We start from the raw sequence: 56,841 nt of genomic DNA, 5'->3' as shown, positions 1-56,841 counted from the left end.
AGCCGGGTGTTCGGGGACGAGGACCTGCGGAAGCGGGTGACGGTCGTGGCGGAACCCGCTCAGAAGCTCACCCTGCCCGACACCGTCAGCGCAGTGGTGATCTTCGGTGTGGTCGGCCACCTCGCCAGGGCCGAACGCGTCGACCTGTGGCGGAACCTGCGCGGCAGACTGCCCGAGGGCGGTCCGATCATCGTGGAGCTGATGGGAGTCGGTACCGCCCGTCGTGTGCCGCCGTTCAGGATGCTGCGCGAGACGATCGGCGAGCAGACCTACGAGTGGTGGACGGAGGCCGAACCCCTCGAGGGTGAAGTGATGCGCTGGCGGACGTCCTGGAAGGTCTTCCGCCGGGGCGAGCTGGTGCGCACCAACTCCGACACCTACGACTGGGAGAACCTCAGCCTCGAACAGCTCGCGCAGGAGGCCGGAATGAGCAGCAGCCTGGTGAGCGCCGCGGGCGTTCCGGGCTCGCCGGAGATCGGCAGGCTGATCCGGTGACGGGCGGCGCCCGGAGCGCCCTTTGCCGTTGCCGTGTCACGGGCGGACCGCGCCCTCGCGCGAGGGCGGCCCATGGGCTCCCGAAGGGGCGACACCCGACCAAGCGCATTGACAATCGTTTTCATTACAGCTTGTATGGGTGGCGCTCGAACCGCCTTGTGGGGCCGTCCCCCTACGGGTGCGGTGACGGGCCGGCCTTTCCCCGCCGGGTGCGTTCCGTCGAAGGGAGTGACCGCACGTGACGCAGGCAGCGATACGCCGCCGAGCGTGCCGCCGGTCCCGTCCCGCCGAGCGAAAGGTCCGTCGGCCGGCCGCCGTCAGCACGACAGGCCGGTACGCGGCCCGGGCGCCGGGCTCACCCGGGGACGGGTCCCTCGGGGCGTGGTCACGGCGCCATCGCCACTCGCGGGACCGCGCGGAGCCCGGCCGCCCGGACATCTCCCGGCCGCCCACTTCCCTCACCACCGCCGCGAGACGGTGCCGCGCCCCCTCATGGGGCGTCGGCCGCGTCACAACCGCCGACGCCCGCTGCCAACCGGAAAGCGAGAACCTCCCGTGACCCACCGGGAACCCTTCCCCGAGCGAGAACTCACCTTCACCGGCGATCCCGTCGCAGTCGCCGCCGCTCTGTCCGCGAGCACCGACGCGCCCCACCTCCTCTACGAGCAGGGCGGCCTCGTCGCATGGAGTGAGGGCGAGTCCGTCGTGATCGAGGTGGGCGAGACCTCCGTCAGGATGCGCGGCGCGAACGTCGAGACCACGGAACTACCGGCGGGGGATCACCCGTTGGCCACCGCCGGGGAACTCCTCCGGACACGGACCGACGGCGCCGGGTCGGCGCACGGCTGGATCTCCTTCGAACTCGCCCACGCCTACCACGGGGGTGGTGCGACCGGTGACCGGGCCCTCGCCCGGTTCGTCGTCCCGGAGCGCGAGATCGAACTGACGCCCACCGCGGCCGTACTGCGGGCCGACGGACCGGACGCCCTCGACGCTCTGGAAGGACGGCTGCACGCCGCCGCGGCCTCGGCCGACGAGCCCGCCGCCGCGCGCGTCGCCGTCGACCTGGAGGAGGGGGCCGACCGGTACCGCACCGCCGTCGCCGACGTCGTACGCGCCATCCGCGCGGGGGAGCTGGACAAGGCCATCGTCTCGCGCACCGTGTCCGTGCCGGACGGGATCGACCTTCCGGCCACCTATGTGGCGGGACGGCGCAGCCACCTGCCGGCCCGTTCCTTCCTGTTGCGGCACGGCGGGTGGGAGGCCGCCGGCTTCAGCCCCGAGATCGTGGCCCGGATCGACGCCGACGGCCTCGTCACGGCCCAGCCGTTGGCCGGCACCCGCGCGCTGACCGGCGACTTCGCCGCGGACGCCGCCCGTCGCGCCGAACTCCACCGCGACACCAAGGAGGTGTACGAGCACGCCGTCTCCGTACGCCTGGTGCAGGAGGAGCTGAACACGGTGTGCCTGCCGGAGTCGGTGCGCACCGAGGAGTTCATGGCCGTGGAGGAGCGGGGCAGCGTGCAGCACCTCGCCTCCCGGTTGCGGGGCCGGCTCACGCCCGGCCACGACCGGTGGGACGCGCTCGCCGCGCTGTTCCCCGCGGTGACCGCTTCCGGCATACCCAAGGGGCCCGCGCTCGCGGCGATCAGCCGTGCCGAGGAACAGGAGCGCGGACTGTACAGCGGTGCGGTCGTGCGGCTGGAGGCCGACGGCACCTTGGACGCGGCGCTGGTGCTGCGCACCGTCCTGCGCCGGGGCGGCCGGACCTGGCTGCGCGCCGGAGCCGGCGTCGTGGCGGGCTCCAGCCCGGAACGGGAGCTGGAGGAGACCAGGGAGAAACTCCGGGCGGTCAGCGGTCATCTGGTGCCCTCCACCCCGGTCACGAGCGCGGGCGACAGCATTCCGGCGCCCGTGGCCACCGCCGTGACGGCTGTGTGAGCCGGGCCGGGCGCCTGCGCGCATGGTGATCGCCGGAAAACAGGCCGGGGGCACGTCGGCGCCGTCCGCCGTGCCCCGGCGGGGTCCGCTCCCGCCGGCGTCCCGGCCGGGGGCGGGGACGGCGTGCGGCCGTTCGCCGAGCACGCCGGGTGCCGCCGTCACCGACGGGGCCACGCAGGCGCCCGGCCGTACCGGCATCGTCCGTACGGTCGCCCGCTCCGGGGCCACCGGCGGCTTCGGCGACCGCGGCACCGGCCGCGCGACGCCGCACCGTGGCATGCACGTCCCGCGGAAGCGCCGCCCGGTCCACGCCGGCAACCCGGGCAGGCTCGCGATCGCGACTGCGCCCCGCCGCTGTACGCCACCCACCGTTGGTCCGCCTCCTGGACCGGCCGCAGCGAACGGCAGCGGGACGCCGCCGACGCCCTGGCCGGCAACCGGGTGGTGGAGTTCGCGCGGGCGCGGAGGACCCTGCCTGCCTTCGGCCGTGACCGCGAGGCTACGACCCGCTGGAGGCCGCGGTGGAGGAACGCGGCAAGGCGGCCGGCCGGATGCTCGCCGAGACCATGCCCAGGCTGCTCGCAGGCGGCCTCGCCGTCCAGCTGTGCTTCGCCGCCCTGGTGACCACCGGCGTGACCCTGGCCCTGAACGACGCCGTGGAGCCCGCCGCCCTGGTCGCGCTCCTCGCGCTCGCCGCCCGGTTCGTCGGCCCGTTGTCGGAGGCGGCCGGCATGAGCGGCATGCTGCGCGTGGCCGGCAACGACCTCGGCAGGCTCGCCGCCCTGCTGGAGGAGCCGCCCCTGCCCGGCACCGGCAGCAGCGCCGTCCCCGAGCGCCCCGGCGAGATCGTCTTCGAGAACGTCGCCTTCGAGAACGTCGCCTTCGGATACGACGACGGGAACCCGGTGCTGCGGAACGTCTCCCTGCGTGTCCCGCCGCACACCATGACCGCGGTGGTCGGCGCGTCACGGGCGGCTACGAGGGCAGGGAACGCCGACCCGTCCGAGCCGGGGGCACGGCTCGGCCCGGACGGGAGGCGGAGACCGTCACGGCGGTGCGGGCACGGTGGGACGGTCCGCCCTCGCCGGCGGCCGAGCCGTCCCCGTCCGACGGCCTCGGCCCGCGAGGCCGTGAAGCGACGACACGGGGCTTAGCAGCGCGTGCGGATGGAAACGACTACTCCGAAACGGTCGCCGTGACGCCGGATCGACGACCGGTCGACGTGGGGAGGGTACTTCGTGAAGGACGCGCCCTTGTATCTGAGGCCGCGGGTGGATCCGCCGCTGGCCTCGCTGCTGAGGGATGTGCCGTTCCTGCATTCGCTGGTCGACGCGCTCGGCTCACCGCTCAATGTGCTGCTCCCGGAGGTCGTCGCCGACAACACCGAACGTTTCCTGGCCGTCTACCGCCGCCACCGCCTCACCGGCCGGGTGTACTTCGCGCACAAGGCGAATCGTTCCAGTGCCCTGGTGAGGAGACTGGCCGCCTGCGACCCGGCCGCCGTCGGGATCGACGTGGCCTCCCTGGGGGAACTGCGGCATGCGCTGAGCTGTGGATTCACGGGGAACCGGATGATGGCCACCGGCCCCAAGGACCGGGAGTTCCTGTGGCTGGCGGCCCGGGTGGGGGCGACGGTCAACCTGGACTCGACCGATGAGCTGGAGCAACTGGCGGAGCTCGTCCGGACGTACGGACTGGACCGGGTGGACGTGCTGGCGCGACTGTCGGGGTTCGAGTCGGACGCCGGGCACGGCGGTGCCGGCACGCGGGTGCTGTCGCGCCGCAGCCGCTTCGGTACGCCGGTCGCGGAGACCGATGAGCTGTGGGCGGCGCTGGAGCGGCACCAGGACGCCGTCGTACTGACCGGTCTGGCGTACCACCTGGACACCACCGGCCTGGAGGAGAAGACCCGGGCGCTGGAGCGCTGCGTGCTGGCGATGGACGAGTGCCGGGCACGGGGTCTGACGCCGCGCGTCGTCGACATCGGCGGGGGGTTCGGGGTCGGTTACGTCGCCGAGGCCGGCGAGTGGGAGCGGTGGACCACCGCGCTGAGCGAGGCGGTGCTCGGTGTGCGGCCGTCCCTGACCTGGCGCGGTCACGGCTACGGGTTGCGCAACGAGGGCGGCACGGTACGCGGCGCGGCGGCCCTGTACCCGGCCCACCGGCCCGTCGCAGGGCCGGACTACCTCGACCGACTGCTCTCACGTCCCGCCCCGGCCCTGGGCCGGCCGCCCGCCACGCTCCTGCTGGAGCACCTGAACGACCTGTACGTCGAACCGGGGCGCGCCCTCGTCGACCAGTGCGGCCTGTCACTGGCCCGAGTGCTGGACGTACGGCCCGTGGACGACGACCCCACCCGTCACCTGGTGCGCCTCGGCATGAACGCCGGGGACGTGAGTCTGGAGGAGCACGGGGTCCTCGTCGATCCCGTCCTGCTGCCCCGCGGTGACTTTCGAAACGAGGCGGCGGACGACGCACCGGTCGGCGTCCATCTCGTCGGCAATCTCTGCCTGGAGGCCGACCTGATCACCCGTCGGCTGGTCTTCCTGCCCCGCCTGCCACGCGCCGGGGACCTGCTGGCCTTCGTCAACACCGCCGGTTACGTCATGGACTTCCACGCCCACCACGCGCAGCGGCAGCCTGTCGCGCGGACAGTGGCGGTCACGGAAGAGGGCGGTGCCCGGCGTTGGTGCCTGGACGAGGACTACTGGCCGCTCACACACCCGCAGGGAGTGCCGTCATGAGATACGACAGCATCACCGAGGCCATCGGCAACACGCCGCTGGTCCGCATCGATCCGTCCGTGCACGGACTGAGCAACATCGACCTGTACGCCAAGCTGGAGATGCTCAACCCGTTCGGGTCCGTCAAGGACCGGCCCGCCTGGCACATGGCCCGCCCGCACCTGGAGGAGGCCGACGGGCACGGCACGGTCGTGGAACTCTCCAGCGGCAACACGGCCAAGGCCCTGGCCCTGCTGGCCGGCCTGCACGGGCTGAAGTTCAAGAGCGTGACCAACCGGATGCGCGTCCCCGAGATCAAGGAACTGCTGCTGCTCCTCGGGGCGGAGATCGAGGAACTCCCCGGACAGAGCGAGTGCCTCGACCCGACGGACACCGACGATCCGCTCACCCGCTTCCACCAGGCCCTCTCGGAGCCCGGGAGCACGTACCTGCACACCGACCAGTACTTCAACCCGCGCAACATCGAGGCACACGCGGCCGGCACCGGGCCGGAGATCGTCAAGGACCTGGACGGACGGGCGCCGGACTGGTTCATCGCCTGTGTCGGCACGGCCGGCTCCTCGACCGGTGTCGCCCAAGTGCTGCGCGAGCACGATCCGCAGGTCCGTGTGCTCGGGCTGGTCGCCGACAAGTCCGACTTCGTCCCCGGCATCCGCACGATCGACGAGGTGCACCAGGTCGGTCTGTTCGACCCGGCCACGTACGACTCCATCGCGTCGGTCACCTCCCAGGAGGCCATCGACGGGATGGTCACTCTCATCCGCCGCTGCGGGCTGCTGTCGGGACCGACCGGCGGCGCCGCCTATCAGGGAGCCGTCCGCCACCTGGCGTCCGTCGACGCGGAACTGGCGGACAGCGGTGCTCGTCAGAGCGCCGTCTTCATCGTGTGCGATCGGGCCGAGAGCTACCTGAGCTATGTGCGTCAGCGCCGCCCGGAGTTGCTGGGCAGAACACGACGCGGGCACACGGTGTCGTCGCTCACCGACCGCGAGATACGCGCCCGGGCCCGGGTCATCGGGGTCGAGGACGCCCGACGCTGGATGGCGGAGGGCGTCCCCCGTCCTCTGGTGGTCGACCTGCGCGGCCCGCACGCCTACGCCGCCCTGCACATCGAGGGCTCGGTCAACATCGTCGACGAGGTGTTCGAGGAACTGGTGCGGACCGGGCTGCCGTTCAGCAAGCGGACACCGGTGCTGCTGGCCTGTCCCGTGGGGGAGAAGTCGCTGCGCTACGCCGCGTTGCTCACCGGCATGGGGCACCCGGACGTCCGCAGCCTGGCGGACGGCATCGTCGCCTGGCGGGACGCGGGCGCACCGCTGGTGAGGGAGTGACCTGATGCGCGGTGAGACACACGCCGGGGACGGGCTCTGGCAGCAGAAGGCGAGGGCGCAGTTCCCGATCATCACGGCGCATCCGGAACTGGCGTACCTGGACAGTGCGGCGACCTCGCAGAAGCCCCGGGCCGTCCTGGACGCCGTGCAGGCCTACCTGACCACGTCGAACGCCAACGCGGGCCGCGGCACCTACCCGTGGGCCAACCGGACCACGGGCGTGATCGAACGCGCTCGCGAGCGGGTCAAGGAGTTCCTCGGCGACCGGGAACCGGACCGCTCCACCGTCCACTTCACCAGCGGAACGACCGAGGGCCTGCGCACCGTCGCCCGTGACTGGCTCGTGGAGCACCTCACCGACGGCGACGAGATCCTGGTCCCGTTCTCCGATCACCGGGCCAACCTCGACCCCTGGCTCGAAGCCCGGCGCCTGCTCGCGGAGCGCGGCACCGAGGTGCGCGTCCGCGCCCTGCCGTGTCAGGAGACCTCCGGCGACTACGACCACCGTGCCCTCGCCGACGTGGTCGGCCCCCGCACCCGCTTCGTCGCCGCGACCCATGTCCACCATGTCTACGGCGGGGACATGAACGTCCACCGCCTGCGCGCCGCCGTGGGCCCTGACGTGCCCATCTGCCTGGACGCCGCGCAGAGCGTGGGCCATCTTCCCCTCCGGGTCGGCGATCCGGTGCTCGACGTGGACTTCGTCGTCTTCTCGGGGCACAAGGCGCTGGCCCTGCCCGGCACCGGCGCGGTGTGGGCGCGCAACACCCGCGGCCCCGTCCTGGCGCCCTCCGGCTGGCAGGGCACCCCCAACACCGTGGGCATCGTGTCGTTGCTGGCCGCCCTCGACTGGCTGGACGCGGTCGGCGTCGACCGCATCGCAGCCCACGTCACCCGTCTGGCCACCCGCCTGACCGACCGGCTGCGCCGCCTGGACGCCTACGAGGTCCTCGGCTGCCCCGCCAGTCTGGCCGCCGACTCCACGCTGCCCGCGGCCCAGCGACGGCACGGCATCGTCACCTTGCGGCACCGTGACATCCCGTCCGACGACCTCGGGTTCATCCTCTTCAGTCACGGCTTCATGGTCCGGGCCGACAGTCTCTGCCAGGCGGGCGCGGACGACGGGACCGGATCCGTACGGGTGAGCCTGCACGTCTACAACACGGACGAGGAGATCGACCGCCTGCTGACCGTTCTCGACTCCATGGCGTGAGAGTTTATTGATAATCGTTTCCACCTGTAGATTGGGCGGTAGGTGCCGACAGGTGAGAGACGGAAGAGGGGCGCGACCGGATGGGCGTGAGCATGGATGCGGCCAGGACATGGGTGGAGCGCTGGGAGCGGCAGCAGCAGCGGTACGCGGTGGACCGAGAGGAACGTTTCACGGTGATCTCGGACGTCGTGGAGCACATCTGCGTCGGCCGTGCCCGGCCGCTCCTGCTGGACCTGGGCTGCGGCCCCGGTTCCCTGTCCGCCAGGCTCGCCGGCCGCCTGCCGGACGCGGAGATCGTCGCGGTCGACATGGATCCCGTACTGCTGGAGCTGGGGCGCACCCACCACGCGGACGCCGCCCGTTATGTGCACGCGGTGATCGGTGAGGACGGCTGGGCCGATGCCCTGGAACTGCCCCGCAGCCTGGACGTCGCCGTCTCGACGACGGCCCTGCACTACCTCCCCGTCCGCGTCCTGCTGGAGACCTACCGCTCCCTCGCGGCCCTGCTCCGCCCCGGCGGGGCGCTGGTCAACGGGGACCACTTCCCTCCGGACGCGCGGTCCTGCTCGGACCTGACCGCTCATGTGGGGCGCTGTCGGGCCGAGCGGGCGGGTGACCACGGCAGCGAGGACTGGGAGGACTGGTGGCGGGCGGCGGCCCTGGACCCCGAGCTGGCCGACCTGTTCGAGCAGCGGGAGCGAGGCCGTCCGCCGTCCGGCGGCGGCAACCGGCACCTCTCCGTGGGCCGCCACGCCGAACTGCTGCGCCGGGCGGGATTCAGCCGCGTCACACCGGTGTGGCAGGTGGGCGACAGTTGTGTGCTCGTGGCGTTGAAGGACTGACGGGTTCCCGGGTCCGCGTCGGCCCCCGCCCCGGCGCTCCGTCGGGAGGCGTTGTCGCCGGGGTGTGTCGACGCCGTCGTCACAGGGCGAGGCTCATGAGGATCTCGTCGCGGTCGTCACCAGGGGCCAGACGCAGCGCACCGGGCCACCGGCCGACCTCGGTCCAGCCGGCCTTGCGGTAGAAGTGCTCGAGCCCCAGGCCGGCCCGCACCGTCAGTTTGAGTCGCTCCAGGCCCATCTCCTCCCGCGCGACGTGGTGGACGCGACGCATCAGTGCGAGCCCGATGCCCAGCCCCCTGAGGCGCACCTGTGTCTGCACGTGGTTCACCACACCGCAGTGCGCTTCGAGCGGGTGCGCCTCGCGGCGGAGGAGCAGCCAGCCCGCGAGGTCGCCGTCGAGCGTGGCCGCCAGCAGCCTGCCGCGCTCGGGCGCCAGATGCTCCGCGATACGGTCGACGGCGGCTTCGAGGTCCGCCGGTGTCAGGGGCGGCAGCGGACAGTCCGCTGGAATGACCGCCCCGCCGGAGTTGACCACCGTGGCCCAGCAGGCGGCGAGTTCCCGCCTGAGGACGCCGGGGAGCTCGGACGGCCGGGTGAACTGGGTGAACGTGGGCGCGGCGACTCCGGATGCTGTCACATGGAAAAGCTTGTCACGGCACCCGCTGTCGAAGGGCGCGACCGTGTGCCCGCGGTCGGGGCGTCGGCAAGCCCGTGGCAGCCTCACCCGCCCGCCGGACGACCACGTCGGCCCCTGTCCGCGCACCTCGCGGCCGACGGACTCGGGCGGACCGCCAAGAGCCCTGTGACCGTGCGGGTCCACTGGACAAGGCGTCATGCGTGCGGCGCGGTGAGGTGCCTCCTGTGCCGGTCTCGCGGCCCCGCACCCGGATCGTCCCGGCCGCACCGGCCACCGGGTCGACGTGGGTGGATCCGGAGCGAACCGGGCGGTGCGACCGCCGCGTCGACGGCCCGTGCCGATGCGGCGAGGGCCGGTGCGGTGCCGCCGCCGAACCGTCGGCGGCTGTCGCCTCCCGTCCCCGCACGGCTCCCCTCGCCCGCCCGGTGAGAGGATCGGGCGCAGCACACGCGTGTCAGGCGCCTGTTCGGCCGCCGTCGCGTACGGCGTGACAGCTGTCGCACACTCCGGTCAGTTCGAGTGTGTGGTCCACGTCGTGGAAGCCGGTGACGCGCGCCAGCTCGACCGCCCACCGCTCGACCTCCTCGGAGTCCACGGCGAGGCTGAGGCCGCAGCGCCGGCACAGGAGGTAGTGCCGGTGGCCGTCGGCGGGCCGGGGGCGGTAGAGGCGTTCACCGTCGCTGTCGCGCACCATGTCCACCTGGCCCGACGCCTCCAGCAGGTGGAGCGTGCGGTAGACGGTGGTCAGGCCGACCACGACACCGTCCGCCGTGAGCGCCGCGTGCAGGGTCTGGGCGGAGGTGAAGCCGTCGCAGGCGGTCAACGCCTCCAGAACCGCGGCCCGTTGCGGGGTGGGTCGCCACTCGCCGAGGGTCGTTCCGTACATGTGTGTGTCTCCGTAGCGGTGGGGCGTCCGGGACGGCCCAACGCGCTCGACCGCCCCGGGTCCGGTTACACGGCCGCTGTCGGGGACGAGGTTCCGTGTTCGTCCTCGTGCGCGCAGACCTCCCCGGTTTCCCAGCCGGGGAAGGGGTCGGCCGCGGGTGCCGGCTCTCCCGCGGTCACGAGGCAGCCGGCCAGGGCGGCGCGAAGACGGTCCGCCTGCAGGCCGATACCGATGAAGGCCAGCTCCTGGGCGTGCGGTGCATCGGCGTCGCGGACCCCGGAGGGTTCGAAACGGGCGACGGAACCGGCCTGGGACCACAAGCCGGTCACGCCGTTCCGGCCGGCGAGGGTGAAGAAGCCCTTGGACCGCAGGACCCGGCCGTACGCGCCGCTGTCCATGTCCCGGGTGACGAAGTCCCAGAGCCGTGCCGGGTGGAAGGACGCCGCCGACCGGAAGACAAGGGAGGAGATGCCGTACTCCTCGGTCTCCGGGACGTGATCGCCGTTCAGCTCCCGTACCCAGCCCGGTGCCTGCTGGGCGCGTTCCAGGTCGAAGCGTCCGGTTGCCAGGATGTCGCGGGCGTCGATGCAGCCGTGCACCGAGGTGATCAGCCGGGCCCGCGGGTTCAGACGGGTCAGCACTCCGCGCAGCCGGTCGGCGTCGGCCTCGTCGACCAGGTCCAGCTTGTTGAGCACCAGCACGTCGGCGAACTCCACCTGGTCGACCAGCAGGTCGCTCACGGTGCGTTCGTCGTCCTCGTAGGGGGCCAGGCCCCGTTCGGCGAGGTCGTGGCCGGTGTCCAGTTCGATGAGGAAGTTGGCGGCGTCGACGACGGTGACCATGGTGTCCAGCCGGGCCACGTCGTCCAGGGCGGCTCCGTCGTCGCGGGCGAAGGCGAAGGTGGCGGCGACCGGCATCGGCTCGGAGATGCCGCTGGACTCGATGAGCAGGTAGTCGAAGCGGCCGTCCCGGGCGAGGCGGTCCACCTCTTCCAGGAGGTCGTCCCGGAGGGTGCAGCAGATGCAGCCGTTGGTCATCTCCACCAGGCGCTCCTCGGTGCGGGAGAGCGCCGCCTCACCGCCGCGCACGAGGGCGGCGTCGATGTTGACCTCGCTCATGTCGTTGACGATCACCGCCACGCGCAGCCCCTCGCGGTTGGTGAGGACGTGGTTGAGGAGGGTCGTCTTGCCGGCGCCGAGGAAGCCCGACAGCACGGTGACGGGGAGGCGCTGCGAGGGCATCGGTGTCAGTCCTCCGGGCGCAGCAGACCGCGCCGGTAGGCGGGCACGAGGTGCTGGGGCACCCGGTGGGTCACGCCGTCCACCGTCACGGACACCAGGTTCGGTGTGCTCGCCTTCCACTGGGCGCGCCGGTGGCGGGTGTTGCTGCGGGACAGCTTGCGCTTGGGAACGGCCATGGTGGTTCCTCTCGGTCGGGACGGGGGACTGCCCCGGTCGGCTCGGAGATCGTCGATCACGACACCGCGCCGGGGAGGCATCGACAGTATACGACAACGGTTTTCATATCCGATAGTTGGTGTCGGGCGGCATGTCGCAACAGGAGGCGGGCAAGCGGTTGTGCGTCGACGGTGAGCCTCCGGGCCCGGGGCGCCAAGCCTCGGTGCCGGTCACGTCCGCGCACGGCGACCGCGTGTGTGCCTCGGTTTCGCCGAGGGGGTCGTGCTCTCCTGGCGTCGGGGAAGCGTGTGCCCGTGGTGCCCGGTGCCGGAAGGAGGGGCGGGGGAGCGGTCGTCGGTCGGGCCGGGCGCGCGGTGCACGTCGCTCGTGTCGAGCAGCGGCAGTACGGTTCCGGTGGTCAGGACCGGGAGGCGCCCGGACGTCTTGTGTGCCGTGCCGGTGTCGTCGGCTCCTTGGGGCCGGGGCAGGGGGCGCCGTCGGCTGTGGGGCCTCACATGGGTTGCCGGATCCGGGCGAGTGCCGGGGGAGTGAGGACTTTCTCGGGGTGCCCCTGGCCCACCAGGCGGCCCTCGCGCAGCAGGAGACAGGCGTCGGCCGAGCGGGCGGCGTCCAGGTCGTGCGTGGCGTGGACGACGGTGACGCCGTCGTCGACCAGGTCCGTCAGCAGTGTCGCTAGGCGTTGCCTGGCCTCGGGGTCGAGCCCGGTGGTCGGCTCGTCCAGGAGGAGCAGGTCCGACTCCTGGGCGAGTCCTTGGGCGATCAGGGCGCGCTGCCTCTGTCCGCCGGACAGTTCGCCGAGCTGCCGCGCGGCCAGGTCGGCGATGCCGAGGCGGTCCAGGGCCGAGTCCACCGCGGCCCGGTCCCGACGGGTGAGCCGGCGCCATGGGCCGCGTTCGCCCCAGCGTCCCATCTCCACGGTCTGGCGGACCGTCAACGGCAGTGCGTCGCCGACGGCGCCGCGCTGGGGGACGAACGCCGGTGGCCGGCCGCCGAAGTGACGGAGCGTGCCGGCTGTGGGCTGGATCACGCCGGCCAGTACGCCGAGCAGGGTGGACTTCCCGCTGCCGTTGGGACCGACGAGCGCAGTGGTGGTCAACACGCTTATCCCACCGTTGAGTTGGTGAAGAACGGGGTGGCCGGCGTACCCCGCGGACAGCTCCGCGAAGTGGATGTGGAGTGCCGCGTCCCCGGTGGTGACGGGTGGGGGCTCGTATCGAGTGAACATGATTTTCATTGTAGTGTGCTCCGCATGGAGTGGTTGACAGGCCCTTTCGAGGTGACCTTCGTGCAACGGGCGCTGTGGGGCGGCGTCCTGGTGTCGGCGATCTGCGCCCTGGCGGGAACCTGGGTGGTGCTCAGGGGAATGGCCTTCCTCGGCGACGCCATGTCCCACGGGCTGCTGCCCGGAGTCGCGCTCGCCGCGCTTCTGGGAGGGAACCTGCTGGTGGGGGCGTTGCTCAGTGCGGCTGTCATGACGGCCGGTGTCACCGCCCTCGGCCGTGGGCCGAGGCTGTCGGAGGACACCGGGATCGGTCTGCTGTTCGTGGGCATGCTGTCGCTCGGCGTCATCATCGTGTCGCGATCGCAGTCCTTCGCGGTGGACCTGACCGGTTTCCTCTTCGGCGACGTCCTCGCCGTCCGTGAGCAGGACCTGGTGCTGCTGGGCGGGGCGCTGCTGCTGGCGCTGGCCGTGTCGGTCCTCGGCCACCGGGCCTTCCTGGCCCTGGCGTTCGACCCGCGCAAGGCCCGGACGCTCGGCCTGCGGCCCCGCCTGGCCCACGCCGCGCTGCTCGGCCTGCTGGCGCTGGCCATCGTCGCCTCGTTCCACATCGTGGGGACGCTGCTGGTCCTGGGCCTGCTCATCGCTCCGCCGGCGGCCGCGCTGCCGTGGGCGCGGAGTGTGCGGGGCGTGATGGTGCTCGCGGCGCTGACCGGTGTGACCGCCACGTTCGGCGGCCTGCTGCTGTCCTGGCACCTGAGCACCGCCGCCGGCGCGACCGTCTCGGCCCTCGCGGTGGGCCTGTTCTTCCTGTCCCACCTGGCATCCGGCATCCGCCACCGTCGCCGCGCCCGTTCGACCGGCATCCGTCCGGCGACGACCGACTGAGAAAGACCTGAGGCGATGTCCTTGTTCGTCCGAAGAAACGTCACTGCATGGGGGTCGACCGTGCTCGCGGCCCTCGCGTTGCTCGCCACGAGCTGCGCGGGACAGGACGGCGTCGCCTCCCCTCCGGGGGAGGGCCCGTCCACCTCCGCCACCCCGCACGGTCACGTCGAGGGAGCGCAGGAGGCGGCCGAGCAGCAGTCCCGGCTGCTGCTCAACGATCCGGAGACCGGCGACACCCGGGTACTGGACCTGATCACCGGGAAGGCGCACGAGGTGTCCCGGACCACCGGTGTCTCGGAGCTCACCACGGACGGCCGGTTCGGTTACCTCCACACCACAAGCGGCACCCGTGTCCTGGACGGCGGCGCCTGGACGGTGGACCACGGCGACCACGTGCACTACTACCGCGCCGCGATACGCGACGCCGGCCGCATACCCGCGGGCGCCGGCGCGCGGGTCCGCAGCGACGCCGCTGTGACCGCCGTGACCGGCGGGGACGGCCGGGCCGCCCTCTACCGGCGGAACGAACTGGAGAAGGGCGAGGTGGGCGACCCCTGCACGCTGCCCGGAACCCACGAGAGCGCCGTCGTGCCGTACGCGGAACACCTCATCGCCCTCACGGCCGAAGAAGGCGAAGCCACGAAGGCCGTGGTGCGCGACCGGAAGGGCAAGCGGGTCGCCTCGCCGGAGGCGGAGTGCGAGAACCCGCGCGGCGACGCCGTCACCCGGCGCGGAGTCGTCTTCGGCTGTGCGGACGGAGCCCTGCTGATCAGTGAGGACGACGGCGGCTTCACGGCCGAGAAGATCCCGTACGGGGCCGACGTCCCCGCGCGGGAACGCGCCTCGTCCTTCCACCACCGGGCGGGGAGCGACACGCTCACGGCGCGTGCCGGAAGGCGCGCCGTGTGGGTGCTGGACGTCACCGAACGCACCTGGACACGGGTGAGGACCGGACCCGTCGTCGCCGTCAACACCGCGGGCGAGGGCTCACCCCTGCTCGTCCTCCAGGACGACGGAGCCCTGCACGGCTACGACATCGCCACGGGCAAGCAGGTGTCCAGGACCGAGCGGCTCCTGACCGACGCCCCCGGGACCCGTACCGACGGCACCGCGGGCCCCGCCATCGAGGTCGACCGCAGCCGCGCCTACCTCAACGACCCCGCGGGCGACCGCGTGTACGAGATCGACTACAACGACAACCTGCGCGTCGCCCGCACCTTCGACCTCGACATGGAGCCGACGCTGATGGCGGAGACCGGACGATGACGACACCGAAGCGAACCGTTCCGCGGCTGCGCCGCCTGCTGCCGTCCCTGCTCGCCCTCGCCTGTGCCGCCACGGCCACCGCCTGCACGAGCACCGACGACCGGCCCAGGGTCGTGGTGACGACCAACATCCTCGGCGACATCACCCGGGAGATCGTCGGCGACGAGGCCGACGTCACGGTGCTGATGAAACCGAACGCCGACCCGCACTCCTTCGGCCTGTCGGCCGTGCAGGCCGCCGAACTGGAGCGGGCCGACCTCGTGGTCTTCAACGGACTGGGCCTGGAGGAGAACGTGCTGCGGCACGTCGACGCCGCACGCGAGTCCGGCGTGGCCACCTTCGAGGCCGGCCGCGCGGTGGACCCCCTCACCTTCCGGGCGCACGACGACGGCGGCCCCGAGGAGGGGGGCGGGCAACCCGACCCGCACTTCTGGACCGACCCCGACCGCGTCCGCAAGGCCGCCGGCCTGATCGCCGGCCAGGTGATCGAGCACGTGGACGGCGTGAACGAGAGGACGATCCGCGCCAACACCGACCGCTACGACGGACAACTCGCCGACCTCACCACCTGGATGGAGAAGTCCTTCGCCCGCATCCCCGAGGAGAAGCGGGCGCTGGTGACGAACCACCACGTCTTCGGCTACCTCGCCGACCGCTTCGGCTTCCGTGTGATCGGCGCGGTCGTCCCCAGCGGCACCACCCTGGCCTCGCCCAGCTCCTCCGATCTGCGCTCGCTCACCCAGGCCATGCGCGAAGCAGGGGTGCACACCGTCTTCGCCGACTCCTCCCAGCCCAAGCGGCTGGCCGAGGTCCTGCGCACGGAGCTCGGCGGCCGGGTACGGGTCGTCGAGCTGTACTCCGAGTCATTGACCGAGAAGGGCAAGGGCGCCGGCACCTACCTGCGGATGATGCGCGCCAACACCACCGCCATGACCGACGGCCTGACCACCGGCTGAACCCGCGTCACCGCGCCGACACCGGCACGGCCACCCGTCACCCGACACATCGACACCGCGTCCGCGCGGCCCGAAAGGAACACACACGGTGAACAAGAAGACACGCGACAGAGCCCTGACCGGAACCGCCCTCGCCCTCGCCGTCTCCGCGGTCCTGACCGCCTGCGGGGGAGGGGACGGCACCTCCTTTGACACGAAGGCGGCGAAGGCGACCCCCGGCGCCACACCCGCCGCCGACGTCAAGGACCCGCTGGTCGCCACCTTCGACGGCGGCCTGTACGTCCTGGACGGCGAGAGCCTGAAGCCGGCCAGGACGATCGAGCTGCCCGGCTTCAACCGCGTCAACCCCGCCGGGGACGACGACCACGTCATCGTCTCCACCGACGCCGGCTTCCGCGTACTGAACGCCGCCGAGCAGACCTTCACCGACATCACCTACGAGGGCGCCAAGCCCGGCCACGTCGTCCGGCACGCCGGCAAGACGGTCCTGTTCACCGACGGCACCGGCGAGGTCAACGTCTTCGACCCCGCCGACCTCGCCGGCGGCGAGAAGCCCGAAGGCCGCACCTACACCTCCGCCGAGGCGCACCACGGCGTCGCCATCGAACTGAGCAACGGCGAACTCCTCAGCACCCTCGGCACCGAGGAGAAGCGCACCGGCGCCCTCGTGCTGGACAGGAACGACAAGGAGATCGCGCGCAACGAGGACTGCCCCGGTGTCCACGGCGAAGCCGCCGCCAAGGGCGAAGCCGTCGCCGTCGGCTGCGAGGACGGCATCCTGATCTACAAGAACGGCAAGTTCACCAAGGTCGACGCCCCCGACGACTACGGCCGCATCGGCAACCAGGCGGGCAGCGACGCCTCGCCGGTCCTCCTGGGCGACTACAAGACCGACCCCGACGCCGAACTGGAGCGGCCCACCCGCATCTCCCTCATCGACACCGAAACCGCGAAGCTGCGCCTCGTGGACCTGGGCACCAGCTACTCCTTCCGCTCGCTCGGCCGCGGTCCGCACGGTGAGGCCCTCGTCCTCGGCACCAACGGCGCCCTCCACGTCATCGACCCGGAAACGGGCAAGGTCGAGAAGAGGATCCCCGTCGTGGACAAGTGGCAGGAGCCGCTGGACTGGCAGCAGGCCCGGCCCACCCTCTTCGTCCGCGACCACACCGCGTACGTCTCCGAGCCGGGCAAGCGCAAGCTGCACGCCGTCGACATCGAGACCGGCGAGAAGCTCGCGTCGGTGGCCCTGCCGAAGAGCACGAACGAACTCTCCGGCGTCGCCGCAGGCCACTGATCCCGGCCTCGGCGAGGCCGCCGTGCACCCGGTCCGCCGGTCCGTTCCGGCGCGACCGGGTGCTGCGGCCCCCGATACTTCCGGACGGACGCGTACGAGGGGGCCGGCCGGCACGCCGTCGGACGGAGTCCCGCGCGACGGCGGCGGCGCCGGCCCGCTCCAGGTCCTGCAGCGCCCGGTACACGGTGGTGAGGCCCCCGCGGCCCCCCGCCTTGCCCATGAGCACATGGAGTTCCCGGGCGCAGACGAAGCCGGGGCAGCCGACGAGGGCCTGTCCGGCGGCGGCGCGCCGGCGTGTCGTGCGCCGGCCGGTCCGCGCCCCTGCGACCGGCACGACCGACTCCTTGACGAACGCTGTTCCTGTGGTACGACGCCGGGGCCTCCGGAGCATGTCGCACGGCTCGCAGGCCGCGGTCCGCTGGCGTCACACGCGGTGCGCGGGGCATGCGACGGGGTCTCAGACCGTGGTGGGCGGAGGAGCGGACCGGGTCACCATCCGGGCGAGGACGAGTGCCACGAGCGTCAGCCCGCCCAGCACCACTGCCGTACCGGGGTAACCGCCGAGCGAGAGCCCCACGCCGCCGAGTCCGGCTCCGAGGAAGACGCCGAAGCTCATGCCGGCGGCGTTGACGCTCAGAGCCGTGCCGCGCAGGGAGCCGCAGCGGCGTACGAGCAGTGTGGTGACGCAGGCCGCCACCGTCGCGTGTCCCGCGCCGACCAGCGCCGTCAGAGGAAGGGCGAGGAACAGCGACCCCGTGAGGAAGACACCGACCAGGGCGGACAGCGCCACCAGCAGTGCCAGTGCCATCAGGTGTTCGCCGGAGATCCTCGTCCGGTCCGCGCTCAGCAGCCGGCCGGCGAACAGGTTCCCCAGGAAGAACGACGCGCCGCTGAGCGTCCACACGACCGCGAAGGTCTCGGGCCCGAGGCCGAAGCGCTCGTCGTAGAAGGCGGCGAGGTAGGCGAGGTAGCCCATGAAGGCCGCCGTCCGCAGCATGGCGACCAGCAGCAGCGGGACCACTCCGGGCAGGGCTCCCAGCAGCCGGAACGACTCCAGGTATCCCGGCTTCTCCACCCGGTCCGCCGACTTCGCGGTCCCACCGTCCGTATCACGGCCACGGCGGCCCCGGAGGAGGAAGTACAGGGCCAGTACGGACGAGATCACGGCGACGGCCCACAGGTCGCCCTGCCAGCCCCACAGCAGGGCCGGCAGCGCGACCAGCGGCGCTGCGAGGAGGGCGGTCAGCGACTGGGTGGCGGTGACCAGGGTCGCCGCGCGTCCCGCGGCGGCGTCGTTGTCGAAGCGGTCGGCGGCGGCCGCCGTCAGCGCGGGGTTCAGTACCGCCGTACCGGCGCCGACGAGCAGGCAGAAGGCCGCCAGCATCAGGAAGTCGCCGCTCGCGCCGAGTGCGGCGGAGGCGGCCAGGACGGCGAGTCCGCCCGCCGCCGCCCGTTCCCTGCGCACCCGGTCGATCAGCGGCGCCAGCGCGGTGCCCACGGCCAGGGCCGCGAGTCCGCCGAGACCGCGCAGTTGGCCGAGTGCGGCGACGCCGCCGTCCGCCGCGTGGGCGATGGGCACGAGGAAGGTGCTGTAGATGGTGAAGGGCACCAGCCCGACGGCCGAGGCGAGCATGAACGGCCAGAGGAGGCGGGTCATCTCGAGGTCGCCCGGTACGGCTCCGTCGCCCGTCACGGCCTGCCCCGCGGCTGTGCCGGCGGCCTTACCGGGAGCCTCGGGACCCTGGGTCTCGCTGCTCATGTCCGCTCCGCCCGGTACCGGTACAGCGCGGTGGCGTCGGCGCTGAACTGGGAGAAGGGGAAGGGCTCGGCGGAGAGCGCGGTCACGCCGGCGCCCAGGAAGGCACGCGCGACGGCGCTGCCGGTCTGGGCGTACACCACCAGGGGGAGTTCCTGCTTGCGGCAGTGTTCGAGGATCCGGTCGAAGCTGCCGTTGCCGAGGGTCATGCCGGTGGCGACCACGGCGTCCGCCTCGGCGAGTACCTGCGTCATGTCGTCGGTGACGGGGTCGCCCCAGTTGGTGGTGCGCAGGTTGAAGTCGCAGGGCAACGGGACACCGCCCTGCTCGCGTATCGCGGCGACGAGCGGGTTGACGACACCGATGAGGGCTACCTTCGCCCCGGGTTCGATGTCGAGGAGCCCGGCGACGGCCGCGTCCCTGGCCTGCGCGCGCTCCTCCGGGGTTCCGGTGGGCAGGGTGACGGTCTCGGCGTTCGCGGCACTGCGGTGCGGCTGGACGCGCCCGAGGTAGGCGTCGAGCGCGGCGATGCGCACCGGCTCCGAGTCGTGCCGGATGAGGGTGTCGAGGGTGTGCCCGGACGCGTCGGCGCAGAAGTCGGCGGAGACCTCGCCGGCTTCGAAGGAGCAGGCGCCGAAGGCGTCGCCGGACCTCAGCAGCAGATAGCTGTTGCGGTAGGTGACCTGGCTGCCGGCGAGCCGGGTGGTGTGGTGGAGCCAGAAGGCGCTGGTGACGGCCAGTTCCCGTGGGCTGGGGCCGAAGGAGCCGTCGAGGACGGCCTGCTGGAGCTCGGGTACGGAGTACGGCTGCGAGGGAGGCATGTCGGTTCCTTCTCGGAGGTGTTGGTGACCGGGACGGGAAGTCGGGGAAGGGCGGCGGGTTGTTCCGCCCGACAGGGGAGGACAGGGAGCCCGGAGGGTCCGGCGGGCGGGGAACACGACGGAGGGGAACGCCGGTCAGGCCCGCTCGGGCACCGGAACGGAACCGCCGCCCAGCAGCGCACTGTCGGCCGGCGGCCAGTCCATCGCGGACCACGGGTGCCGCAGTTCGTCCTGGGCCGTGACCTCGTGAGGGCGCATGGCCCCGAGGCCCTTGGCCGAGGGGTGGTGGGCGTAGGCGCTGTCGACGTAGCGGTGTCCGGTGTCGGCGGCCATGAAGACGTACGTACGGTCCGCCTCGCGCTCCCGCTCCCGCTCCCGCTCCCAGAGCGTGGCGAGGTACGCGGCTCCCGCGGAGAGGCCGGCGAAGATGCCGCTGGCGCGCAGGAGTTCGACGGCGCCCGACATGGCGTAGTCGAAGTTGACCCAGTGGATGCGGTCGTAGAGATCGTGCCGGACGTTTCGGAACGGGATGGAGCTGCCGATGCCCGCGATGATCATGTCCGGATCGGAGACGTGCCCGGCACCGAAGGTGACGCTGCCGAACGGCTGCACTCCGACGAGCGTGACGTCCCGGCCCGCCTCGCGCAGGTAGGTGGCGATGGCGCCGGTGGACGCCCCGGTGCCCACTCCCCCGACGAGCGACAGCGGTCCCTCGGGGACCTCCTTGCGGATCAGGTCGGCGACATCGCGGTAACCGAGGTAGTGGATGGCGTCGTGGTACTGCCGCATCCAGTGGTAGTGCGGGTTCTCGCGCAGCAGTTCACCGATCCGCTCGACGCGGAGGTTCTGGTCCAGGCGCAGGTTCTTCGACGGGCGGACCTGCTCGAGGGTCGCGCCGAGGATCTCCAGCTGGACGCGGAGCGTGCGGTCCACGGTCGTGGAGCCGACGATGTGGCAGTTCAGGCCGTAGCGGTGACAGGCCAGGGCGAGCGCGTGGGCGTAGATGCCGCTGGAGCTGTCGACGAGGGTGTCGCCGGGCTCGACCTGCCCGGTCTCCAGCAGGTGGCGTACCGCGCCGAGCGCCGAGTACAGCTTCATGGTCTCGAAGCGCAGACAGATCGCCCCCGGCGGGACGGTCACGACGTCGGGTTCCTTGACGGCCTCGGCTATGTGCTCGTGCATGTCCTCGTCCTCCCGGATCAGGCGGCGTGGTGGCGGCTGAGCTTGAACAGGTACGCCTGGCAGTTGTCGCCCTCCCAGGTCTGGCGGTGCAGTACGGCGGGGCGGAATCCGGCGTCGATGCCGTGTCCGACGATCCGCTTGAGTTCGGCGGTGTTGGAGACGACGAGGTAGATTTCGCCGTCGGGGGCGAGCAGGTCACGGGTGGCGATCTGGTCGAAGAAGCGCAGGACGATCCCGGCGCCCACGCAGACGTTGCGCACCACCGTGGGGTCGTCGCTGGTCCGCGTGGAGACGGCGGGCGGGTTGAAGGTGATGACGTCCAGTCCTGCCGAGTCGGGGAACTCCTCGAAGAGGTTGGAGACCAGTGGCCGGAAGACGGTGTCCGGCCGGTCCCCGACGAGCCGCGCGTAGTGTTCCGCGGCCGCGGCGACGCTGTCCGGGTGGACGTCGGCCGCGTAGATCTCCCGCGCCCCCAGGGCGCCGGCGATCACGGCCTCGACACCGAGGCCGACGCCCATCGCCGCGTACGACCTGCCCTTGACGGGGATCGTGCCGTCCAGCAGGCGGTCGTGGACGATGCGGCTGGTGTCGCCCGGCTTGAAGACGCCGGGCGGCAGGGCGAACGTCCAGCCGTTGTACTCGTACGACCGCTCGGTGTGGACGTCGGGCTTCGAGCCGCCGCTGTTGAGGGCGAGGATCTCGTCCCGGGGCAGCGTGTCGGGCAGCGCGTCCAGCAGGGCGCGGGCGTCGTCCCGGGATGCTGCGGCGGCTGCTGTTCGGTCGGTCATGGGTCCTCCCTGGTCGGGGCGTGTGGTGGACGTTCGTGGGGCAGGGACCGGGTGCGGCCGGTGCGGCCAGATCCGTAGCCGTCCGGCCCGCACCGGGATTCACGGCGCGTACGGGGCGCCGGGTGAGGGTGGCCCGTGGAACTCGCAACACCTGGTCGGGGGGTGACGGTTTCGACGATGAGGCCGTCGTCGATGACGACGAGGTGGTGGTGCGCGACGGCGGCGGGGCGTCCGAGGTCGTGGCTCACCCGCAGGAGCGCGGTGCTGTGCTCCTGCGGGAGCCTCGCCGGCTCGGCGGGGCCCGCATCGGTGGCCACGGGGTCCGATGCGGTCGTGACCTCGTCGTGGATGAGGATGCCGGGTGCGGTGATGGCCGCCCGCTGCAACCCGCCCCCGGACAGGCCGTCGTGCGCGTGCCCGGATCACCGGTGAGGGTCCTCGGCGCCCGGTCGGTGAACCGTTCCGGCGAGGGCCGTTGCCCTGGGAGCCGCTCGCGCAGCGCCGCCACCTGCTCGGCGCCGACGTCCTCGTCGCTGCGGACGCCGGCCGCGTCGCCGGGCGGCGGTACGGCCGGCCGGAAGACCGGCACGGCGAGCCGGATCGCACCGGGCACGATGCGCCGAGAGGGTCTCCTGCTCGCCGCCACCGGTGAACGGCGCGCGTGACGGGCCACCGTGCCGGGGCTTCCCCTTGCCGCCCGCCGTCGGACTGCCGCCGCCGGATCCGGCAGCGCACCCGACGGGCACCGGAGCGCCGACGGCGGTCCCGTTGAGGACGGGGGAATCTCGGCGGCCGTGAGGAATCGACATGCTGCTCCCAGAAGGTCACATACGGTAGTCATCGCACCGTGGCCGCCGGCCGGGGCGGAGGATGTGGGGCCCGAGCAGCATGCAACAGCTGAAAATGATTGTCAACATCGTATTTTGATCGTTCAGCGGTTGGCCGTTGCGGGACTTCCGGTGGCCGGCGTAGGGGGGTTCCACTCCCTGGGTGCGTGGAGAGTCCCTGTGTGCGTAGGGAGTCATGGAGCCCGGTGAGGATTCGGGACGGGCGCGAAGCGGTGAGGGGGCGGGCGCGGCGGCGAGGTCGCCGGGTCGGTCCCCCCGGCTCGGAAAGGTGCCTCACCCGGGCGCCTTCGCGTCCGGAGGTCTGCCGGCGCCCGCCGTGCGGACGGACTTCGCGGATGGGCCCTCGGTGCCGAAGGAGGTCGCCGTGTCCATCACGCGCCCCGTGTCTTCGCCGACGAGCCGGTCGTGGGCGAACGTTGCGGCTGTGTCGACGAGGCCGCCTGGGGCGACTCGGGCAGGGGGCTCGACTACGGTTCCGGCCGGGGCACGAAGGCGACGCGGACGGCGGCATCGTCGCCGACGGGACCGCTTCCCTTCCGTCACGTACTGCGTCAGCCGGGTCGAGGCGCTCCAGGATGCCGCGGGGGCCCAGCGGCGGGGTTCAAGGCCAACTCCACCGCCCTGAGCCCTGGGAGGGCCGGTGGAACTCCCCGGTGCCGGCGAACGCGCCCGGTTCCTCAGGAACTCGGGGCGTGCCCCGCTGTTGCGCGGCGCGAGGAGGTCACGGCCGCCGGAGCGGTCGACGCGTGGCCGCGCGTGAAGTCGGCATGGCCGGGTGACCCCCCGCGCCTTGAGCCCCTCTTCCCCTCTCCGCCGGCCGTCACCGGTTCGGATCCCGCGCCGGGTGCAGGCGCCCGCCGAGCCTTCATGGCGACTTCGGCGATGCGGCGTGACCGTCGTCGCGCAAAGGGAGTGGTTGTCGTTTTCATATGCGCTAGTCTTGTTGCCATCCTCGGACGGGAGTGTGCATGGGATCGTGCGACGTGGCCGCCGGATCGGCGGAAGAGACGGGGAGCTTCGACCGGCTGTCCAGCGCTTGGTCGCCGATCGGTACGGCGACCGTCAAGGCTGCACGCCTGCGCCCCGGTGCGCATGTGCTCGGCACGTGGTGCGGCTCGGGACCGTCCGCGATTCCGGCCGCCGAGCAGGCCGGCCCGCACCGTGCGATCGATGCGGCCGACCTCGCGGAGCCTCGCTCGAGCGGGGCCGCGGTCCGCGGTCTCGACAACGTGCGCTTCGTGCGTGGCGACGTCCTCGACTGGCCCGTACCCCCGGTGGTGACGACGCCGTGATGTGTTCGCCCGGCATTTCCTCGTCCCCCGACGCGGAGGCAGGAGCGGAGCGACTGCTGAGTCTGGTGCGGCCCGGCGGCCGGTTGACCGTGGCCGTCTGGTCCCAGGGCGCGCTCGAGTTGCTGCCTGAGCCGATCCGCCGGGCCGTCGTCCCGGAACGGCCGTGCCTCGCCGACGTCCCACGGCCGGCCCGGCTGCTCCGACCCGCCGGGACACCCCGGCCGCTCCGGGACCGGCTCGCCGCCCGCTCGCTGTCATGTACCGACGTGCGGTACGTCCCGCTCGCCGTGCCCGGTGTCTTGCGGTCCGTGGTGTCCGGCACCGGGCGCAGGGGCCTGCTCGACGGCATGGGCCTGCCCTTCGAACTGCCCTGAGCCGGTTCGCGCCGGGACGAGGAGGGAGGCGCCATCTCGATGCCGCCGGGCCGGGTCCCGGAGTGTTCGCGGGCACGGCCCTGGCCGGCTGTCCGGGTGTCGCCGTCGTCCTCGGCGCCCGGGCCCGTCGTGCGCCGAGGGCTGCCGCTCCACCGCATCGCGCGGTTCGGGCCGACGAGGAAGAGGCAGGCGGCGCGCCTGCTTCCGCGTAGCCGGTGCAGTACCGGCGTCCGCCCGGGATGACGGGCGGACGCCACGCGCCTGATGAGTACGTTCCGTCCAACCTGGAAGGCCGAGCTCTATGTCACCGCCAACGACCTCCGCGCCATCGGAGAGCAGGGATGCCGGTACGTCATCCGGCGCGGCGCCCCCCGAACCCGCGACGGGGGCGAAGGGACGGCTCACCTCCCGCAAGGGCCTGGTGCTTGCCTGCGCGGTTCTGTGCGTCGTCCTCCTCGCCTCGGTCGTGTTGGCCATCGGTCTGGGGGCCGCCGTGATCGCGCCGGGGGAGACCGCCCGGTATCTGTGGGCGGCGGTCAGCGGCGGCCGCATCACCGCGGAGGAGGTGACCACCTACCAGATCATCTGGCAGATCCGCACGCCGCGGGTGCTGCTCGCGGCGCTCGTGGGGGCCGGGCTGAGCGCGATCGGTGTGGCCATCCAGGCCATGGTGCGCAACGCGCTCGCCGATCCTTTCGTGCTGGGCGTCTCCTCGGGCGCGTCCGTCGGAGCCGTCGGCGTCACGGTCACCGGGGGGCTGGCGGCGCTGGGCGTCTACGCGGTGTCGGCCGGTGCCTTCATCGGGGCCCTGGTCGCGTCGCTCCTGGTGTATGTCGCCTCCGCCGGCCGGGGCGCGCTCTCCCCGCTGCGTCTCGTCCTGACGGGCGTGGCCATGTCGCTGGGCTTCCAGGCGGTGATGAGCCTGATCATCTACTTCGCGCCGGACAGTGAGGCGACCAGCATGGTCCTGTACTGGACGATGGGCAGCTTCGGCGCCGCGAGCTGGGGCGCGCTCCCGGTCGTGTCCGTGGCCGTCGTCCTCGGCCTGGCCGTGCTGTACCGGTACGGCAGGGCGCTGGACGTGCTGGCCCTCGGGGACGAGACCGCCGCGAGCCTGGGCATCAGTCCCGACCGGCACCGCAAGGCCCTGCTCGTCCTGGCCTCGCTCGTGACGGGGGTGATGGTCGCCGTCAGCGGCGCCATCGCCTTCGTCGGACTGGTCATGCCCCACGTGGTGCGCATGGTCGTCGGCGCCACCCATGCCCGCGTGCTGGCCGTGGCGCCACTGGCCGGAGCGATCTTCATGGTGTGGGTCGACCTGGTGTCCCGGACGCTGGTGGCACCGCGCGAGCTGCCCCTGGGCGTCATCACCGCACTGGTCGGCGTGCCGGTGTTCATCACCCTGATGCGCCGCAAGGGCTACATGTTCGGAGGCCGTTGAGATGGATCTCAGGCTTGACGGGCTCTCGGTGGTGACCGACGGCAAGAGCCTGGTACGTGACCTGTCCCTGGAGGTGGGAAGCGGCCAGATCGTGGGGCTGGTCGGCCCGAACGGAAGCGGCAAGTCCACCGCCCTCAGATGCGTGTACCGTGCACTCCGGCCCAGCACCGGCACCGTCTGGGTGGGTGAACAGGAACTCCCCGGCCTGACGATGCGCCGCTCCGCGCAGCTCATCGCGGCCATGACCCAGGACGGCGCCGTCGACCTCGACTTCACGGTCGAAGAGGTCATCGCCCTCGGACGCGCGCCGCACCTCCGGGGCAACCAGGCGCTCAGCCGCCGGGAGCGGGAGCTGTGCGAGGGCGCGATGGACCGGCTGGACATCCGCCACCTCGCCCGGCGCGGAGTCCTGACGCTCTCGGGCGGGGAACGCCAGCGTGTCCTGCTGGCCCGGGCGCTCGTCCAGGAGCCGAAGATCCTGGTGCTCGACGAGCCGACCAACCACCTCGACGTACGGCACCAGATCGAACTGCTCTCCCTCCTGCGCGGCTCGGGACTCACCGTCCTGGTCGTGCTGCACGATCTCAACCTCGCCGCGGCCGCCTGCGACCGCCTCGGTGTTCTCCGCGAAGGCCGCCTCGTCACCACCGGCGCGCCCGAGGACGTCCTCACCACGGAACTCGTCGACGAGGTGTTCGGCGTCAGGGCCAGCATCGTGCCCCACCCGCTGACGGGTGATCCGCAGTTGTTGTATTCGCTCGATCCCTCCCTGTGAAAGGCACCACCAGGTCATGAACACGACTCGTTTTCCCCGCCGGGTGCGGCAGCGCGCCGTCCTCGGCTCCGCGCTCACGGCCACGCTGCTGCTCGGCGGCTGCGGCGCCGAGGTGGAGCCGGATGCCAAGGCATCCGAGAAGGTCACCGTCAAGAGGTGCGGTGAGCCGGTCGAGTACACGGTTCCCGAGCGCGCCGTGGCGTACGAAGGCGGAAGCGCCGACAAGCTGTTCAGTCTCGGCCTGGTCGACCACGTGTACGGCTACGTGATGCCGCCGGCGAACCCGCCGGTGGAGGAGTCACCGTGGGCGAGTGACTACGCCGAGGTGAAGATGCTCGGTGACGACCTCCTCAACAAGGAAATCGTCGTCGAGGCCAAGTCCGACTTCGTCGTCGCCGGCTGGAACTCGGGCTTCAAGGACGAGCGGGGTATCACTCCGGAGATCCTGGACAAGCTCGGGATCCAGAGCTTCATGCACAGCGAGAGCTGCTTCAACTACCCCGAGTACCCGGAGAAGCTGTCTCCGTTCGAGGCCCTTTACACCGATCTCGACCGGCTGGGCAAGATCTTCCAGATCGAGGAGAAGGCGGACGAGGTCGTCGCCGGGCTGAAGGAGCGGGTGGAGGCCGTCAAGGCGAAGGCGCCCGAGGGCGATCCGGTGCCGGTCTTCCTCTACGACTCGGGTACCGACCAGCCCTTCACCGCGGGCAACCAGGTCCCGCCCAACGACATCATCAGGACCGCCGGCGGCAGGAACGTCTTCGACGGCCTCGACCAGAGGTGGACCCAGGTGAACTGGGAGGCCGTCGCCGAAGCGGAGCCGGAAGTCATCATGATCCTCGACTACGGGGACCTGCCCGCCCAGAAGAAGATCGACTTCCTGAGGAAGTCCCCTCACACGAAGGAGCTGCCTGCCGTCAGGAAGGACAACTTCTTCGTCCTCGACTACAACGAGGGCATCAGCGGGCCGCGCAACATCGACGGCCTGGAGAAGTTCGCGAAGTACCTGAGGAAGCTCCAGAGCTGACCGAGCCGCAACGCGCCGGGGGCGTGTCCCCCGCACACGGCCCCGGCGCTCCGGTCGCAAGCGCCGCCCCCGGGCGACCGCTGCGCAGGGGAGAGCGCCCCGGCGAGCCCAGCGCCACCGGTCCTTTGCCGCCCGCGGGCAGGGGGCGGAGGACCGGCCACCGGACCCGCCGGGGCGTCGAGAAAGCGGGCGGGGTCTGCGGACCACCCCGCGTCCTCCCGTCCTTCAGGAGGGAGGGCGTCCACGCCGGTCGCCGGGGGAGGGCCGAGAGGCTCCCGCGTGGAGCCGGCCTCGCCGGCGTCAGCCCACGCCGGACGGGCGAGGAAGGGGGAGCGAGGACTCAGGCGTGCTTCACGGACGAATGCGGGCGGAGGCGGTCGTCCCGTGGTGCCGTGCCGCGGTAGGAGACCGAGGGGTCGTCGAGGCCGTCGAGGCCGGCCTCGGCCTGGACCTCGAAGACGTCCGCCAGCCGGGCCGGGGTCAGTACGGCCGTGGGCGGCCCCTCGGCGACCAGGTGTCCCTGGTGCATGAGCAGCAGCCGGTCGCAGCAGCGGGCGGCCAGGGACAGGTCGTGCAGGGCGACGAGCACCGTCTGGTCGGTGGAGGCCAGCAGTTCCATCAGTTGCAGCTGGTGCTTGATGTCCAGGTGGTTGGTCGGCTCGTCGAGCAGGACGCACCAGGGCCGCTGGGCCAGCGCGCGGGCGATGTGGGTGCGCTGGCGTTCCCCGCCGGACAGCGACTTCCAGTGCCTGTCGGCGAGTTCGGTGAGCCCGGTCCGGGCGAGGGCGACTCTCCTACGGTCTCGCCCCGGTGGGGCTCGTCCTCATCGCCCCGGCCGTCGACGCCTTCGGTACCCGGGCGGTCCTCGCGGTCTGTGCCCTGACCTGCTTCACCGCACCGGCCGTCGCCGCCCTCGTGCCCAGCGCCCGCGACTTCTCCCACAGGTCCGAAACGCCGTCAGGAGCCGGGCGAGGAGCCGGGAGGGCCGCCTGATGGGGCAGTCTCGGGTCATGCACTCACTCAGTCGCAGCACCCAGCCGCCTGCTCCCCCCGCGCTTGCGGGCGTCGTCCCCGACCGGGTGTCCGGAGAACGGGAACAGGAGGCCCGTGCCCTCCTGTCACGGGACGGCGCCGTCGTCCTCACCGGTTACGAGAACACCCCCGACGCCCTCGTGGTCGCCGCGGCCCGCGTCTTCGGCAGCCGCCTGCGCGAGCTGTACCCGCATCGCGTGCGCACCTCGCGGGAGGCCGGCCCCGTCCACCTGCACGCCGACAGTCTCGACCTCGTCGTCGACGTCGGCGGCGTGCCCAGCAGGCGGCGCCACCCGGATGAGGACCACGTCCTGATCCAGTACGTCAGGCCCGCTCGTTCCGGGGGCGACTCCTTCGCGGTCGACGCGTACGGCTTCGTCGACGGCCTCGCGTCGACGGACCCCGCCCTCCTGGACTTCCTCACCGGCGCCGACGTCGACCTGTACGGCAAGTGGGCGGGACTGCGCGGGCTTCCCTCCACCCCACGCGTCGCCCGGCACGTCGAGTACGCCCGCACCGGCCGCCGCGTCGTCCGTCGCACCGACGGGGCCGCCCCCCTGCACCGTGACCCGGACACCGACCGGGTGCGCGCCATGCTGGCCCGCTTCGACGAGACCGTGCACGCCCTCGAACCGGTCCTCCCGCGCTTCCGGCTCGTCGAGGGCGACATCCTCGTCCTCGACAACTACCGGTGCTGGCACGGCCGCGACGCGCACACCGGTGAGCGTGCCGTCCGCATCCTCACCCTGCGCACGGCCGACGCCCGCTGAGCCGACCCCCTGACCCACGTCACGGGACCGCGCGGAACGCGCTCCGTAGGGCGCCCCGGTGCCCGTCACCGGCCACGACTCCAGGAGATCGGCAGGGGGCCCGCCCGCCGAGCCGTCCGACGCACGTCGGCGGCCGGCCGGAGCGGGCCTTCGTCGTCGAGTCCGAGGCCGGCGTTCCTGCCGGGCGCCCGCCTCCTCCTCACGGCCCCCGCCTTCGCCCGGCTCGGCGCCGGACGGTGGGCAGCGGGCGGGCACGGGTGCTGTCCGCCTCTCCGCAGCCTCCGGTTATTGGTAATGGCAATCATTGTCATATAGTGGCCCCATGGCACGCAACGAACTTCGCCCGGTCGTCAGGCTGCGCTCCACCGAGGGCACCGGCTTCACCTACGTCACCCGTAAGAACCGGCGCAACGATCCCGACCGGATGGTGCTGCGCAAGTACGACCCCGTCGTCGGCCGTCACGTCGACTTCCGCGAAGAACGCTGAAACCTTCCTCGTCCCACCCCCGAAAGGTCCTCCTCAGCCATGAAGCCCGGTATCCACCCCGCTTACGGCCCTGTCGTCTTCCGTGACACCGCCTCGAACCACGCTTTCCTCACCCGCTCCACGATGACCAGCGACAAGACGATCGAGTGGGAGGACGGCCGGACCTACCCGCTCGTCGATGTCGAGATCTCCTCGGTGAGTCACCCCTTCTACACCGGCACCGCCCGCGTCCTGGACACCGCCGGCCGGGTCGAACGCTTCGAGCGCCGCTACGGGGCCCGGTGATGGGGCGGGACACCCGCCTGCCCGTCGTCCTCGTGGCCGGGCTCCATGCGGACGCCCGCAGGGAGGTCGTCGACCGGCTCCTGAAGGCCGTACCCGGCAGTGTCGCCCTGCACCACGACCTGACCGGCGCGGGCAGCGGGGCCGTGCGCCGCCTGATCCGCGACGCCTCCGGTGACCTGTGCCGGGGGGAGACCCCGCTGGTCAACGACTGCGCGTGCTGCGCGCTGCGCGAGGATCTCATCCCCGAGCTGGAGCGGCTGGCCGGCAGCGGCCTGACCCGGCTCGCCGTCGTCGAACTGTGGGACTCGGTCGAACCGAAGGCGATGGCGGAGGTCGTCGCGGCGCACGAGGGGGACGGCCTGGTCCTCACCAACGTGATCACCGCTGTGGACCCCGCACTCGTGCTGCCCTACCTGGCCAACGGCGACGACCTGGCCGAAGCGGGTCTGGAGGCCGCCCCCACCGACCAGCGCACCGTCGGCGACACCTGGGCCCGCCAGCTGGAGTACGCGCCCGTCCTCGCCCTGGTCGACAACGAGGAGGCGGACAGCGAGGACCGTGCGCTCCTCGCGCAGCTGCACCCCACCGCCCGTCAGGTGGCGGCGGGGTCCGGTGAGCTCGCCGAGGTCGCCTTCGCCGGCTTCGACGTCGAGTCGGCGGCCGCCGCCCAGCACCCGGCGTGCGCGCTGCTGCCCCAGAACGCCGACGAGGCCGGTGTGGCCACGCTCGTATGGCGTCGCCGTCGGCCCTTCCACCCCGGACGTCTCCACGAGGCGCTGGAGGACCTGTGCTGCGCGGCCGCGCGCAGCCGCGGCCGGTTCTGGCTCGCCGACCGCCCTGACGCCCTGCTCTCCTGGGAGGCCGCGGGCGGTGCGCTGTGTGTGGAGAACGCCGGCCCGTGGCTGGCCTCTCTGCCCGACGCCGCGTGGGAGACGGTTCCGCCCGTGCGGCGGGCCGCCGCGTCACTGGACTGGCACCCCGAACACGGCGACTGCTGCCAGCATCTCGTCTTCACCTCCCCGGGCCTGGACCGGGAAGGACTCGAAGGGCTCCTCGACTCCTGCCTGCTGACGGACGCCGAGTACGCCGCCGGGCGCGAGGCGTGGAAGCGCCTGCCCACCGCCTTCGACACCCTCCTCGACCCCGCCTGACCCTCCGAAAACTCTCATGCTCAAGGAGCAGTTCCCATGGCCCGCCGTCAGGAACCCCGTAAGCCCGTCAAGTCCCGCCCCAACCCGCTCGACGCCGCCGGGATCACTTACATCGACTACAAGGACACCGACCTGCTGCGCAGGTTCGTCTCCGACCGCGGCAAGATCCGCAGCCGCCGCGTCACCCGTGTCACCGCCCAGCAGCAGCGCCAGCTCGCCGCCGCCGTCAAGAACGCCCGCGAGATGGCTCTCCTGCCCTACCCGGGTAACGCGAAAGGCCGTTGACTCCTTGTACGGGCGACCGCCGAAGGGGTGGGTCGCGGTGCGCTGAGCGGTTCCGCTGTCATTCTGATGAGCGTGAGCGGCGCAGGGCCCGCTCCTCGCTGTTCGTCGCCGCCGCTCGCGCTCGTGACGCCCTGGCCGTCGCAGGACCACGCCGTCGAGCGGGACGACCCGTATCGCGCCCCGGCCCTCGGGATGCCTTCGTCATGCGTCGGGGGCGGCGGCGCCGACGTTCCCGTCCCGCAGTACGACGGCGACCCGCTGCACCGTGGTGCCCGGGCCCGCCCCGAGGGGCTGGTCGGTCATGACCTCGCGAACCTGTCGGGCCACCCGGGCCTCCTCCGCCGACGAACGCGTCACCAGCGGATACCACCGACATGCGCCGCCCGTACGCCCCACGGAGGTCTTCGCCGACGCCCGCCACGGACCTCGGGGCACGGCCGTGCGCCACCGTGCCCGGACCTCTCCCGCGCCACCTGCGTGAGGGCCGTTCGCCGCGTGAACGTGTGCGCGCCCGTCCCCGGCGTCGCGGGACCGTTCTCCCGCCGGCGGATCACGGTCCTGATCAGGTCAGGGCGGACGCGGACGCCGAACCCGGCCGAGTCCTCGGCGCCCCGCCGCCGGCCGTACGAGAACTCGCCGATGCACCGCTGTCGTGTGCGACCACGAGACGGGAGACGTCGTGCCGTCGCCCCACTGAGCCGCCCGGCGGGTCGGACCCGGCACCGTGCGACCGTTCCGAGGGAGCACGTCACGCCCCGTCGTCGGACTCCGCGCGGGCCTTCGCCGCCCGCCGCAGCCGGTGGTGGCGTGCCCGGTCCCGCTCCGCGACGACGTCGCCGACCATCGTCCGCACGACGTCCTGCAGCCCGTGCAGCGCGTGGTGGCGGGAGGGGCCTACGGCAGGGTCCTGCCGCAGCTCCCGCAGCAGCGCCCAGCACAGCAGCAGCATGACGACCACGAACGGCAGTGCCACCAGGATCGTCGCCGTCTGCAGCGAGTCCAGTCCGCCCACCACCAACAGCACCGCCGCCACCGCCGCCATCAGCACGCCCCACGCCACGACCAGCCACGACGGCGGGTGCAGCGCCCCGCGGCTGGTCAGGGAGCCCATCACCAGCGACGCCGAGTCGGCACTCGTGATGAAGTAGGTCATGACCAGGGTCATCGCGATGAACGACGTGACCATGCCGATCGGCAGCGCGTCCAGCATCGCGAACAGCGACGCTTCGACACCGTCCTCCATCGCGCCCGCGAGGTCCGCCTGCCCGGTCGACTCGAGCCGGAGCGCCGAACCGCCCATCACGCAGAACCAGACGACGGTCGCCCCGCTCGGCACCAGCAGCACGCCGACGAGGAATTCGCGGATGGTCCGGCCGCGCGAGATGCGGGCGATGAACGTCCCCACGAACGGCGCCCACGACAGCCACCAGGCCCAGTAGAAGATCGTCCAGGCGCCCAGCCAGGCGTGGTCGGAGAAGGCGCCGGTCCGTGTGGCCATGGGCAGCAGGTTCTGCAGGTAGCCGCCGACGGACGCCGGAATCGTGTCCAGGACGTAGACGGTCGGACCGAACAGGAAGATGAACACCGTCACCGCCGCCACGAGCACGATGTTCAGCGTCGACAGCCACTTGATGCCCCGGTGCAGACCGGAGAAGGCCGAGACGACGAACGCCGCCGACAGCACCGCGATGATGATCAGCTCCGTGGTCAGGGAGGCGCTCACCCCCACCGTGAGGTCGAGGCCCTCGGCCACCTGCAGCGCGCCCAGCCCCAGGCTCGTCGCCGTACCGAACACGGTGGCGAAGACGGCGAGCAGGTCGATCGCCCTGCCCTGCCACGACCCGGCCCGCCGGGCCCCGATGAGCGGTACGAACGCGGCGCTGAGCCGGTTGCCGCGGCCCTTGCGGAACACGGCGTACGCCAGGGCGAGCCCCACGATCCCGTAGATCGCCCACGGGGTGAGCGTCCAGTGGAAGAACGAGTACTCCAGGGCCGTGCGCGCCGCCGCGCCGGAGTCGGGGCGCACGCCGCTCGCCGGGGGCGGCGCCAGGTAGTGCGTGAGCGGCTCCCCCACCCCGTAGAACATCAGTCCGATGCCCATGCCGGCGCTGAACATCATCGCGATCCAGGCGAGGTTCCCGAACTCCGGCCCGGAGTCGTCCTCGCCCAGCCTGATCCGGCCGAACCGACTGAAGGCGATCACCAGACACAGGACCAGGAACACGTCCGCGGCGACCACGAACAGCCAGCCGAAGTTGTTCAGGACCCACGTCAGGCTCGTGGAGGAGGCACTGTCGAAGGACTCCTCGCCGAGCCAGGCCCACAGAACCACGGCGGCGACGGTGGCCATCCCGACGCTCACGAGGACGCGGTCGGGCGAGCCGGTGACGGGAGGGGTGGGCGCGGAGCCCGGCTGCGGCCGGTCGATCGGTTCCATGCTCATGAAGCTCCACTATGGGGCGCGTGCCATCACGGCAGCGGACGGCACGCCGCCCGGCGGCCGAGAAGGCGGCGCGGCACAGCGTGCGGCCGGCCTCCCCGCCGTCGCCTTCGGCGAGTTTTTCGAACGAGGTCGCCCCGACCCGGAAGGCGGCACCGGTCCGAAGCGGCCGCTCCGCTCCCCTGGGCAGCCCTGTACCACCGACCTGGACGCCGTCCTCGCAGCTCCTCGAGCCACAATGGTCGGCCTGCGCGGGACGACCGACCGGCACCGGAGCATCAGGGCCCTGCCTCAGCCGAAGCGCCCTCGGCTCACCTCGCTGAACCTGCCGGGTGATGTCCGGTGAACGGGCCAGGTTGTCCGCATAACGGTCCGGTATCGCTCGCTGGCACTTTCGGGAATCACCGACGGTCATGTGATCTGCATCACCAAAGATCTCGTAAAGGTTATGGTACAACTGCGCGAATCCGCAGGTGGTACCACCCCCCGCCGCCCATGCGGAGCGTCGGCGCACACGCCGACTGCACGACCAGGGCGATCACGCTCCGAGTCCGCGGAGCGGGCCCCGGGATCGCCGATCGGACAACGGCGTTCGCTCAACGACAGCACACCGTCCCGGCACAGTCCGCTGTGCGCCGGTCCTGCGCCATCGAGGTAGCCATAGTGTCACTCGACTCCATCACCCAGTCCGTCGACGAGGCCGTCAGCGGATTCTTCGAGCCCATCGCCACCTGGCTCGGAGAAGTCGTCTTCTACGCCGTTCCCGTCGGGGGGACGGATCTTCCGCTCATCGTCGCCTGGCTGGTGGTCGCCGGTCTGGTGTTCACCGGCTGGTTCGGTTTCATCCAGCTGCGCAAGTTCAAACTCGCCCTCGACGTGGTGCGCGGCAAGTACGACGAGAAGGGGTCGGCCGGTGAGGTCAACCACTTCCAGGCGCTGACCGCCGCCGTCTCCGGCACGGTCGGCCTCGGCAACATCGCCGGTGTGGCCGTCGCCGTCTCCATCGGCGGTCCCGGGGCCACGTTCTGGATGATCCTGTGCGGCCTGCTCGGCATGGCCACCAAGTTCGTCGAGGTCACCCTCGGCGTGAAGTACCGCGAGGTGCACCCGGACGGCACCGTTTCCGGCGGCCCCATGCACTACCTGCCCAAGGGCCTGGCCGACCGCTTCGGCGCGGGCGGCAGGAAGCTCGGCAAGGTCCTCGCGGTCCTCGCCTCCTTCATGGTGCTGTTCTTCGGCCTCTTCGGCGGCAACCTCTTCCAGGTCAACCAGTCCTACGCGCAGCTGGTCTCCGTCGCCGGCGGCGAGGACGGCGCGCTGGGCTCTTCCGCCGGTGCGCTGTTCTTCGGCATCCTCATCGCCGCGCTCGTCGGCACCGTGCTGCTCGGCGGCATCCGCTCCATCGCCAACGTCACCAGCAGGCTCGTGCCCGCCATGGCCGGCATCTACATCGTCGCGTGCCTGGCCGTGATCCTGGTCAACGTCACCGCCGTCCCGGACGCGGTCGCCACGATCGTCGAGGGGGCCTTCAACCCGGAGGGCGTCGCCGGCGGTGTCCTCGGCGCGCTGATCATCGGCTTCAAGCGGGCCGCCTTCTCCAACGAGGCCGGTCTCGGCTCCGCCCCCATCGCCCACTCCGCCGTCAAGACCAAGCACCCCGCCAGCGAGGGCCTGGTCGCGCTGCTGGAGCCGTTCATCGACACCGTCGTCATCTGCACGATGACCGCCCTGACCATCGTCATCGCCAACCCGGCCAGCTGGGCCAAGGCGCGCGCGGGCGAGGACATCGGCGGCGTCACGATCACCTCCGACGCCTTCGAGACGGTTCTGCCCTGGTTCCCGTACGTCCTCACCGTCGCGGTGCTGCTGTTCGCCGTCTCCACGGTGCTGACATGGGGCTACTACGGCCTCAAGGCGTGGACGTACCTCTTCGGCCGCAGCCGGGCCAGCGAGGTGACGTACAAGGTCATCTACACCGTGTTCGCCGTCGCGGGCTCGCTGCTGACCCTGCAGACCCTGATCGACCTGGCCGACGCCGTGCTGTTCACGCTCGCCGTCATCAACATCATCGGCCTCTACCTCCTCGCCCCGATCGTCAAGCGCGAGCTCGACTCTTTCCTGGAGTTGGTCCGCGCCCGCAAGGCCGGCGAGAGCGCGGACGACGGGTCCGGCGAAGACCAGGAGCCGGCGAGGACCACCACCTGACCGCACCCCGCGGCCCGGCTCCTCGGGGGCGTCCCCGGCCGAAGGCTGGGGGAGGGCCCGCGCACACCTCACGTCTTGGTGTGGGCGGGCCCTCCCGTCCTGTCTCCGTCGTGTTCGTTCCAGCAGGTGAAACACGTCCCGACCGCATGCCCTGAGGGACGATCGGGGTGGAGGCGACGCGTCGGTGATCGGCCCGCCCGGGGCGGCCGTGTCCGACGCACGGTGCTTTGGGAGATCCAGTCGGCGTCCGAGGGCCCGTATGCCCTGAAGCCGGCACTTCGGAGGGCCGCCCTCATGGCTGCCGCGCCCTGTGAGCGTTCCCTTCTCCTCGCAACCGCCCCAGCCGGACGCGACCCGGTGGTCCAGGCCCTGAGGACGGAGACGGTCGGCGGGCCGGTGCTCCCCACAACCGCCGTCATCGCGCCGGTGTGGGCGAACACGCCGTGGAGCGGCGCCTGCGGACAGGTACGTGACGCCCGCTTCGGCATACCCTCCGGCCCCGGCCTCTCGGTGGGCCACTGGACCTCCCGCGGCCTGCTCACCCTCTCCCCCTCGTCGCGGGTGTCGAGCCGAGACGTGAACCCGTCCTCGGTGAACTGCGCGTCCCCGCCACGGCGGCCCTGCCGGTCATCGCCGCCGTCTGTCGCATGATCGTTCCTGCCGCGCTGCACGCCGACACGGTCATGGCAGGCGGCGGCCTGGAGGGCTGGCAGTGCCGATGGCCACCGACAGCGCCCCCGCCCTCGCGGTCCTGACGGCCCGCGGCACCCAGCCGCCGCCCGCGCCGCGCGCCTTCTGCTCACCCTCACCCTCGCCGTCGTCGACGGCCTCGGCGCGACCGTCGTCGCGCCCTTCTCCACCAGCGATCCGGACCTCCCGGCGCTCGGCGGAGCCGTCGCCTGCACGGTCGCCTTCCACGGCTCCCGCAGCCGATCCCAGGGACCCGGCCCGTGCAGTGCGGCAGCAGGAACCGCCCGCCGAAAGGATGCCGAGGCCGGCCGAGGGGCAAGGGCCGGGGGACGGGCGACCAGCCGGCGCCGGCCGGTGGGGCCGGGTGCTCCCGCGCGCCGTCCTCGTCCTTCTGGAGCGGCCGTGCCCGCTGTCGGCTTCGATTGGGTAAACCAGTTCGGCAGGGCCGCTTCATCCGCAAAACCTTTGCATAGTCTAAAGACAGGGGAGGCGGTCCTGGAAGAGCGGGGCGGAGCCGCTTCTGATCACTGCGACGCCTCTGGAGGACGTCATGACCGCGAGCGAGCCGACGTCCGGTCCGGCGGTGCTGTACTGGATGCCGATGGCGACGATGTCCGTGGTGGCGGTCGCCGACGTCACCGCGGGACCCGGTGTGGGTTTCCTGCCGCTGGTCTCGCTGGGCCCGGCCTTCGCCAGTCTGGTCGGCGGATGGCGGCGTACCGTGCTGATCGGGGTGGTGGCCCTCGTGCTCTGCGTCGGGCTCGGTCTGTACAACGACCTGTTCGACGGGCGTCGTGGGTTCACCGCGCTGGCGTCGGTGGCGGGGGTCACCGGTGTGGGAGTGGTGGCCTCCGTGATGCGTGCGCGCCGGGAGGCCGAACTGGCCAGCGTGCGGTCGATCGCCGAGGCCGCCCAACGGGTGCTGCTGCGTCCGGTGCCGCGGACCGCCGGCCCGCTCCAGGTGGCCGTCTCCTACACCTCCGCCGTCGCCGAGGCCCGTATCGGCGGCGACCTCTACGAGGTGGTCGCCTCTCCGTACGGTGTCCGGGTGATCGTGGGCGATGTCCAGGGCAAAGGACTCGCCGCCGTGGAGACGGCCGCGGTGGTGCTCGGCGCTTTCCGGGAGGCGGCCCACGACGAGCCTGATCTGGTGGGACTGGGGGAGCGGTTGGAGAGAAGCGTGTCACGGGAGGTGGAGGGGGAGAAGTTCGTCACGGCGGTCCTGGCCGAGATCGGTTCCGCAGGTGAGGCGGTCATGCTCAGCTTCGGGCACCCGGCCCCCATGGTGGTACGCGCTGACGGCACCGTCTCCTTCCCGGAGCCGGCGTCCTACGCGCTGCCTCTGGGCCTGGGGGCCTACGAGGAGGAGGGGCCGGAGCCGTACCGCGTCGACTTCACGGCCGACGACCAGATGCTGCTCCACACCGACGGCGTCACCGAGACCCGCGACAGCAGCGGTGCGTTCTACCCGCTCGCCGAGCGGGCGCATCTGCTCAAGGACCCCGATGCGGGCCGCGCCCTGGAGGCGGTGCGCGAGGACCTGCTGCGGCACGCCGACGGACCACTGCACGATGACGCGGCCATGCTCCTGCTGCGCTACCACGGTCACGGACAGCCGGGGGGCGACCGTGTTCCCGCCGTGTGAGCGGGCGACCGCCTCGACGCGGTGGGCAGGCCCCGTGCCGGAGCACGAGTCCCCCGCAGGGGCCACGGGGACGTCGACGCGGTCGTCCCCGCGCGGCGCTGACCGCCTCCCGGCCGCTGGCGGCCGTCTCCGCCCGGTCGCTGTCCGCGGTCGAGGAACGGGGTCGCCCTGCCCCGGTCCCGGATGCTGGTCGTCCTCTCCCGCTGGAGGCGCGACCGAACCGGTCACCCTCGCCGAGTCGTTCCACGTCGCGCCGTCGACGGCCATGCGCATGCTGGACCGGCTCGTCGCCGCCGGCCCCGGGACCGGCAGGCCGGTCCCGGGGCCGGCGTGAGACCCTGCTGCGGTCCACGGCGGAAGGGTGGCGCACCGTCGGGGACATCACCACTCGGCGGCGTACGGAGAGCGCGGTGGTTCTGCTCACGAAAATCGACAGCAGATGTTCAGCAATTTCGACAGCACCCCGGCGCGCTTTTTGTTCGATAGACGCTCGGCCCGAGCCCCGATTTCTGGCCGCAGCAGCAGCCGACGCCGAGCGGCGCCGGGCGACCGGGTCAGGACGTCCAGCAGGTGTAGGTGAACCAGGTCTGGACCTCGTCGGCGGACAGCACACGAGTCAGCTCGGCCGTCCCCGGCAGCATCGGGAAGAACCGGTCGGCGTTCCAACTGCGCGGGTACATCGGCTCGTCCAGCACGAGTAGGCGGTGTCCCTCCACAACGGGGATGTCGTCGGGCAGCCCCTCGTTCCAGATCCGCTCCCCGTCCGGGGCGAGGAGTTCGAAGGCCCCGGTCGCGACGGCCCGGGTGCGCCCCTGGGCGGGCTCGGGGTCCATGGCCAGGCGGACGCTCTCCGCCGACGGTGCGGTGCCGGGCACGTGGCCGCCGCCGACGAGCACGTGGGCAAGCAGCGTGTGCAACTGGAAGTTGTCGCCGATGCCGCCGATGCGCACTTCGAACCCGGTCCCGGTGGGCCGGTGCAACACCACCAGCGGCTCGTCGTCCAGGATCGCCAGCGCGTAGGCCAGGCACTTGAGGTCGTGCTGCTCCAGGGCCGCCAGGTCGCGGCAGATGGGGAGGAGCGCGGATGCGTGCCGACGGCGCACCTCGGTGCTGCGGCACAGCACGGCCAGCGCGGGGGGCTGCCACTGCTCGACCGAGCACCAGGCCAGCGCCAGCCGCAACGCATGGTGCGCCTCGCCACCCAGCCGGGCCATCAGCGCGTCGTCAATGATCTTCTCGTCGGCCTCCGGCAGTTCGTCCCCGGCACCGCCGGCGGCGGACCAGCGGCGGGCGAACTCTAGGGCATCGAGCAGGTCCCGGTGGGTGCCGTCGAGGATCGGTTCCGCACAGGCCGCCGGATCGGCACCGCGTTCCACGCAGAAGCCGGCCATCGTCGCCAGCATCGGGCGCGGACCAGTGGGCGGAAAGGCGGGGAGTAGCGCGGCCAACCGGGGTCCCACCGACACGCATTCGGTGCCCGTCGCCGACTGCAGACCACTCATCGCCGCGTCGAACGCACGCTCGGTGCGGCCACCGTCGCGAGCGGCCACTGCCTGCTCCAGCTCTGACATGACGGCGGCCAGGTCCGCGGCCTTCTGCTTCCTTCTGAAGATCACCGGCACACCTTAGGCCCGAGGTCTGACAGGTGTCATCAGGCCACCGGCGTTCGAAGATTCCGGACCGCTCCGTGCTGTCGAAACTGGTGAACATTTGCTGTCGGTTCTCGTGAACAGAGCCAGCGCGGCGTTCGTCGAACGGCTGAGTCCGGCGCGGCGGTTGGCGTTCGTAGGAACCCTGTCCGTCCTCAGCGGGGCGGGCGGAGAGCCGTCCGCCCCGGAGCTCACCCACTCGGCCGGGCGATGAACGGCGCCGCGTCACCCGAGATGCGGCCGTCGGGCGGCGCTCACCGGTCCGGGGCCCGACAGGTGCGCTTTCTCCCCATGGGCCGGACGACGGGGTGAGGTTGGTCTGTCCGCCCGCTCCGTAAGCGTCCGTGTCCCGGCGTGACCGGATTCCCGGGCAGGGGTCGCTCAGTCCGCGTGGGGTCGGTCACGGCGGCCGCCGGCCCCCATGTCGCTGTGCCTCTCGCTCTCCCCGTCGGAGGACCGCGGTCGGCGCTGTGGTTTCTTGTCGTCGTCGGGGAGACCGATCAGTTCCTCGACGTCGAAGACGCGTGCGATCGGTACGTCCGTACTGCTGTGGGCGACGATCGAGAAGGCGATGGTGACGGCGATCAGGGTGAACGCCTCCTCGCCCTGCGGGATGCCGGCCTGGAGCACCAGCAGTCCGTAGACCACCGAGGCGAATCCCTTGGGCCCGAACCACGCCGCGGTGAGTTTCTCCTTGCGGTTGAAGTCGGTGCCCAGCAGGGACAGCAGCAGTGAGGCCGGGCGGATGAGGAAGATGGACAGGACCGCCACCGCGTAGCCGCCGATCGAGAGCTCGCCGAAGAGGTGCGGGGTGAGCAGGGCGCCGAAGACCAGCAGCGCCGCGAACTTGGCCAGCTCGGCCAGGGCTCCCCCCAGCGGCTCGAAGGCGTCCTTGGCCTGCGGCGCGAGGGCGGCGGTCACCGCGCCCGCGGAGAAGGCGGCCAGATAGGGGTTGGCGTGGGTGAGGTGGCAGGCCGCGTACAGGATGACTCCGACCGCCAGCGGCAGCAGGGGCTGAAGCGAGGGTTCCGCACCCAGCAGCCGGAAGCGGACCAGCCAGTGCACCAGCAGTGGCAGGACCACGCCGAAGAGGAGCCCGAGGAGGAGCTCAGCGGCGATCGAGGCGAAGCCGGCGTCCTCGGCGTGGCCGGCGGGGGCGGCGGACGCGATGAGGACGAGGACGAACGGCAGGGCGAGGCCGTCGTTGACGCCGCTTTCGATGTTGAGCAGTTGCCGCAGCCGGGCGGGGACCTCCTCGCGGCCCACGATGGCCGAGGCGAACACCGGGTCGGTGGGCGCCAGTACGGCGCCGACCAGGAAGGACGTCGTCCAGTCCAGTCCGACGAGGAAGTGCGTCAGCAGCGCCACCCCGAGGAAGGCCAGCGGCATGCCCAGGCCGAGCGCGCGGGCCGGGTTGCGCCAGGACCGGCGCAGGGCCGGGAGGGAGACGTGCATGCCGTCGGTGAACAGCACCGCGAAGAGCGCCAGATCGGCGGTGACCCTGACGATCTCGCTGTCCGGAGTGATGTGGATCAGACCGAGGAAGCCGTCGCTGACGATCGCGCCGCCCACCAGGAACAGCAGCGAGGTGGACAGCACCGACCGGGCGGCCAGCCCGGACAGCAGCACCGCAACCAGCAGCGCCACCCCGAAGACGAAGACGAGTACCACCTGACATACTCCCGCTGTCGATCGAACGCTCCCGGTGCCGGCACCGGACCGGAAGGCATCCTTCCTCTCGGCCTGCTCGAGGAGCTCGGGCCTGGTACACGTACCCACTGGCGTCCCTGTCACCGCAAGAGCCCGCACGGACCTGCTGTGCCCGGTGCCTGCGACCGGTCCAGCCGACGATCGACGATCGGTACCCCGGTCCTGTCCACCACTGCATCAACTGGAGCGCCGAGAAGGTGCAGGGACCGCCCTTGACCTGCGGCATCCGTGGCCGTGCACGCACCCGGCCGGAGTCCCGATCAGGTCGCCTGCGGTCTCGGCCGCCGACCGCGCCGGCGGTACCAGCAGAGCCGGACGCCCCTGAGACAGAGGAGCAGCAGTGCGAGCTGCACGGTGCAGACCGCGGCTGCCAGCGTGCCGTTGGAGAAGGCTGTCAGAACCGAGACGGCAAGAACACTGCCGCCCTCGCCTGTCGCGGCCGCCGCCGTACCGACCGGAATCGCCGCCTTCAGCACTCCGGCGAGCAGCGCCAGCGCAGCCAGTCCGAGGCCCGCTTGGAGGAGCAGGCCAATGACCCCTCGTTTCCCCACCGGTATGCGCACAGTGCCCCCCGCTCCACGTTCGACGGCACATTCTGCCAGGCTGCATATGACCACGCCCCCACAGGGACCGGCCGAGCGAGGACCGGGACCGCCGGCGGCAAGGTCACCCTGCACTGCCGTCGGAGGCCTTCGTCCGCCGGCCGGCGGTGCGGTAGGCCTTCAGCGCGGATGTGGTGGTGACGCCGTGCACTACGGTGCTGGCGGCGATGACCAGCGTTCCGGCGGCCAGTACCCGCGGATCGGCGCCGAGCCGGTGGGCCTCCAACGTCAGGTAGAACAGGGCCGAGACGCCGATGGGCCCGAACCAGCCCACGAAGAGCGCGTCGCGCCAGGTCAGGGACAGCGGGCGCTTCAGGGCGAGCACGACCGGCAGGCGACGCAACAGCAGTGCGCCCAGGACCAGCAGCAGGCCTCGCCACCATCCAAGGTCGCCCCATGCCCGCCAGGGGATCATGGCGCCGAACACGACGAACAACGGCAGGACGGCGAATCGGTTGATCGCCTCGTCGATCTCGTTCTCGTCCGTCCGTTCGTCGACCGAACTGGTCGCGTTGAAGACCAGACCGGCGACGAAGACGGCCAGGACACCATCGACGTGCAGCAGCCCTGACGCACCCAGCACCAGCAACGCGAGCATCAGGGTGTAGAGGAGCAGAGGGCCCGGCTGCATGGTGCGGTGGTTCTCGGCGGCTCGCAGCACTCTGCCACCCAGCCGGCCGACCACCGCTCCCAGCAGCGTGGCGCCCGCGACCTGCCAGAGGGACTCCAGCGCTGCCTCACCACCGCTCAGGGGCCCGGTGATCGCGATCGCGGCGAGCACCAGGGGCAGGGCGAGACCGTCGTTGGCGCCCGACTCCAGGGAGAGCAGTTGCCGGGTGCGGGCCGCGACAGTCTTCTCGGCGGGCTCGCCGGTGACGACGCTCGAGGCCAGCACCGGATCGGTGGGGCACAGGGCCGCACCCAGCAACGCCGCCGTGCCCAGCCCGACCCCGAGAGCGGTGGCCGACACCGCTGTGGTCACCAGCGCCATCCCGGCCATGGCCATGATCATCAGAAGCGCTACGGGTGTGACTTGCGCCCGTACGTCGCGGAACCGGTAACGCAAGGCCACGGCCATCACCGAGACGGCCAGGAGCAGGCGGCAGACCTCGTGCAGCTCCTTGTGCCCTTCCACCACGGTGGGCAGGCCAAGGACGTCAAGTCCTACGGGGCCGAAGGCGACGCCGGTCAGCAGGGCCAGCAGGGGAGCGGTCAGCGGCGCCCGCTGGATGCGCTTCGAAAGAGCGGCCACCGTCAGGGCCAGGGCACCAGCTGTGGTCAGCAGGATATCCAGCATGCACCTGTGAGTGCCCCGCCGCGATCACGGCATGTCCTGTCGGCCGGATCGGCCCCCGAACGGTCGCAGCGCGGAACGTCTCACCTCCCGCACGCGGCACGGCGGAACCACGTCCGGCTGCTCCCCGTGCGTTCCCCTGCGCGTCGGCGTCGGACCACGTGCACCGGCCGGCAGCTTCTGGAGCGGCCCGGACCCGGCCCTTGCCCGAGGGGCGGACAGGCCGGCACGACTCCTGTCGGTCGATGCGCGTTCCCTCCCGCGTTTCGTCCTCGCTTCACCTGCCCGGCTGTCCCGGAAGCGGCTTGCGGACGTCCTGGAGCGAGCTGCCGGAGCCGGTCCGGAACCGGCCGAGGACGCCGAACGGACCGGCTGACCCCCTCGCCCCGACCGGCCACCGGTGCACAGGGAGGAACCGTGCGGCACCGAGCAGGGCGAGCAGCACGGGGACGACGGCCGACCGCAGCGCGACACACACCCGGATCCCGGCACAGCCGACTCCTGCGGCCGGCAGGACGACCGCGCACCGGGCGGCAAGCCGGCGAACGGGCTCCGGGAGCAGGCGCACGCGCCCACCGTACGTACCGGCCGCTCCGTCCTGGCCGAACGACCCGTCCGGGCGCAGGACGTCGGCTGCCGGAGCCGGGCGAGCTGTTCGCAGAGCGGAAACCGAACCGTCTCCCCCGGCGTTGAGCAGTACACGAAGAGGGCCAGAAAGGTTTCATGATGCACGGATCGCAGTACGGCCCCGGGCGCGACGCGCTTCCTCCCCACGGATCGTACGGCCACAAGCGCTCCCCGTCCGGGTCACGCCGGAAGCGGGCCAGGACCGCCGGCGTCGTGATGGCCGGTTGGGTCGCCCTCCTGTGGGTGCTGGAAGCGGTGGACGCGGCGAGCGGACACGCCCTGGACACCTTCGGCGTCGGTCCACGCCAGGTGGGCGAGTTGCGGGACGTCGTGCCCGCCGCCTTCCTGCACTTCGGTTTCAGCCATCTCGCCGCGAACACCGTGCCGCTTCTGGTGCTCGGTTTCCTCACCGCGCTGTCGGGCGTGCGACGGTTCCTCGCCGTCGTCGTCCTCATCGTCCTCACCAGCGGCCTGGGCGTATGGCTGACGGCTCCCGCGCACTCCACGACCGCGGGCGCGTCCGGTGTCGTCTTCGGTTTCCTCGGCTACCTGTTGGTACGCGGCTTCGTGGACCGCCGCGCCGGCGACGTCGTCGTGGGTGTCCTCGTCGCCGCGGTCTACGGATCACTCCTGTGGGGCGTCCTGCCGACGGCCGCCGGGGTGAGCTGGCAGGGACATCTCTTCGGGCTGCTGGGCGGGGTGGCTGCGGCGTTCGCGCTCCGAAGGCCCCGGCAGACCTGATCGATGCAGGAGGCCACAGCGGTCCGTCGGGCCGTGGAGCATCCCAGTGGTCGCCGTCGGTCCCTCCCGTCACTTCACACCGGCGTGGTCAGGGAACCGTCGGACGCCACCCGTCAAGTCCGCGCCGACGGTGATGAGGTGACCCACCTCCGCGGCCGGCAGAGGACCCCAGCCACCCGTGGCACGGTCGTCTCACAGGTCTCACGGGGGCGTGCGGCGCCGACCAGCTACGGGTGGGGACCGGGCCGTGCGAGACCCGGACCGGTGTTCCCGGAACCGGGGAGAGGCACACGGTCGTGACGGCGGCCTTCCCTCGAGCGCGTGGCCGGCAGCGAACCGGAGCACACGGGAGCGTTCCGGTCGTCCTCCTCGGTGTGCTCGTCCCGGGGTTCGCGGACCGGCTCCCCGTCGCCCGTCCTGGCCGGCCCAGTAGTGCCGGCTCACCGGGCCGTGCGGCGGTCCTCCTGCTGGTCCACGAGCTCAGCCGTGTCCTCCTGGCGCGCCGCGACGGCGTGGCTGGCGACGTGGGGCCGGTGCGCATGGAGACCGCCGTCGGCATCGCGGAGGTGGCACGGGACTGTCCGTCGCCACGGCGACGATCCCGTTCTGGGAAGCTCCCGTCGAATTCCGCTGACCCGTTGATCCGTATGCTGCCCGCGTCGGGCAGCGGTCCCGCGCCCCGGCGGCGAACCGCCGGGGCGCGGGGCACGGTCACCGGCTCCGGCGGCAGCCGGGTCGTCCTCTGGCCGGCGTCCTCCTCTGGCCGGCGTCCTCCTCCTCGGGGCGCGGCAGGAGCTTCCGAGGGGGAGACCGGTGCGCGGCCGACGGTGTGCGCAGCGGACCGCCCAAGACGTACAGACCCATGCCCTGTCTTTTGGACCGGTGGCCCGTGGGTTTCCGAAGCGGTGCCCGGTGTTACCCGTACGGCGTTCACCCGCGAGACGGAACGACAGCCTGGAGGCCCTCATGACCACTGCGGTCAAGGACATGCTCGACACCTACCCCGCCGACCTGGGCGGCGTCGACCGCGACAAGCTCGCCCGCTGCATCGAGGAGTGCATCGCCTGCGCGCAGGCGTGCACCGCGTGCGCGGACGCCTGCCTGTCGGAGGACATGGTCAGCGAGCTGACCAAGTGCATCCGCACCAACGCCGACTGCGCGGACATCTGCAACGCCACCGCCGCGGTGCTCTCCCGCCACACCGGCTACGACGCCAACATCACCCGCGCGATCCTCCAGGCGTGCGCCACCGTCTGCAAGGCCTGCGGCGACGAGTGCGCGAGCCACGCCGGCCGGCACGACCACTGCCGCGTCTGTGCGGAAGCCTGCCGCCGCTGCGAACAGGCCTGCAACGAACTGATCGCCTCACTCGGCTGACGGGTCCGGTCGACGAACCCGGCCTCGGAAGGGGGTCCCGGGGGCGAGTCGGGCTTGCTTGCCGCCTGCGGTCAGGTGCCCTGGGAGGTCGTGAGGAAACGGAACAGGGCTGTCCGGGCCGACACCGCGGTCGGCAGGCGGCCCCCAGGAGTCGGCCCCGTGCGCCGGGAACGAGAAACCGAACCGGTGGGCGTGAAGTCGGCGGCGTCCCGCCGGGTGGCGCGGCCGATCAGGACGCCGGAATCCGCGGACCGGGGGCCCGTGACTGCCGTGACGGACGGCGTCGATCACGGACCACGTGGGAACGGCGAGTACCGGGCGCAGCGCAGTGGGCCTTTCCCGACCTGGTCGGAGGAGGGCGGCGGCCGGACGTGAGGACAGCCGGCGGCCGGTCCCCCCTCTGCCCGAGCCGAGGGGTCGCGTCCCGGGCCGGTTCCCGGACGCCCGCCGTCGCGAGCGCCGGCGGATCCGGCGCGGACGGCCTGCCGGTCGTTCCGCGGGCTGTTGTCGCGTCGCCCGTGTCCGGGAGTGACACCACGGCGGGACAGCCACACCCAGCGGCGGCAAGGACGGTCGGCGCCGTCCACGCCGGCCCACGCGCTCCCGGCGGTCTCCCGGCCGTACGTCTGGTCGGCCGGCCACCCGTGTCGGGTTCGGTCTCCCCGATCTTCCACGCGAACCTCCGGTGCGTGCGGCGTGGCCCGGCGGGTGCACTCGGCCGCCGGGACGTGCCGGGTCAGACGCCGTCGGGCTCCGGGTCGCTCTGTGCACGGGTGCGGGAGGCCGTCCTGGTGTGGATGAACAGGTCCTGCCGAGCGGGCGGAGCGGCACCGTGTCCGGGCAGCGGCAGTTCGTATCGTACGGGCTTGTGGTGGTCCGCCAGTTGGCGTCGCACGTTGTAGACGCTGCCGAACTTCCAGAGCATGCGCGCGAAGTTGGTCTGGCCGCGCGCAAGGTTGCGGCCGAGCACGCCCATGGCGCCGATGGCGCTGCGCAGCCCCAGGTGCTTGCGGTTCAGCACGGCCTGTGTGCGGACGAGTTCCCGGTAGAACTCCTCCAGGGGCAGTGTGGTGGGCACGACGGCGTGCTGGATGTCGAACAGACGGTAGTCACGGGTGGTCAGTTGGCGGGCCTCGGTGTGCCAGATCTCCGTGCCCGGGTATGGCGTCATCACCGTCAGGTGCACGATCTCGGGAACGGACAGGGCGAACTCCCGTACGACGCGGAAGCGTTCCGCGTCCCAGGCGGGGTCGACGATCAGGTTGATGGCCACCGTGATCCCCAGTCGGCGGGCCGTCTCCAGGGCCTTGAAGTTGTCGTCGGGGCTCACCCGCTTGCGGTAGAGATCCAGTCCCTCGGCGTCCAGGGCCTCCATGCCCAGGAACATGTAACGCAGGCCGAGCCGGGTCCAACGGGCGAAGACCTCCTCGTTGCGCAGCAGGACGTCGCTGCGCGTCTCCAGGTAGTACCGCTTACGGATGCGCCGCCGCTCCAGCTCGGCGGCGATCCCGTGCCCGTGCTCGGGGCGGATGAAGGCCACGTCGTCGACGATGAAGACGTTCGGCTCCCGGATCGACGCCAACTCCGTCGCAGCCGCCTCGGGTGACGCCTTGCGGTAGCTCCGTCCGTAGAAGGTCCACGCGGAGCAGAAGGAGCAGTCCCAGGGACAGCCACGGGTGAACTCGATCGACGCGCACGGGTCCAGCTCCCCGATGAAGTACCGGTTGCGCTTGCGCATCAGGTCGCGGGCGGGCCGGGGGGCGTCCAGGCTGTCCAGCAGCTTCGGGGCCGGCCCCCGGCCCTCCGCGCAGACGACGCCCGGGACGTCCTTGAGCCCGCCGTCGCGCGCTGCCGCCAGCAGCGGCTCGACGGCCGGCTCCCCTTCGCCGCGTACGAGCGCGTCGACCGCGCCCTCGGCCTGTTCCAGTACGTGCTCGGCGATGAACGAGACGCTGTGGCCGCCCAGGAAGACGAAACAGCCGGGGGAGGCGGCCTTGGCGTGGTGGGCGATCCCGATCGCTTCGGGGATGTTGGCCAGGTAGTTCAGCGAGATGCCCACGGCCTCGGGCGCGAACGTCTCCAGCTCGTGGTCGAGCAGGTCGCGGGGGAGTACTTGGAGGTCCACGACGCGTACCTCATGACCGGCGTCGCGCGCTGCTGCGGCCACCCGTTCCAGGCCCAGTGGTTCCAGCCGCAGGAAGATCTCCGAGTACATCAGGGCGCTCGGATGGACCAGCATCACGCGCATCTCAGTCTCCAGCCGGAGGCAAGGGCAGCTACGTGAACCATTTCCTCACCTTTGTCAGTGTTTATCGCCGGAGCCACGCCGGGAGACCAGGGAGGCGGAACGCCTTGCCGTACGCTTTCGCTTCGCCCGCCTCCCCTGCTCGCCGAGGCCACCGCGGTGCCCGGACCACAAGCTGCCCGGACGGAGGCGTCGGCCGGACCGGACGTGCACGGCCACCACGAAGCGCGGTGAGGCCGACACAGGGACGACAGAGGTGAGGAGCTTCGTCGTACCGCCGACCGCGATCGGAACCCACCGGGCCGGAGCGGCGAGCAGGAGCAGCAGCCCGGCGGCCTTGTGGGCGCTCCCGGGCGGGTGGGTGAGCGTGATGGGCCCCACCAGGGACGGCCAGGTCGCGGACAGCACGGCCATGCCGGTCGCCGCGACGTCGTCCCGGCACGGGAAACCGGGCACCGACGCCGCGGACCGCAGGGGAAGACGAAGGCCGGCAGGACGGTCGTCATGGCCTTGCCCCTGAGCAGGGGGCAGCCGTTGCAGCTGCGATGCGGCGACGACGAACGTGCCGCCGACCGGCCCAGGAAGCCCAGGAGGAGAGGGCCGGCAAGCGGGCGCAGGTGAACCACGGTGGGCGGCACCTGCGTGGACGGGCCGCGGTCTGGCATCGAGTTCTTCTTGGAAGCGGCTGGATGCGCCACTTCCCGTTGCGGTCACGGGAAGTGGAGCACAGCACAGGGCACGCCGCGGCTGGACGGGCATGACCCGACGCGTCCGGGCCGGAATCGGGGCTGCCCCCCGACCGGGGCCAGGTGTCGGCTAGGAGGCGATGAGGGCCTGGGGCGCGGCTTGTTTGATGCGGGTGTTCAGCCACTTCAGCTGGCGTTGGGTGCCGGTCTTGCACGTATCCACGACGTCCAGCAGTTCGCGGTCGCGTGTTCCCTGGGCCGCCTGGCCCAGGACGGTCCAGGTGATGTCGACGAAGGAGGCCAGGGTGTAGAGGTCCTGCAGGTCGCGCAGGAGGCCGACGCCGCCGGAGCGGCTGCGGGACAGCCCGTCGGCGTGCAGCCGTTCGGGTTCGTCCTCGCGCTGTTCGCCGTAGCGGTCGGCGACGGGTGCGAGCCGGTCGACGTGTGCGTCGCTCATCCGGGCGAGGGTGTGGCAGAGGAAGTGCACGTCCGGTTCGGCGGCGTGGCCGTCGGCGACCTGGCGGAAGGCGTCGGCGAGTGTGCGCGACGCCGTGTGCTGCAGGCCGACGTAGGTGGCGAGACGCATGAGTTCAGTCCTTCGTGTCGGTGGCAGAGGTCGTGCTCCCGCCGGAGCCGGGCTGTCCGGCTGGTGTCTCCGGTGCCGGGGCGGGCTTCGGCGGCGCTGCGGCGTGAAGGTGTTCGTGCACGTCGCCGTCCGGGCCGCCGACGGTGGGCGGGACGCTGTCCGGGGCGGCCGGCGCCGAGGCCGTGGTGGTGGGAGCGGGCGCCGGACCGGTGGCGTCGGCGATCTTCACGATCCGGACCGCGCCGATCTTGTACAACGGCTGTTTGGAGACCGGGTCCCATTCGGTGACCGTCAGTTCGTTCGCCGCGCGCGGGCTGTCGCCGGGCGCGGAGCCGTCGGTGTCGGGCTGGTCCCAGTAGCCGTAGTGGAACGGCGCGAACACCACCCCGTCCCGGCCGCGGCCGATCCGTACCGGGGCCTGCATGGCGCCCCGGGGCGACTCCAGCCGCACCAGGTCGCCCTCCCGCACACCGAGCCGTGCCGCGTCACCGACGGACAGCTCCACCCACACCCCCGGGGCGGCCTCGCGGAGCCGGCGGGAGCGTCCGGTCTTGGTGCGGGTGTGGAAGTGGTAGACGGTGCGGCCGGTGGTCAGGACGAACGGGTACTCCTGCCGTGGGCCCTCCGGCGGCGGGACGTAAGGGGCGGCCTTGAGGAACGCGCGGCCGCCGGGGTCCTTGGCGCGGTACTCCTGGGCACTGAGCACCCCTCCGGTGAGCAGGTCGTGGCCGTAGGTCTCGCAGACGTCCGGGTGGGTGGGGAAGTCGGCGTCGGCGTAGAGGCGGTCGGTGCCTTCGGGGGCCCTCTCGTTCACGGGCCAGGGGATGCCGCTGCCGCCGCGCAGCTTGTCGTAGGTCAGGCCGGTGTAGTCCACCAGCCGGCCACGGGTGCACTCCTTCCACGCCTCGAACGCCCCCTGCGGGTCGGACCACTTGATCAGCGGGGCTCCGTCCTTGTCGCGGAAGTCCATGCGCCGGGCGTAGTCCAGCCAGATGTCCAGGTCGCTGCGGGCCTCGCCCGGTGGTTCGATCGCCTTGTCCGACAGGTGCACGGTGCGGTTGACATTGGTGAAGGTGCCCTGTTTCTCGCCCCACAGCGCGGCCGGCAGGACGACGTCGGCGTAGCGGGCGGTCTCGGTGAGGAAGCCGTCCTGCACGACGGTGAAGAGGGAGTCCCGCTGGAGGATTCCGCGGATGCGGGGCAGCTCCGGCAGGGAGACGGCGGGGTTGGTGCCGGAGATCCACAGCAGGCCGATCGAGCCCTGTTCGCAGTAGCGCCAGATCTGCAGGGCGTGAGTCGGCGGCGCCCAGTGCGGGATGGTCATGGGGTCCACGTTCCACAGGTCCGCCAGTTCCTGGACGTGTTCGGGGTTGTCCCAGTTGCGGAAGCCCGGCAGGTCCCCGTCGGCGCCGCACTCGCGGGTGTTCTGGGCGGTGGGCTGGCCGTTCATCTGCAGGATTCCGCACCCGGGGCGTCCCAGCATGCCTCGCAGCAGGTGCAGGTTGTTCACCGCGCAGGAGGCGGCGGTGGCCTGGTGGGACTGGAAGAACCCCTGCAGCACCGTGGACAGCACCCGCTCCGAGGTGCCGAAGATCTCCGCCGCGCGGCGGATGTCGTCGGCCGGGACCCGGCAGATGTCGGCCGCGTGTTCGGGGGTGTAGGGCTCGACGACGGCCCTCATCTCGTCGAATCCCAGAGTGTGCCGCGCGATGTACTCCTCGTCCAGCCAGCCGTTGCGGACGACCTCGCGGGTCAGCGCGTTCATCAGTGCCTGGTTGGTGCCCGGCAACGGCGCCAGGTGCACCCCGCCGGTGGCCCGCGCCGCTTCGGCGACCTTGGTGGTGCGCGGGTCGACGGCGACGATCCGCGGCGGGTTCGGTCCGTGGATCCGGTCGAGGACGCGCGTCCACAGCACGGTCTGGGTCTCGGCCATGTTGTGCCCGAACAGGAACACGGCGTCGGTGGCCTCGATGTCGCTGTAACTGCCCGGCTGCCCGTCCGAGCCGAAGCTCTCCTTCAACGCGGCCGCCGCAGTCGCGGTGCACAGCCGGGTGTTGCCGTCCATGTGCGGCGTGCCCAGCCCGGCCTTCCCGATCACCCCCAGGGTGTAGTACTCCTCCAGGAACAGCTGGCCGGAGGTGTAGAAGGCGTGGCTGAGAGCCCCCGCGTCGGTCGCCAGCAGTTGCCGTGAGCGCTCGACGATGCGGCCCATCGCCGTGTCCCAGTCGGTCTCCACCAGCTCCCCGTCGGCATCGCGCACCAGCGGGCGGGTGAGCCGGTCGGTGCGGCTCCACTGCCACGAGCCGTACAGTCCCTTGGGCCCCAGCCGACCGTGGTTGACGGTGTCGGCCGCACGGCCGCGGACGCCGACCATGCGGCCGTCCTTCACCGCGATGTCGCAACCGCACCCGTTGCTGCACAGCACGCATGCCGACTGCACCCACCGGTCCACGTCCTCCTCGGTCAGTGACGCGTCCAGATGGGTGTCGACGCGCACCGGCCAGGGAGTGTCCCTCGCATGCGGGGTGCGCGCGCCCCAGATGTCCGCGATCCGGTCACTCATGAGCGGCCTCTTCCAGTGGGAGGAAATACACGGGCGGCCCACAGGTACCCGTCCACCGGCGGCTGTTATCCGTGCGGGACGGAGAACCACCTGCCCGACGGAGGCAGCGGCGGTCGTCGTCGCCCGGGCCACGGCCGCTGGGGCGTTTCCGTGAGATGCGTCCTGCCGGCCGCCCGCAGCGTCCTTTCGTGGCCCGGAGGACGTTCAGCCGGCTGAGCTCGGCCTTTGCCGGCAGCAAGCGTTGCAGACCGTGGTCGCGGTCGCGGGGCCGCCGTGATCCCGGTGGCTGCGGCCTTGCGGACGGCGATGACAGCGGCGGCCCCCGGGGACGTCGGTGCGCCCTCCGTCGGCCGCACCGCCCGCTCCGGCCGACGGCCGTACCCCGCCGGCCACGCGGCAGGACCGGATGCGGCCGCCTCCGGTTGGAGCCGGACGAGCCGCCCGAAGAGCGCAGGCCCGTCCGGGAAACGGCAGCGGCACCGCACCGGTCCACCGGCGCGCGCTCGTGCCGGCAGGCAGGAGAGCCCAGGCGTGCCGCGCCGGACCCCGCCGACGGGCGTACCGGCCGCGACAGGCGCCCGTGGCCGAAGCCGCTCCCGGGCGCCGATCGACGGGCCCCGCGCCACACGCCGTCATCCGGCGGGAGTAGCCGGCCGCGGCATGCCGTGCGACGGCATGCCCGTTCGGGCATGCTCATCGTGGGGCAGACCCGACACATCCCGACCCGCCGGACGGAGGCGTCCTTGACGACGACCCTGCGCATGGCCCTGGCCACCGTGCTGTCCACCGGCGTCCTGTCGGCCGCCCCGCCGGTCACGGCCGCGTCGGCCACGGCCGAACCACCGCGGTACGTCGCGCTCGGCGACTCCTACGCGGCCGCCCCCCTGGTGCCGCCGGCCGATCCGGCCGACCCGATGTGCCTGCGTTCCCTGGCCGGCTACCCGCGCGTCGCGGCCGAGGAACTCGGTGCGCGCCTCACCGACGTCACCTGCTCCGCCGCCACCGCCGCCCACCTGAGCACGCCCCAGCACCCGGGCACCGCCCCCCAGTACGACGCACTGACGCCCGCCACCGACATCGTCAGCGTCACCATCGGCGGCAACGACACCGACGTCTTCGACGAAGCGCTGGGCTGCGTCAACGTCCTGCCCGAGCCCTACGGCACCAGCTGCGCGGAGGAGAACACCGCGGGCGGTACCGACAGGGTCAGGGCCCGCATCGACGCCTGGGCACCGGTCTTCGGCACCGTGCTGGACGAGATCGCCCGGCGCGCGCCGAACGCCGGGGTCTTCGTCGTCGGTTACGGCAACTACCTCCGCCCCGACGGCTGCCACCCAGCCCAGCCCTTCTGGAAGAAGGACGCCAACTACCTCCAGGGTGTGGTCGACCACCTCAGCGGCACACTGAGGCGCACGGCCGAGGAACACGGCGCCACCTTCGTCGACACCCACACCCCGGGGACCGGACACGACATCTGCGCCGCCCCCGCGGACCGCTACATCGAGGGCCTGGCCCCCATCCGTCCGGCCGCGCCCCTGCACCCCAACACCTCGGGGGCCCGGGCGATCGGAGCCGTCCTCGCCGCCGCCGTCCGCGGGGCGGACACCGCGCCCCCGAAAGCCTGGTGACTTCCGCGCAGTGGAGCGGGCACGGCGGCCGGGCCGTCCGCCGGGAGGAACGGGACCGTCGGCCCTCACCTCCCGGTCGTGCCCGGCGCAGGGTGGAAGGGCGCAGGACCGCAGCACCGGGCGAAGGACGGGCGGGCGATGTACCCCGATGACGGTTTCCGTGAACTCGGACGGCAGGAGCGCCTGCGGCTGATGGCCGGGGCGCCCGTCGGCCGCATCGTCCTCAGCCGCCGGGCCTGCCCGCCGTGCTGCCGGTCGACTTCCGCCCGGACGCCGACGGAGCGGTCCTGCTGCGTACCGCCGCCGGTTCGGAACCGGTCCGCGCGGTCGACGGCGTGGTGGCCGACTTCGGGGCCGACGCCGTCGACGCCGTCCGGCACTCCGGCTGGAGCGTCGTCGTCGCGGGCCCGGCCGCGGTGGTGCCCGACCCGCGCCGGACACCGCCGTCCGACCCGCGCCGGACCGGTCTCCTGGGCGCCCTCGGCCCGGGAGGTCCTCGTCCGCGTCGAGGCCGGGCTGGTCACCGGGCGCTTCCTGTACGGGGTGAGTCCGGCGGTCGCGGACGGACGACGGCCGCCCCTCCGGAGCGCGGGACGGCCGGCCCCCGGCGTCCGGAGGGGCGGGTCCCCTCCCCGCACCGGGCCGGCTCCCGTGCCCGTGTCCGCCGGCCCGGCCTGGCGGCGGGCGTGCCTTCCCGTCGGACCGGACGCCCAACACGCCGCGGACCCGTCCGCCGACCACCACCCGGTCCCATGGTGCGGTCCCCGCCGCCACAGGCCCGGACCGGGGGACCAGGGCCGATCGGCCCTGGTCCCCCGTCCCTGGATTGCGCAAGATGTGAGAGCCGGGGGCATCCCGGTCGGCGTGGACGATCACACAGCGCGGAACGAGGAGCAATCGATGGCGGACGGCGAGCAGCCGGGGCCCGGCAGTCCGGTCCGGGTCTTCCTGCTGGACGACCACGAGGTGGTCCGGCGAGGGGTGCACGACGTGCTGAACGACGAACCGGACATCACCGTGGTCGGCGAGGCCGCCACCGCGGAGCAGGCCCTGGTCCGCGTTCCGGCCCTGCGCCCCCGGGTCGCGGTCCTGGACGTACGGCTGCCGGACGGGGACGGGGTGAGCGTGTGCCGCGAGCTGCGCTCGGCCATGCCCGGCCTGGCCTGTCTGATGCTGACCTCGTTCGACGACGAGGAGGCCCTGCTCGACTCGATCATGGCCGGCGCGGCCGGATACGTGCTGAAGCAGATCCGCGGCTCCGACCTGGTGACCGCCGTGCGCACGGTGGCCCGCGGCCAGTCGCTGCTCGACCCGAGCGCCGCCACCCGGCTGATGGCCCGGCTGCGCGGCGGGCCGCAGGAGGAGGAGCAGCCGCAGGCGCTGCCCGGGCTGACCGACCGGGAACGCGAGATCCTGGCCCTGATCGGCGAGGGCCTGACCAACCGCCAGATCGGCCGACGGCTGTACCTGGCCGAGAAGACGGTCAAGAACCACATCTCCCGGCTGCTGGCCAAGCTCGGCGTGGAGCGCCGCGTCCAGGCCGCCGTCATCGCCACCCAGGCTCAGGGCCGGCTGCGCCAGGAGGGCCGCTGACGGCACGCGGCGAACCGCACCGGCCGTACGCCGCGGCTCACCGCCGAGGGCCCGCCCGAGGAGCGGGTCGGCCTCGATCCCTGCGCGCCGCCGCAGTACACGCCCGTCCCGCGGGCGGGAGGCCCCGATGGCCGCACCCGCGCGAGCCGTCACCCCGGCGGTGGGGTCCGGTGCCGACGGCGTCCGCGGCGGATCGGTCCTGCCGTACGTCGGCCCCGTGGTCCTCGTCCTCGGGCACGTCGGGCGTTACCCCTACGCCGAGTCCGGCTGGACCGCCCGCTCCTGCCGGCTCCACGAACGGCGCCGGCTGCGCGGCGGCAGCCCGCTGTCCCGCTTCGGCGTCCTCGTCGTGGTGGGCCGCACCGGCGGTCCGGCCATCCCGCGGAGCCGGACCGAGGCGGCCGGTGTCGCGGGAGACGCCACGGCCGCCCGGCGCCGGCCGGGGGCCTTCGGCCTCCTCGGGGAGAGGGGCCCCGTCAGTGCCCCGGCCGGCCTTCGGGCGGCGTGTCACCCGTGTGTCCGGTCCGCTCGGATCCGGTGGCGGACGGCCGCAGCGTCTCCCCCTGGATGATCCGGGGAGCCGCGGGCGCCTGGGGCGCCTTGTCCTCCTGCTCCTTCATCGCGCGGGCCTCGGCCTTGAGGATGCGGGCCGACTTGCCCGCGGAGCGGACGAGGTCCGGGAGCCTCTTGGCGGCGAGGACGGCTATGACGACGATGAGGATGACGGCCAGCTCGCTCAGTCCGAACATGGGTGCAGTGCTCCTTCTCCGTGGTACGGGCGGCCCAGACGGAATCTACATCAATGTAGATATGGTTGGGGTGGCGTGCGGGGGCCGAGGGCGTCTACACGATGTCCGCCCGGCGAACAGGCGTCGTGTCGACGGTGGGCCGCCCATGCCGGGCGGGCCGAGCAGTCGTTTGGGCGCCATGATGACGTCCACTCCTTGGAGGTGCGTGTGGTCCATGGAGGGCGGGCGCCGCACGGACGGTGGTACGCGGTATAACTTCTACAATCACGTAGAAGCGTAGGGGATCGACCGGGAGAGACTTTGCGTCTCCTTTACAGTTGGTGTGGAGTCAGGACATCCTGCCTCCACACATGTCGTCCCACGCGTC

51 protein-coding genes and 2 pseudogenes (1 of these 53 only partly in view) are annotated in these 56,841 nt (G+C 72.2%); 32 read left to right on the top strand and 21 right to left on the bottom strand.

Annotated features, from left to right (window positions below; translation table 11 throughout):
• The 7 genes from KYY02_RS13325 to KYY02_RS13295 form a co-directional block, all read left to right on the top strand.
• Positions 1-495, top strand: partial view of a class I SAM-dependent methyltransferase gene (locus tag KYY02_RS13325; RefSeq protein ID WP_371238126.1) — the 3' portion only. The gene continues 237 nt to the left of window position 1, outside the view; only the last 495 of its 732 coding nucleotides appear in the window; its start codon lies off the left edge, out of view; it ends in the stop codon at positions 493-495.
• A gap of 555 nt (positions 496-1,050) precedes the next feature.
• Positions 1,051-2,436: a salicylate synthase gene (locus KYY02_RS13320; RefSeq protein ID WP_371238125.1), complete on the top strand. Its 1,386-nt coding sequence runs from the start codon at positions 1,051-1,053 to the stop codon at positions 2,434-2,436.
• A 521-nt stretch (positions 2,437-2,957) separates the two neighbouring features.
• Complete coding sequence (locus KYY02_RS13315) at positions 2,958-3,590, top strand: ABC transporter ATP-binding protein (RefSeq protein WP_371238124.1); 633 nt, start codon at positions 2,958-2,960, stop codon at positions 3,588-3,590.
• Between the two features lie 117 nt (positions 3,591-3,707).
• Positions 3,708-5,180 (top strand): Y4yA family PLP-dependent enzyme, encoded by a 1,473-nt coding sequence (locus KYY02_RS13310; RefSeq protein ID WP_371238246.1) that lies wholly within the window; start codon positions 3,708-3,710, stop codon positions 5,178-5,180.
• On the top strand, positions 5,177-6,511 hold the full coding sequence (locus KYY02_RS13305) for a pyridoxal-phosphate dependent enzyme (protein WP_371238123.1): 1,335 nt from the start codon (positions 5,177-5,179) through the stop codon (positions 6,509-6,511). Before KYY02_RS13310 ends, KYY02_RS13305 begins: the two co-directional genes overlap by 4 nt.
• 4 nt (positions 6,512-6,515) lie before the next feature.
• Positions 6,516-7,724 carry an aminotransferase class V-fold PLP-dependent enzyme gene (locus KYY02_RS13300; protein WP_371238122.1) on the top strand — a complete coding sequence of 403 codons (1,209 nt, stop codon included), beginning with the start codon at positions 6,516-6,518 and terminating at the stop codon, positions 7,722-7,724.
• 80 nt (positions 7,725-7,804) lie between these two features.
• Positions 7,805-8,566 carry a class I SAM-dependent methyltransferase gene (locus KYY02_RS13295; RefSeq protein ID WP_371238121.1) on the top strand — a complete coding sequence of 254 codons (762 nt, stop codon included), beginning with the start codon at positions 7,805-7,807 and terminating at the stop codon, positions 8,564-8,566.
• A gap of 79 nt (positions 8,567-8,645) precedes the next feature.
• Here KYY02_RS13295 and KYY02_RS13290 read toward each other — a convergent pair whose 3' ends face one another.
• The 5 genes from KYY02_RS13290 to aztA form a co-directional block, all read right to left on the bottom strand.
• Entirely contained in the window at positions 8,646-9,203 is a 558-nt protein-coding gene (locus KYY02_RS13290; protein WP_371238120.1) for a GNAT family N-acetyltransferase, read from the bottom strand.
• A 454-nt stretch (positions 9,204-9,657) separates the two neighbouring features.
• Complete coding sequence (locus KYY02_RS13285; protein ID WP_371238119.1) at positions 9,658-10,089, bottom strand: Fur family transcriptional regulator; 432 nt, start codon at positions 10,087-10,089, stop codon at positions 9,658-9,660.
• A gap of 65 nt (positions 10,090-10,154) precedes the next feature.
• Positions 10,155-11,330, bottom strand: a complete 1,176-nt coding sequence (locus tag KYY02_RS13280) for a GTP-binding protein (RefSeq protein WP_371238118.1) — start codon at positions 11,328-11,330, stop codon at positions 10,155-10,157.
• A 5-nt stretch (positions 11,331-11,335) separates the two neighbouring features.
• Positions 11,336-11,506 carry a 50S ribosomal protein L32 gene (rpmF, locus tag KYY02_RS13275; protein ID WP_371238117.1) on the bottom strand — a complete coding sequence of 57 codons (171 nt, stop codon included), beginning with the start codon at positions 11,504-11,506 and terminating at the stop codon, positions 11,336-11,338.
• 491 nt (positions 11,507-11,997) lie between these two features.
• Positions 11,998-12,741: a zinc ABC transporter ATP-binding protein AztA gene (gene aztA, locus KYY02_RS13270; RefSeq protein ID WP_371238116.1), complete on the bottom strand. Its 744-nt coding sequence runs from the start codon at positions 12,739-12,741 to the stop codon at positions 11,998-12,000.
• 15 nt (positions 12,742-12,756) lie between these two features.
• Between aztA and aztB the strand changes: the two genes are divergently transcribed.
• From aztB to aztD, 4 genes are all read left to right on the top strand, one after another.
• The gene (aztB, locus tag KYY02_RS13265) at positions 12,757-13,614 is read left to right on the top strand and encodes a zinc ABC transporter permease AztB (protein WP_371238115.1); all 858 of its coding nucleotides are present in this window, start codon (positions 12,757-12,759) and stop codon (positions 13,612-13,614) included.
• Between the two features lie 15 nt (positions 13,615-13,629).
• Positions 13,630-14,880 (top strand): hypothetical protein, encoded by a 1,251-nt coding sequence (locus KYY02_RS13260; protein ID WP_371238114.1) that lies wholly within the window; start codon positions 13,630-13,632, stop codon positions 14,878-14,880.
• Entirely contained in the window at positions 14,877-15,836 is a 960-nt protein-coding gene (gene aztC, locus KYY02_RS13255) for a zinc ABC transporter substrate-binding protein AztC (RefSeq protein WP_371238113.1), read from the top strand. Before KYY02_RS13260 ends, aztC begins: the two co-directional genes overlap by 4 nt.
• An 88-nt stretch (positions 15,837-15,924) precedes the next feature.
• A complete protein-coding gene (aztD, locus tag KYY02_RS13250; RefSeq protein WP_371238112.1) occupies positions 15,925-17,130 on the top strand; it encodes a zinc metallochaperone AztD in 1,206 nt (401 codons plus the stop codon).
• Between the two features lie 457 nt (positions 17,131-17,587).
• On the opposite strand, the gene KYY02_RS13245 is transcribed toward aztD, so the two are convergent.
• The 4 genes from KYY02_RS13245 to KYY02_RS13230 all read right to left on the bottom strand — a co-directional run bounded on the left by KYY02_RS13245 (position 17,588) and on the right by KYY02_RS13230 (position 21,677).
• Complete coding sequence (locus KYY02_RS13245) at positions 17,588-18,889, bottom strand: MFS transporter (protein ID WP_371238111.1); 1,302 nt, start codon at positions 18,887-18,889, stop codon at positions 17,588-17,590.
• The gene (locus tag KYY02_RS13240; protein WP_371238110.1) at positions 18,886-19,707 is read right to left on the bottom strand and encodes a Rossmann-like domain-containing protein; all 822 of its coding nucleotides are present in this window, start codon (positions 19,705-19,707) and stop codon (positions 18,886-18,888) included. Before KYY02_RS13240 ends, KYY02_RS13245 begins: the two co-directional genes overlap by 4 nt.
• 135 nt (positions 19,708-19,842) lie before the next feature.
• The gene (locus KYY02_RS13235) at positions 19,843-20,889 is read right to left on the bottom strand and encodes a pyridoxal-phosphate dependent enzyme (protein ID WP_371238109.1); all 1,047 of its coding nucleotides are present in this window, start codon (positions 20,887-20,889) and stop codon (positions 19,843-19,845) included.
• A gap of 17 nt (positions 20,890-20,906) precedes the next feature.
• Positions 20,907-21,677, bottom strand: coding sequence for a class I SAM-dependent methyltransferase (locus tag KYY02_RS13230; protein WP_371238108.1), 771 nt, complete (start codon positions 21,675-21,677; stop codon positions 20,907-20,909).
• A 1,831-nt stretch (positions 21,678-23,508) separates the two neighbouring features.
• On the opposite strand from KYY02_RS13230, the gene KYY02_RS13225 reads away from it, so the two are divergent.
• From KYY02_RS13225 to KYY02_RS13205, 5 genes are all read left to right on the top strand, one after another.
• Positions 23,509-23,817 (top strand): class I SAM-dependent methyltransferase, encoded by a 309-nt coding sequence (locus KYY02_RS13225; protein WP_371238107.1) that lies wholly within the window; start codon positions 23,509-23,511, stop codon positions 23,815-23,817.
• Entirely contained in the window at positions 23,814-24,191 is a 378-nt protein-coding gene (locus tag KYY02_RS13220) for a hypothetical protein (RefSeq protein ID WP_371238106.1), read from the top strand. Before KYY02_RS13225 ends, KYY02_RS13220 begins: the two co-directional genes overlap by 4 nt.
• A gap of 421 nt (positions 24,192-24,612) precedes the next feature.
• Positions 24,613-25,632: a FecCD family ABC transporter permease gene (locus KYY02_RS13215; RefSeq protein ID WP_371238105.1), complete on the top strand. Its 1,020-nt coding sequence runs from the start codon at positions 24,613-24,615 to the stop codon at positions 25,630-25,632.
• Between the two features lies 1 nt (position 25,633).
• Entirely contained in the window at positions 25,634-26,407 is a 774-nt protein-coding gene (locus KYY02_RS13210) for an ABC transporter ATP-binding protein (protein ID WP_371238104.1), read from the top strand.
• Between the two features lie 16 nt (positions 26,408-26,423).
• A complete protein-coding gene (locus tag KYY02_RS13205) occupies positions 26,424-27,434 on the top strand; it encodes an ABC transporter substrate-binding protein (protein ID WP_371238103.1) in 1,011 nt (336 codons plus the stop codon).
• A gap of 340 nt (positions 27,435-27,774) precedes the next feature.
• Here the strand turns inward: KYY02_RS13205 and KYY02_RS13200 are convergent, their stop codons facing one another.
• Positions 27,775-28,053, bottom strand: a complete 279-nt coding sequence (locus KYY02_RS13200; RefSeq protein WP_371238102.1) for an ATP-binding cassette domain-containing protein — start codon at positions 28,051-28,053, stop codon at positions 27,775-27,777.
• Between the two features lie 191 nt (positions 28,054-28,244).
• On the opposite strand from KYY02_RS13200, the gene KYY02_RS13195 reads away from it, so the two are divergent.
• From KYY02_RS13195 to rpsR, 6 genes are all read left to right on the top strand, one after another.
• A complete protein-coding gene (locus tag KYY02_RS13195; protein WP_371238101.1) occupies positions 28,245-28,427 on the top strand; it encodes a hypothetical protein in 183 nt (60 codons plus the stop codon).
• 17 nt (positions 28,428-28,444) lie between these two features.
• Positions 28,445-29,236 carry a TauD/TfdA family dioxygenase gene (locus tag KYY02_RS13190; protein ID WP_371238100.1) on the top strand — a complete coding sequence of 264 codons (792 nt, stop codon included), beginning with the start codon at positions 28,445-28,447 and terminating at the stop codon, positions 29,234-29,236.
• A gap of 322 nt (positions 29,237-29,558) precedes the next feature.
• Positions 29,559-29,723 (top strand): 50S ribosomal protein L33, encoded by a 165-nt coding sequence (gene rpmG / locus KYY02_RS13185; RefSeq protein WP_371238099.1) that lies wholly within the window; start codon positions 29,559-29,561, stop codon positions 29,721-29,723.
• Between the two features lie 39 nt (positions 29,724-29,762).
• Positions 29,763-30,008, top strand: a complete 246-nt coding sequence (locus tag KYY02_RS13180; RefSeq protein ID WP_371238098.1) for a type B 50S ribosomal protein L31 — start codon at positions 29,763-29,765, stop codon at positions 30,006-30,008.
• A complete protein-coding gene (locus KYY02_RS13175; RefSeq protein WP_371238097.1) occupies positions 30,008-31,159 on the top strand; it encodes a CobW family GTP-binding protein in 1,152 nt (383 codons plus the stop codon). The genes KYY02_RS13180 and KYY02_RS13175 overlap by 1 nt, the downstream gene beginning before the upstream one ends.
• 36 nt (positions 31,160-31,195) lie before the next feature.
• Positions 31,196-31,444 carry a 30S ribosomal protein S18 gene (rpsR, locus tag KYY02_RS13170; RefSeq protein ID WP_371238096.1) on the top strand — a complete coding sequence of 83 codons (249 nt, stop codon included), beginning with the start codon at positions 31,196-31,198 and terminating at the stop codon, positions 31,442-31,444.
• A 201-nt stretch (positions 31,445-31,645) separates the two neighbouring features.
• Here the strand turns inward: rpsR and KYY02_RS13165 are convergent, their stop codons facing one another.
• Both KYY02_RS13165 and KYY02_RS13160 read right to left on the bottom strand, forming a co-directional pair.
• Positions 31,646-31,771, bottom strand: a complete 126-nt coding sequence (locus KYY02_RS13165; RefSeq protein ID WP_371238095.1) for a DUF294 nucleotidyltransferase-like/CBS domain-containing protein — start codon at positions 31,769-31,771, stop codon at positions 31,646-31,648.
• A 421-nt stretch (positions 31,772-32,192) separates the two neighbouring features.
• Positions 32,193-33,887: a BCCT family transporter gene (locus tag KYY02_RS13160; protein ID WP_371238094.1), complete on the bottom strand. Its 1,695-nt coding sequence runs from the start codon at positions 33,885-33,887 to the stop codon at positions 32,193-32,195.
• Between the two features lie 660 nt (positions 33,888-34,547).
• Here KYY02_RS13160 and KYY02_RS13155 point away from each other — a divergent pair.
• Positions 34,548-36,089 (top strand): alanine/glycine:cation symporter family protein, encoded by a 1,542-nt coding sequence (locus KYY02_RS13155; protein ID WP_371238093.1) that lies wholly within the window; start codon positions 34,548-34,550, stop codon positions 36,087-36,089.
• 518 nt (positions 36,090-36,607) lie between these two features.
• A complete protein-coding gene (locus tag KYY02_RS13150; RefSeq protein WP_371238245.1) occupies positions 36,608-36,844 on the top strand; it encodes a Na+/H+ antiporter NhaA in 237 nt (78 codons plus the stop codon).
• On the opposite strand, the gene KYY02_RS13145 is transcribed toward KYY02_RS13150, so the two are convergent.
• Positions 36,771-37,007: a hypothetical protein gene (locus KYY02_RS13145; RefSeq protein WP_371238092.1), complete on the bottom strand. Its 237-nt coding sequence runs from the start codon at positions 37,005-37,007 to the stop codon at positions 36,771-36,773. The two genes, KYY02_RS13150 and KYY02_RS13145, sit on opposite strands and share 74 nt — an antisense overlap.
• A 322-nt stretch (positions 37,008-37,329) precedes the next feature.
• Here KYY02_RS13145 and KYY02_RS13140 point away from each other — a divergent pair, with 322 nt between their 5' ends.
• Both KYY02_RS13140 and KYY02_RS13135 read left to right on the top strand, forming a co-directional pair.
• Complete coding sequence (locus KYY02_RS13140; RefSeq protein WP_371238091.1) at positions 37,330-38,424, top strand: PP2C family protein-serine/threonine phosphatase; 1,095 nt, start codon at positions 37,330-37,332, stop codon at positions 38,422-38,424.
• A gap of 21 nt (positions 38,425-38,445) precedes the next feature.
• A pseudogene (locus KYY02_RS13135) lies at positions 38,446-38,843 on the top strand (MarR family transcriptional regulator); the annotation flags it as partial.
• Between the two features lie 135 nt (positions 38,844-38,978).
• On the opposite strand, the gene KYY02_RS13130 reads toward KYY02_RS13135, so the two are convergent.
• The 4 genes from KYY02_RS13130 to KYY02_RS13115 all read right to left on the bottom strand — a co-directional run bounded on the left by KYY02_RS13130 (position 38,979) and on the right by KYY02_RS13115 (position 43,682).
• The gene (locus KYY02_RS13130; protein WP_371238090.1) at positions 38,979-40,040 is read right to left on the bottom strand and encodes a hypothetical protein; all 1,062 of its coding nucleotides are present in this window, start codon (positions 40,038-40,040) and stop codon (positions 38,979-38,981) included.
• Positions 40,041-40,454: 414 nt separating this feature from the next.
• A complete protein-coding gene (locus tag KYY02_RS13125) occupies positions 40,455-41,744 on the bottom strand; it encodes a cation:proton antiporter (RefSeq protein WP_371238089.1) in 1,290 nt (429 codons plus the stop codon).
• 299 nt (positions 41,745-42,043) lie between these two features.
• A complete protein-coding gene (locus KYY02_RS13120) occupies positions 42,044-42,334 on the bottom strand; it encodes a hypothetical protein (RefSeq protein WP_371238088.1) in 291 nt (96 codons plus the stop codon).
• Positions 42,335-42,449: 115 nt separating this feature from the next.
• Positions 42,450-43,682, bottom strand: coding sequence for a cation:proton antiporter domain-containing protein (locus tag KYY02_RS13115; RefSeq protein ID WP_371238087.1), 1,233 nt, complete (start codon positions 43,680-43,682; stop codon positions 42,450-42,452).
• A gap of 840 nt (positions 43,683-44,522) precedes the next feature.
• Between KYY02_RS13115 and KYY02_RS13110 the strand changes: the two genes are divergently transcribed.
• Both KYY02_RS13110 and KYY02_RS13105 read left to right on the top strand, forming a co-directional pair.
• Positions 44,523-45,047: a rhomboid family intramembrane serine protease gene (locus KYY02_RS13110; RefSeq protein ID WP_371238244.1), complete on the top strand. Its 525-nt coding sequence runs from the start codon at positions 44,523-44,525 to the stop codon at positions 45,045-45,047.
• A 966-nt stretch (positions 45,048-46,013) separates the two neighbouring features.
• Positions 46,014-46,424, top strand: coding sequence for a four-helix bundle copper-binding protein (locus tag KYY02_RS13105; RefSeq protein ID WP_371238086.1), 411 nt, complete (start codon positions 46,014-46,016; stop codon positions 46,422-46,424).
• 736 nt (positions 46,425-47,160) lie between these two features.
• Here KYY02_RS13105 and hpnR read toward each other — a convergent pair.
• The 3 genes from hpnR to KYY02_RS13090 all read right to left on the bottom strand — a co-directional run bounded on the left by hpnR (position 47,161) and on the right by KYY02_RS13090 (position 52,504).
• On the bottom strand, positions 47,161-48,672 hold the full coding sequence (gene hpnR / locus KYY02_RS13100) for a hopanoid C-3 methylase HpnR (RefSeq protein WP_371238085.1): 1,512 nt from the start codon (positions 48,670-48,672) through the stop codon (positions 47,161-47,163).
• A gap of 813 nt (positions 48,673-49,485) precedes the next feature.
• A complete protein-coding gene (locus KYY02_RS13095; RefSeq protein WP_371238084.1) occupies positions 49,486-49,941 on the bottom strand; it encodes a hypothetical protein in 456 nt (151 codons plus the stop codon).
• Positions 49,942-49,945: 4 nt separating this feature from the next.
• A complete protein-coding gene (locus KYY02_RS13090) occupies positions 49,946-52,504 on the bottom strand; it encodes a molybdopterin oxidoreductase family protein (RefSeq protein WP_371238083.1) in 2,559 nt (852 codons plus the stop codon).
• Positions 52,505-53,247: 743 nt separating this feature from the next.
• Between KYY02_RS13090 and KYY02_RS13085 the strand changes: the two genes are divergently transcribed.
• From KYY02_RS13085 to KYY02_RS13070, 4 genes and pseudogenes are all read left to right on the top strand, one after another.
• The gene (locus KYY02_RS13085; RefSeq protein WP_371238082.1) at positions 53,248-54,132 is read left to right on the top strand and encodes an SGNH/GDSL hydrolase family protein; all 885 of its coding nucleotides are present in this window, start codon (positions 53,248-53,250) and stop codon (positions 54,130-54,132) included.
• 245 nt (positions 54,133-54,377) lie between these two features.
• Positions 54,378-54,554 (top strand): annotated as a pseudogene (locus KYY02_RS13080) (pyridoxamine 5'-phosphate oxidase family protein); the annotation flags it as partial.
• 478 nt (positions 54,555-55,032) lie between these two features.
• A complete protein-coding gene (locus KYY02_RS13075; protein WP_371238081.1) occupies positions 55,033-55,725 on the top strand; it encodes a response regulator in 693 nt (230 codons plus the stop codon).
• 127 nt (positions 55,726-55,852) lie between these two features.
• Positions 55,853-56,296 carry a respiratory nitrate reductase subunit gamma gene (locus KYY02_RS13070; RefSeq protein WP_371238080.1) on the top strand — a complete coding sequence of 148 codons (444 nt, stop codon included), beginning with the start codon at positions 55,853-55,855 and terminating at the stop codon, positions 56,294-56,296.
• On the opposite strand, the gene KYY02_RS13065 is transcribed toward KYY02_RS13070, so the two are convergent.
• Positions 56,202-56,474: a twin-arginine translocase TatA/TatE family subunit gene (locus tag KYY02_RS13065; RefSeq protein ID WP_371238079.1), complete on the bottom strand. Its 273-nt coding sequence runs from the start codon at positions 56,472-56,474 to the stop codon at positions 56,202-56,204. The genes KYY02_RS13070 and KYY02_RS13065 overlap by 95 nt on opposite strands.
• Positions 56,475-56,841: the final 367 nt, after the last annotated feature.

The sequence above is a fragment of the Streptomyces pimonensis genome, assembly GCF_041380215.1.
GTDB classification, from domain to species: domain Bacteria; phylum Actinomycetota; class Actinomycetes; order Streptomycetales; family Streptomycetaceae; genus Streptomyces; species Streptomyces pimonensis.
This window is presented reverse-complemented; position numbering and strand designations above follow the sequence as displayed.

Coding starts and splice junctions, on each gene's coding strand:
- KYY02_RS13240 (WP_371238110.1), bottom strand. CDS start 19,707: ATGCCTCCCTCGCAGCCGTACTCCGTACCCGAGCTCCAGCAGGCCGTC.
- aztA (WP_371238116.1), bottom strand. CDS start 12,741: ATGAAAATCATGTTCACTCGATACGAGCCCCCACCCGTCACCACCGGG.
- KYY02_RS13205 (WP_371238103.1), top strand. CDS start 26,424: ATGAACACGACTCGTTTTCCCCGCCGGGTGCGGCAGCGCGCCGTCCTC.
- KYY02_RS13280 (WP_371238118.1), bottom strand. CDS start 11,330: ATGCCCTCGCAGCGCCTCCCCGTCACCGTGCTGTCGGGCTTCCTCGGC.
- KYY02_RS13090 (WP_371238083.1), bottom strand. CDS start 52,504: ATGAGTGACCGGATCGCGGACATCTGGGGCGCGCGCACCCCGCATGCG.
- KYY02_RS13065 (WP_371238079.1), bottom strand. CDS start 56,474: ATGTTCGGACTGAGCGAGCTGGCCGTCATCCTCATCGTCGTCATAGCC.
- KYY02_RS13180 (WP_371238098.1), top strand. CDS start 29,763: ATGAAGCCCGGTATCCACCCCGCTTACGGCCCTGTCGTCTTCCGTGAC.
- KYY02_RS13075 (WP_371238081.1), top strand. CDS start 55,033: ATGGCGGACGGCGAGCAGCCGGGGCCCGGCAGTCCGGTCCGGGTCTTC.
- aztC (WP_371238113.1), top strand. CDS start 14,877: ATGACGACACCGAAGCGAACCGTTCCGCGGCTGCGCCGCCTGCTGCCG.
- KYY02_RS13095 (WP_371238084.1), bottom strand. CDS start 49,941: ATGCGTCTCGCCACCTACGTCGGCCTGCAGCACACGGCGTCGCGCACA.
- rpmG (WP_371238099.1), top strand. CDS start 29,559: ATGGCACGCAACGAACTTCGCCCGGTCGTCAGGCTGCGCTCCACCGAG.
- KYY02_RS13115 (WP_371238087.1), bottom strand. CDS start 43,682: ATGCTGGATATCCTGCTGACCACAGCTGGTGCCCTGGCCCTGACGGTG.
- hpnR (WP_371238085.1), bottom strand. CDS start 48,672: ATGCGCGTGATGCTGGTCCATCCGAGCGCCCTGATGTACTCGGAGATC.
- KYY02_RS13295 (WP_371238121.1), top strand. CDS start 7,805: ATGGGCGTGAGCATGGATGCGGCCAGGACATGGGTGGAGCGCTGGGAG.
- rpmF (WP_371238117.1), bottom strand. CDS start 11,506: ATGGCCGTTCCCAAGCGCAAGCTGTCCCGCAGCAACACCCGCCACCGG.
- KYY02_RS13305 (WP_371238123.1), top strand. CDS start 5,177: ATGAGATACGACAGCATCACCGAGGCCATCGGCAACACGCCGCTGGTC.
- KYY02_RS13190 (WP_371238100.1), top strand. CDS start 28,445: ATGCACTCACTCAGTCGCAGCACCCAGCCGCCTGCTCCCCCCGCGCTT.
- KYY02_RS13175 (WP_371238097.1), top strand. CDS start 30,008: ATGGGGCGGGACACCCGCCTGCCCGTCGTCCTCGTGGCCGGGCTCCAT.
- KYY02_RS13160 (WP_371238094.1), bottom strand. CDS start 33,887: ATGAGCATGGAACCGATCGACCGGCCGCAGCCGGGCTCCGCGCCCACC.
- KYY02_RS13230 (WP_371238108.1), bottom strand. CDS start 21,677: ATGACCGACCGAACAGCAGCCGCCGCAGCATCCCGGGACGACGCCCGC.
- KYY02_RS13210 (WP_371238104.1), top strand. CDS start 25,634: ATGGATCTCAGGCTTGACGGGCTCTCGGTGGTGACCGACGGCAAGAGC.
- KYY02_RS13105 (WP_371238086.1), top strand. CDS start 46,014: ATGACCACTGCGGTCAAGGACATGCTCGACACCTACCCCGCCGACCTG.
- KYY02_RS13245 (WP_371238111.1), bottom strand. CDS start 18,889: ATGAGCAGCGAGACCCAGGGTCCCGAGGCTCCCGGTAAGGCCGCCGGC.
- KYY02_RS13260 (WP_371238114.1), top strand. CDS start 13,630: ATGTCCTTGTTCGTCCGAAGAAACGTCACTGCATGGGGGTCGACCGTG.
- KYY02_RS13235 (WP_371238109.1), bottom strand. CDS start 20,889: ATGCACGAGCACATAGCCGAGGCCGTCAAGGAACCCGACGTCGTGACC.
- rpsR (WP_371238096.1), top strand. CDS start 31,196: ATGGCCCGCCGTCAGGAACCCCGTAAGCCCGTCAAGTCCCGCCCCAAC.
- KYY02_RS13285 (WP_371238119.1), bottom strand. CDS start 10,089: ATGTACGGAACGACCCTCGGCGAGTGGCGACCCACCCCGCAACGGGCC.
- KYY02_RS13140 (WP_371238091.1), top strand. CDS start 37,330: ATGACCGCGAGCGAGCCGACGTCCGGTCCGGCGGTGCTGTACTGGATG.
- KYY02_RS13300 (WP_371238122.1), top strand. CDS start 6,516: ATGCGCGGTGAGACACACGCCGGGGACGGGCTCTGGCAGCAGAAGGCG.
- KYY02_RS13200 (WP_371238102.1), bottom strand. CDS start 28,053: ATGGAACTGCTGGCCTCCACCGACCAGACGGTGCTCGTCGCCCTGCAC.
- KYY02_RS13110 (WP_371238244.1), top strand. CDS start 44,523: ATGGCCGGTTGGGTCGCCCTCCTGTGGGTGCTGGAAGCGGTGGACGCG.
- KYY02_RS13070 (WP_371238080.1), top strand. CDS start 55,853: ATGGCCGCACCCGCGCGAGCCGTCACCCCGGCGGTGGGGTCCGGTGCC.
- aztB (WP_371238115.1), top strand. CDS start 12,757: ATGGAGTGGTTGACAGGCCCTTTCGAGGTGACCTTCGTGCAACGGGCG.